Genomic DNA, 56913 nt, shown 5'->3' on the forward strand with positions numbered 1-56913 from the left:
AGGGATTCTGCATGCTTGCAGCCCCAGCGCGTGTTCGTCCGCGAAGAAAGAGAAACGAAGACGGCGAAATCCCGCCAATGCAGCTCAACGATCTGGCGATCTGTTGGCCACTGATGTTTCTAAAACGGTTCGATAGAAGCAAGCTTCTGAAGAACCATCCTTAGAAAGGAGGTGATCCAGCCGCAGGTTCCCCTACGGCTACCTTGTTACGACTTCACCCCAGTCGCTGACCCTACCGTGGCCGGCTGCCTCCCTTGCGGGTTAGCGCACCGTCTTCAGGTAAAACCAACTCCCATGGTGTGACGGGCGGTGTGTACAAGGCCCGGGAACGTATTCACCGTGGCGTGCTGATCCACGATTACTAGCGATTCCAACTTCATGGGCTCGAGTTGCAGAGCCCAATCCGAACTGAGACGGCTTTTTGAGATTTGCGAAGGGTCGCCCCTTAGCATCCCATTGTCACCGCCATTGTAGCACGTGTGTAGCCCAGCCCGTAAGGGCCATGAGGACTTGACGTCATCCCCACCTTCCTCGCGGCTTATCACCGGCAGTCTCCTTAGAGTGCTCAACTAAATGGTAGCAACTAAGGACGGGGGTTGCGCTCGTTGCGGGACTTAACCCAACATCTCACGACACGAGCTGACGACAGCCATGCAGCACCTGTGTTCCAGGCTCCGAAGAGAGGGTCACATCTCTGCGACCGGTCCTGGACATGTCAAGGGCTGGTAAGGTTCTGCGCGTTGCGTCGAATTAAACCACATGCTCCACCGCTTGTGCGGGCCCCCGTCAATTCCTTTGAGTTTTAATCTTGCGACCGTACTCCCCAGGCGGAATGCTTAAAGCGTTAGCTGCGCCACTAGTGAGTAAACCCACTAACGGCTGGCATTCATCGTTTACGGCGTGGACTACCAGGGTATCTAATCCTGTTTGCTCCCCACGCTTTCGTGCCTCAGCGTCAGTATCGGGCCAGTGAGCCGCCTTCGCCACTGGTGTTCTTGCGAATATCTACGAATTTCACCTCTACACTCGCAGTTCCACTCACCTCTCCCGAACTCAAGATCTTCAGTATCAAAGGCAGTTCTGGAGTTGAGCTCCAGGATTTCACCCCTGACTTAAAGACCCGCCTACGCACCCTTTACGCCCAGTGATTCCGAGCAACGCTAGCCCCCTTCGTATTACCGCGGCTGCTGGCACGAAGTTAGCCGGGGCTTATTCTTGCGGTACCGTCATTATCTTCCCGCACAAAAGAGCTTTACAACCCTAGGGCCTTCATCACTCACGCGGCATGGCTGGATCAGGGTTGCCCCCATTGTCCAATATTCCCCACTGCTGCCTCCCGTAGGAGTTTGGGCCGTGTCTCAGTCCCAATGTGGCTGATCATCCTCTCAGACCAGCTACTGATCGTCGCCTTGGTAGGCCATTACCCTACCAACTAGCTAATCAGACGCGGGCCGATCTTTCGGCGATAAATCTTTCCCCGTAAGGGCTTATCCGGTATTAGCACAAGTTTCCCTGTGTTGTTCCGAACCAAAAGGTACGTTCCCACGCGTTACTCACCCGTCTGCCGCTGACGTATTGCTACGCCCGCTCGACTTGCATGTGTTAAGCCTGCCGCCAGCGTTCGCTCTGAGCCAGGATCAAACTCTCAAGTTGGACTTGAACTTTGAACCAGCTGATCACAACGTTTGACGAGGTCCCACCATTTTTCCATCGACCGAAGTCGATGAGCTGCCTGCGATTCACATCGCTGGCAACGATGGTGTTTCCTTTAAAACGTGTACCGCCGAAGTCTTTCGTCCGGTCTCGATCAGAAAAGCCGAAGCCTTTCAGAAGCGAGACCCGCAAGGACTCCGCCGTCCACGTTTCTCTTTCTTCATCTTCACTTGTCAAACAGCCCGAGACCGTGGAGGCCTCAACCTTCCTGAGAGGAAGGGTTCCGACACCCTTACCGACGATGGATGAACTCCAACCGACTTGTGTCGGCTGTTGTGTCACTCAACAAGGTGAGGAGCATCAGTGGCGCGTTCGCTCGCCTTGGTCAGTGACCCGGCGGCGCCGCGCTCAGTGGTTGGGGTTATAGGCCCCACCTTCCGGGCTGTCAACGCCAATCGTCAACAAATCGTCGCACAGTGGATCGTCGAAAATAATCGCACATTTCCAGACAGTTAGACGGGCCGCAGTGAGCCGGGCCGCAGTGAGCCGAAGAAAAAACTGAAAAAAAGTTTGGCCTCCACGGGGCCTCGGAGGGGCTCCGAGGGCGGCTTGCCACGCCCCCTCCGGGCGGGCTCCGGCGCCCGGCCGTTCAGGAAACTTTTTCCATGACAGGCGCCGTACTTGAGCCACAATCCCGCGGCGTTCTGATAAGAGACAAGCTTGAATCGCGGGATGCCAGTGGGGGCTGCCGGCGGTTTTCATGGGGTCAGAGGAAGGCGATCTTGCAGATGACGCGGCCTTCCCCGGACATTCGAGAGACATCGAGAGAGCTTTACCCGTCCAGCTGTTCGTAATTTCGGCCGGCCCCATCCGAGGGGCCTCCTGAGCGCGAACGCCTGTGCGGCTTGCCTTTTTCCGGCGATCCCCCTTCAAGAGGGCGGCCAGGGAGACGGTTCGAAGCAGGCTTCTTGGGTCGTTGATTGGGGGACTTGAGTGAACCACAGGACGTCACGCGGCGCTTACGGGCGTGAGACCGGGATCATCGATCTCGGCCACGAGCCGCCGCTGTCCGTCGACGGTTCTGAAGCCGCCGTGATCGACCGCCGCCGCGTCTCGGTGCAATGGTTCAGCGGGACAATTCTGACCGGACTCTGCGGCGCAGCCCTGATCGGCGGCGCCGTTTTCGCATCTCTCGACGGCGAGATGACTTTCGCCAAGGTGCCGGAGCGGGTCGAGGGCGCGCTGCGCGGCGCCTTCGGCGCCGCCGATCGCGCCGCCACGCTGCACAAGAGCGACCGCCTGCCGCCGCCGAGCGAATCCACGGCGTCCCGCAACATCGTGCGCGTCTCCACGGTCGCCCGCGTCGGCAATCGCGACGTGATGCGGGTGCGCCCCTTCGTCCGCATCGCCGGCAATCTGTCGATGACGACGAGCGATCTGTCGGCGAAAATTCCGCCGTTCAACGCCCAGCGCCTGCTCACCGATGTCGGCTCCGATCCGAAGACGGCAGCTGAAGACCCGAACAATCCGGAAGCCGTCGAGCCCGACGCGGAAGTCTCCTTCGTCACCAAGGACCTGTCGCCGGTGCTGCCGAAGGCGAAGATTTCCGCAGTGGTGGCGCTCGACGACATCCTGATGCGGGTGCGCGACGCCGCCAATTGGCGTGGCAATGGCGGGGTGCGCTACGCCTCGCTCGCCAATGCCGCCGCCGACATCTCAGGCGCGACCGGCCCCTCCGACATCAGGACCGCCTACGCCGCCGAGGCCTCGCCGTCCGATCCCTATGCCGGCTTCGAGACGCGCGTGGTGCCTGAAAACGTCACGCTGCTGCCCAAGACCAAGGAGCAGATCACCGGCGGCAATCCCACCGGCGAACGTGTCCATCTGGTCAAGAAGGGCGACAGCGTCGCCGGCGTGCTGCGCGATCTCGGCGCGAGCGCCGACGAGATCAAGGCGATCACCGCGACGCTCGGGCCCCGCGGCCGCGACGGCGGCCTCAAGGAGGGCGAGAAGCTCCGCATTCTGATGGCGCCCGCAAGTCCCGGCGCCCGCCTCCAGCCCTACCGCGTCGTGGTCGCCAACGAGACCATGGTCGAGGCGATCGCGGCGCTGTCCGATCTCGGCAAATACGTCGCGGTCGACGTCTCCAGCATGAACACCGTCGCCGACGCTACGGCCAACCCCAACAGCGACGACGATGACGACGATGACGGCACCGGCGTGCGGCTCTACCAGAGCATCTACGAGACCGCGATGCGCAACAAGGTGCCGATGCCGGTCATCGAGGACATGATCAAGATCTACTCCTACGACGTCGATTTTCAGCGCAAGGTGCAGCCGGGCGATTCCTTCGACGTGTTCTACGCCGGCGAAGACGAGGGCGTGACGTCGAGCGAAAAGAACGACGTGCTGTTCGCCTCCCTCACCGTCGGCGGCGAGACCAAGAAATACTACCGCTATCAGAGCCCCGACGACGGCGTCGTCGACTACTACGACGAGACCGGCAAGAGCGCGAAGAAGTTCCTGGTCAGAAAGCCGGTCAACAACGCCATCATGCGCTCCGGCTTCGGCGGCCGCCGCCACCCGATCCTCGGCTATGTGAAGATGCACACCGGCGTCGACTGGGCCACCGCCTACGGCACGCCGATCTTTGCCTCCGGCAACGGCGTGATCGAGAAGGCCGGCCCCGAAGGCGGCTACGGCAAGTACATCCGCATCAAGCATTCCAACGGCTACGAGACCGCCTACGGTCACATGTCGGCCTTCGCCAAGGGCATGGAGGCGGGCAAGAAGGTGCGTCAGGGTCAGGTGATCGGCTTCGTCGGTTCGACCGGCCAGTCGACCGGACCCCACGTCCACTACGAGATCCTGGTCAACGGCCGCTTCGTCGATCCGATGCGCGTGAAGCTGCCGCGCGGCCGTTCGCTCGAGGGTCCGATGCTCGCAAGCTTCGAGAAGGAGCGCGACCGGCTCGAGGGCATGATGAGCGGCCGCGGCGGCGCCATCGCCCGCATGTCGGACGCGACAGGTGGGCCGCTGCAGGTCACCAACCGCTAGCCGCAACCGGCCGACATCGGCCGGACATCTCCAAACACGACCCGAATTCGAGGTTGATCGCGCGAGCCCGCTTCGCGGCGTCACAACGTCAAGTTTCGTTTGCCAAAGCGGCGTGAGGAGCGAATACTTTCCAAAAAATGGGAGGTCTCGCCATGAAGAACAGGCTCGCCTGCGCAGCCCTGGTCGCTGCGCTTTTCGCCGCCACGAGCGCATCGGCCGACAATTGGGAGGTCACGAAGCTCGTTCCCGGCTCGGCATTCCATGGCGTGCACGGGCTCGGCATCGACAAGGCCGGCCATCTGTTCGCCGGCAGCGTCGCCGGCGCGGCGCTCTACGAGGTCGACATCTCAGGCGGTACCGCCAAGGTTGCAATCCCTTCCCCCGTGGGCATGGCCGACGACATCGCGTTCGCGCCTGATGGCACCATGGCCTGGACCGGATTTTTGACCGGCGATCTCTATTCGCGCAAGGGCGACGGCCCGATCAAGAAGCTCGCGAGCGGCCTTCCCGGCATCAACTCGCTCGCCTTCCGCAAGGACGGCAGGCTCTATGCCACCACCGTCTTCCTCGGCGACACGCTCTACGAGATCGACGTCGAGGGCACCAAGCCGCCGCGCCAGATCATGGAGAAGATGGGCGGCCTCAACGGCTTCGAGTTCGGTCCCGACGACAAGCTCTACGGTCCGCTCTGGTTCAAGGGCCAGGTCGCAAAGGTCGACGTCGACAAGGCCGAACTGACCGTCGTCGCCGACGGCTTCAAGGTCCCAGCCGCGGTGAACTTCGATTCCAAGGGCAATCTCTTTGTGGTCGACACCGCGCTGGGCCAGCTCGTCCGGGTCGATCCCAAGACGGGCAGCAAGACCATGGTGGCGCAACTGAAGCCGTCGCTGGACAATCTCGCGATCGACGACAAGGACCGCATCTACGTCTCCAACATGGCCGACAACGGCATTCAGGAGGTCAATCCGGCGACCGGCCAGGCCAAGCAAATCATCATCGGCAAGCTCGCTTTGCCCGGCGGCATCGGCGTCACCTCGGAGAATGGCAAGGATACCATCCACGTCGCCGACGTGTTCGCCTATCGCACGGTGGACGGCGCGACCGGCGAGGTCACCGAGAAGGCGCGCATGCACGCCGCCGGCACCACGCTCGAATATCCCATGAGCGCGACGGCGAATGGCAACGACGTGGTGCTGTCGAGCTGGTTCACCGGCACGGTGCAGGTGATCGACGGCAAGACCGGCGCCACGCGCGACATGCTGCACGGTTTCAAGGCGCCGCATGATGCGATCGTGCTCGCCGACGGCAGCATCCTCGTCGCGGAGCTCGGCACCAAATCGCTGGTGCGCGTGAGCGGCGAGCACGGCAAGGATCGCACCACGCTGATTGGCGACCTCGAGGGCCCGGTCGGGCTGGTCCGCGGCAAGACCGACGAGGTCTACGTCACCGAGGCCTTTGCCGGCACGGTGTCACGGATCGACAGCAATGGCGAAAAGACCGTGCTCGCCAAGGAGCTGAAAATGCCGGAAGGCATCGCACGCGGCAGCGACGGTCAACTGATCGTGGCGGAAGTCGGCGCCAAGCGGCTGATCGCGATCGCGCCGGAGAGCGGCACGGTCACCGAGATTGCGGCCAATCTCCCGATCGGCTTGCCGAGTACGCCTGGCGGATTGCCGACGAATATTCCGACCGGTGTGGCGGTTGGAGCGACGGGGGCGATCTACTTCAGCTCGGATGTCGAGAATGCGATCTACAAGGTCGTGAAGAAGTAGGAATGTCGTGCACGGACCTGGCCCGGGAACCGGCACGCCGGTCCCCGGTTAGAACGCTGACTGAAGGAGGATCGCCCATGACGCGCCTCTCACGCGACGATGTCATCAAGGCTGTGAACCGGGCCGACGACGTCACCATTGCCCAGATCATCGGGACCGGCGCGACCGTCGAGGAGCTCACTGAGGCCCAGGCTTGGCTCGCCAATGATGAGCCAATGATCAACGATCTGCGCCCGCTGGCGCAGGGCCGGGTGCGTGAGCTCGTGGACATCCTTTCTCAGCTCGATGAAGACGACGACGAGCCAGGCGATCCTGGCTCCGCGTCGCGTTCGGTTAGTTAGCGAGCCAGCCGACAAAACAATACGCCCCGGAGAGGTTGACCTCTCCGGGGCGGTTTGTCGTTTCAGGCGGCAAGCGCCGACCCTTCAATTCAGCTTCCGTTTCGCCACCGGCGCCTCGAACTGGGTGATCTCGGCGGTCTGCGGCGCCTTGCCGTTGAAGGTCAGCACGTTGCCTTCGGACGAGATGGCAACGTTATCGCCGTCCCTGACATCGCCGGCCAGGATCATCTCTGCGAGCGGGTCCTGGAGGTGGCGCTGGATCACCCGCTTCAGCGGACGTGCGCCGTAGGCGGGGTCCCAGCCCTTGGCGGCGAGCCAATCGCGGCCGGCGGCGTCGAGCGTCAGCACGATCTTGCGATCGGTCAGCAGCTTCTGCAGCCGCGCGAACTGGATCTCGACGATCCGGCCCATCTCGCTCTTCTGCAAGCGGTGGAACAGGATGATCTCGTCGACGCGGTTGAGGAATTCGGGGCGGAAATGCCCGCGCACCATTCCCATCACCTGGTCGCGCACGGCCGAGGTGTCCTCGCCCTCCGGCTGGTTCACCAAATACTCCGAACCGAGGTTCGAGGTCATGATGATCAGCGTGTTGCGGAAGTCGACGGTACGGCCCTGGCCGTCGGTCAGGCGGCCGTCGTCCAGCACCTGCAACAGGACGTTGAAGACGTCAGGGTGCGCCTTCTCGATCTCGTCGAACAGCACCACCTGGTAGGGCCGGCGCCGCACCGCTTCGGTGAGCGCACCGCCCTCGTCATAGCCGACATAGCCCGGAGGCGCGCCGATCAGCCGCGAGACCGAGTGCTTCTCCATGTATTCGGACATGTCGAGGCGGACCATCGCGGTCTCGTCGTTGAACAAGTACTCCGCCAAGGCCTTGGTCAGCTCGGTCTTGCCGACGCCGGTCGGCCCCAGGAACATGAACGAGCCGGTGGGGCGGTTCGGGTCCTGCAGGCCCGCGCGCGAGCGGCGCACGGCGGTTGCGACCGCACGGACGGCCTCGGCCTGGCCGACGACGCGCTGGCCCAGCTGCTCCTCCATCTTGAGCAGCTTTTCCTTCTCGCCTTCCAGCATCTTGTCGACGGGCACGCCGGTCCAGCGCGAGACCACCTGCGCGATGTGGTTGGTGGTGACCGCCTCCTCCACCATCTCGCCGGAGTTCTCCTTGGCCTCGATATCGGCCAGCTGCTTCTCGAGCTGCGGGATCCGGCCATAGGCGAGCTCGCCGGCCTTCTGGAATTCGCCGCGCCGCTGCGCGTTGGCGAGTTCGACCCGCAAGCCGTCGAGCTCGGCCTTCAGCTTCTGGGCGTCGGAGAGCTTGTTCTTCTCCGCGCTCCAGCGCGCCGTCAGGCCCGCCGACTTCTCCTCGAGCTCGGCGAGATCCTTCTCCAGCGTCTGGAGCCTGGACTTGGAGCCGGGATCGGTTTCCTTCTTCAGCGCTTCCTGCTCGATCTTGAGCCGGATGATCTCGCGGTCGAGCGAATCCAGCTCTTCCGGCTTGGAATCGACCTGCATCTTCAGCCGCGCTGCGGCCTCATCCATCAGGTCAATCGCTTTGTCCGGCAGGAAGCGGTCGGTGATGTAGCGGTTGGACAGGGTCGTCGCCGCCACCAGCGCGGAATCGGTGATCCGTACGCCGTGGTGCTGCTCGTACTTGTCCTTCAGACCGCGCAGGATCGAGATGGTGTCCTCGACCGAGGGCTCGCTGACGAAGATCGGCTGGAAGCGCCGCGCCAGCGCGGCGTCCTTCTCGACGTGCTTCTGATACTCGTCGAGCGTGGTCGCGCCGATGCAATGCAGCTCGCCGCGGGCAAGCGCCGGCTTGAGCAGGTTGGAGGCGTCCATCGCGCCGTCGCCCTTGCCGGCGCCGATCAGCGTGTGCATCTCGTCGATGAACAGGATGAAGGTGCCCTCGCTCCCGGTCACCTCCTGGAGCACGGCCTTCAGCCGCTCCTCGAACTCACCGCGATACTTCGCGCCGGCAATCAGCGCGCCGAGATCGAGCGACAGCAGCTTCTTGTCCTTCAGGCTCTCCGGCACGTCGCCATTGACGATGCGCAACGCGAGGCCTTCGGCGATGGCGGTCTTGCCGACGCCGGGCTCGCCGATCAGAACGGGGTTGTTCTTGGTCCGGCGCGACAGCACCTGGATGGTACGGCGGATCTCCTCGTCGCGGCCGATGACCGGATCGAGCTTGCCGTCGCGCGCCGCCTGGGTCAGGTCGCGGGCATATTTCTTCAGCGCATCATAGGCGTTCTCGGCGGTCGCGGAGTCCGCGGTGCGGCCCTTGCGCAGCGCCTCGATCGCCGCGTTGAGGTTTTGCGGGGTGACGCCGCCCTTGTTCAGGATGGTACCGGCCTCGCTGGTCTTCTCCAGCGTGAGCCCCAGCAAAAGCCGCTCGACGGTGACGAAGCTGTCGCCGGCCTTCTCGCCGGCCTTCTCAGCCGCGTCGAAGGTGCGGGCGAGCTCGGGCGCCAGATAGATCTGCCCGGCGCCGCCACCGGAGACCTTCGGCACCTTGTTCAGGGCGTCCTCGGTCGCCTTGAGAATTGCGCGGGAATTGCCGCCGGCGCGGTCGATCAGGCCGGAAGCCAGTCCCTCATTGTCGTCCAGCAGGACCTTCAGCATGTGCAGGGTGGAAAACTGCTGGTGCCCCTCGCGCATCGCGAGCGACTGCGCGGACTGGATGAAGCCCCTGGAGCGTTCGGTATATTTCTCGATATTCATCTTTTCTGTCCCTCGGCCTGCCCTTGGGGCCCTTTCAGGCACCCCAATACGGCATCTTCATTGGGTTTCCGCTGACCGCATTGAGGATTCTCAAGCGGGAACGGTGGGTTTTTGCCGGCTTGGCGCCGGCCTGGGGCAGATGTGGGAAGCGGTCCGGGAGATCGAAAGAGGCGAATTCACAATTTCGTGCGCCCCTGGGCTGCTTGGCGCGGACCCGCCGAATCCCCTAAGTAGCGGCATGACCCCCACTGCAAAGTCAGCCAGCCAGCCCGCCGAGATCGCCGGCCTCTACCGTTACCCGATCAAGGGCCTGACGCCGGAGCCCCTGCGCCGCGCCCCCTTGCGAGCAGGCCAGACCCTGCCCGCCGACCGCCGCTACGCCATCGAGAACGGCCCAAGCGGCTTCGATCCCGAGCAGCCCGAGTGGAAGCCGAAAATCCAGTTCCTGATGCTCGCACGCAATGAGCGGTTGGCCGAGCTCGACAGCCGCTTCGACGACGCCACCAATGTCTTGACCATCCGCAAGGGCGGCCAGACCGTCGCCAGCGGGGACCTGGAGACCGCGTCCGGGCGCGCCGCTATCGAGCGCTACTTCGCGGAGAACTTTCAGCCGGAGCTCAAGGGGCCGCCGAAGCTGCTGTCCGGCCGCGACCACAGCTTCTCCGACGTCGCCCGCAAGGTGGTTTCGATCATCAATCTCGGCAGCGTCCGCGCCATCGAGACCATGCTCGGCGGCACCGCCGTGCATCCGCTGCGCTTCCGCGCCAATCTCTACGTGAAGGGCTGGCCGGCCTGGTCGGAGCTCGATCTCGTCGGCCAGACGCTTGCGATCGGACAGGCGCGGCTGACGGTGGTCAAGCGCATCGTCCGCTGCCCCGCCACCAATGTGGACCCGGTGACGGCCAAACGCGATCTCGAAATCCCGCCGACGCTCTCGCGCCATCTCGGCCACATGGATTGCGGCATCTATGCCGAGGTGATCGAAGGCGGCGAGATTGGCATCGGTGATGCGATCGCGGTGGAAGAGCCGAAGCTGGTGTGACGGGACACTGGCCCCGCGCACTCCGTCATTGCGAGAGCAGCGAAGCAATCCAGAGATCTATCCGCTGAGGCAGTCTGGATTGCTTCGTCGCTTCGCTCCTCGCAATGACGAGGCCTCAGCTCAATTCGGCATCACATACGCATAAATCCGGCCGCGCGAGATCGGCGCCTCGCGGACGCGGTTGCCGTTGTTGCCGGAGATCATGATCGGATTGCCCTGCGCGTCGATGCCGGTGATGATGCCGACATGGCCACCCCGGCCGCCGCGTGACATCACCGCGATGGCGCCGACCTGCGGACCTGAGACGCGCGTGCCGTAACGCGCAAACGAGCTCGCCATATCTGATCCCGTGCCCTGATGGCCGGTGTGCTGCAAAACCATGTTCATGAACCGCGCGCACCACAGGCTGCCGCGCCCGGTCGGATTGCCGCCGATGTAGCGGCGCGCCTCGGAGACGAGGCCCGATCCACCGCCAAACCCACCGCTGCTCGTGGCGTCACTCGCGATGCCGCCGTTCGCGCTCATGGCCCCTCGACGGCTACCGCTCGTGACCATTCGACCGCCGCCGCTGATGATCGTTCCGCCATTGCCGCCCATGGCCACGCCGGGGCTATTGGTGTTCGGATCATAGCTGGCAAAGGTGTTGCCGAAGCCGCTCGCCTGCAATTGCGCGGCGCTGCGCTCGAAGCGCGAGCTGCGTGCATGGTGGCGGTCATGATGATGTCTGGCGTGGTGCACGTAGGCGTGCCGCTCTGCGCTATGACGATGATGCGGCCGCGCTGAGGCCGGAGAAACGAATGCGGCAAATGCCGCGGAGAAGAACGCCAGCGCAATAACACAACGCGACAGGCGACACGCAAACAACTCAAACATTCTTCATCCTTCGTTGACACCCCACTTCCCATCGGCCCGTGCAAGAGCCGACATCCGCCTGGCCGTTAAGCCGCCGGATGTGGCGAGAAAAAGACGCGGGTGGCCTGCGAATGGCTGCGATGATTTTGCGCCGGACCTGGTCCAATGCTGCCGCATTGCGGACAACAGCATTAACTGCGATCCTGCAAAGGCGGCTTGAACAGAGGGAAACGGTTAATGCCCCACGCCACGACCAGGGACGACGTCCGCATCTATTTCGAGGAGGCGGGTCAGGGAACGCCGATCATTTTTCTGCACGAGTTCGCGGCCGACTACACCAATTGGGAGCCGCAGATGCGTTACTTCTCGCGCGGCCATCGCTGCATCACCTATTCAGCGCGCGGCTACACGCCGTCGGACGTGCCCGAGGGCGAGGTCTACAGCTACACGCATTTCTACAGCGACGCGCTCGCGGTGCTCGATCATCTCAAAATCGAGCGCGCGCATCTCGTTGGCCTGTCGATGGGCGCCTACTCGTCTCTGCAGATCGGATTGAACGCGCCGCAGCGCGCGTTGTCGATGACGCTGGCTGGCGTCGGCTCGGGTTCGGAGCTCGAGAACCTGGAGGCATGGCGCAAGCAGTGCCGCGCCAATGCCGAGCAATTCGAGACGCTGGGCTCGGCGGAAGTGGCAAAAGTCACGCGCGAGGCGCCGAGCCGGATTCCCTTCCTGGTGAAGGATCCGCGCGGGCACGCCGATTTCTACGCCGCTCTGGCGCGGCACGACGCTCAGGGTTCGGCGCGCACGATGCGCGGCTTCCAGGGCGGCCGCCCCTCGATCTATACGATGACGGAGGCGATCCGAGCCGTCGCGACGCCGGCGCTGATCATCTGCGGCGACGAGGACGATCCGTGCATCGGGCCGAGCCTGTTCTTGAAGAAGCACCTGCCGGCCGCAGGGCTCGCGATGTTTCCGAAGTCCGGCCACGTGCTCAATCTCGAAGAGCCGGCGCTGTTCAACGAGAGCGTAGAGCGGTTCATCACGCTGGTGGAAGCCGGCCGCTGGCCGGTGCGGGATCCGCGGTCGCTGGCGCAATAGCGCGAAGGCGCCGCCACATACTCCGTCATCGCGAGCGCAGCGAAGCAATCCAGAGTCTTTCCACGGAGACGGTCTGGATTGCTTCGTCGCAAGGGCTCCTCGCAATGACGAGAAACTATTTCCCCCCGCCGCGGCTCAGCAGAAACACCGCCTGCTCGCCGAACATATTCCACACCCACCAGGGCAGATTCAGCGGCACCGGGCGGCCGTAGAGATCGAGCGCCACCGAGCGCTCCATCTTGACGTTGATCTCGTCGCAGAGCTGCACGAAATCCTTGATGGTGCAGAAATGGATGTTGGCGGTGTCGTACCAGGTCGCCGGCAGATTCTCGGTACGCGGCATGTGGCCGCCGATCAGGAGCTGGAGCCGCATCTTCCAGAAGCCGAAATTCGGAAACGAGACGATGGCGCGGCGGCCGATGCGCAGCAGATTTTCCAGCACCACCCGCGGCTGCCGCGTTGCCTGCAGCGTCTGCGACAGGATGACGTAGTCGAAGGCGTCGTCGGGATAATTGACGAGGTCGGTGTCGGCATCGCCCTGCACCACCGCAAGACCCTTGGCGACACAGCGGTTGACCCCCTCGCGCGACAGCTCGATGCCGCGGCCGTCGATGCCGCGCGTCTCCAAGAGCTGAAGCAGGTCGCCCTCGCCGCAGCCGACGTCGAGCACTTTCGAGCCCGGCTTGACCATCTCGGCGACCAGGAGATGATCGGCGCGAAACTGACCAGACTGCCCCGCCGCGAGGCCGCCCAACGGCAGCACTTCCTGTACAGACATCGCTAGCCGTCCTTCTTGCCGCTGAGCCCGCGCGCCTTGCCTGCCGATTGCAGGAAGGCGCGGGAGATGTCGAAGAATTCGGGAACGTCGAGCAGGAAGGCGTCGTGACCGCGATCGGTCTCGATCTCGGCGAACGACACCCGCGCGCTCGACGCATTCAGCGCATGCACCAGCGCGCGCGATTCCGAGGTCGGAAACAGCCAGTCGCTGGTGAAGGAGACGACGCAGAACCGGGTCGCAATTCCCGCGAACGCCTTTGCGAGCACCCCGCCATGGTCGGCGGCGATGTCGAAATAGTCCATCGCGCGCGTCAGATAGAGATAGGAATTGGCATCGAAGCGCTCGACGAAGGAGGAGCCCTGGTAGCGCAGATAGGACTCGACCTGGAAGTCGGCGTCGAACGAGAAGGTCGGCAGCTCGCGGTCCTGCATGCGCCGGCCGAACTTGCGATGCAGCGCCGCGTCCGAGAGATAGGTGATGTGCGCCGCCATCCGCGCCACCGCGAGCCCGCGATGCGGGTGGATGCCGTGATCGGCATAGCCGCCGCCGTGCCAATCGGGATCGGCCATCACGGCTTGGCGGCCGAGCTCGTGGAAGGCGATGTTCTGCGCCGAGTGCCGCGTCGCGCAGGCGATCGCCAGCGCGGAGAACACGCGGGAAGGATAGGCCGCGGTCCATTGCAACACCTGCATGCCGCCCATCGAGCCGCCCACGACCGCGAACAGCGTGTCGATGCCGAGCCGGTCGATCAGCATCGCCTGCGCGCGCACCATGTCCGGAATGGTGATGACGGGGAAATCGAGCCCCCAGACCTTGCCGGTGGCGGGATTGATCGACGCCGGCCCGGTCGAGCCCATGCAGCCGCCGATCACGTTGGAGCAGATGATGAAGTAGTGCTTGGGGTCGATCGGGCGGCCGGGGCCGACCAGGGTTTCCCACCAGCCGGGCTTGCCGGTGACCGGATGGACATTGGCGACGTGCTGATCGCCGGTCAGCGCATGGCAGATCAGCACCGCGTTGGAGCGACCGGCGTTGAGCTCGCCATAGGTCTGGTAGGCGATCTGGAACGGTGAGAGATCGACGCCGCAATCGAGCCGCAGCGGCTGCTCGGTGCCGAAATGCGCTACTTGCGAGCTCGGATGATCCACCTCATGCGACCGCTCGTCGGCGCTGATCGCAGGACTCGGTATCGACTTGACGCCACCCATCTGACCATCGACCTCGTTTGCGATCAAACGCTTGATCGCCACTTGCATCAGGCCATGAAAAACCCGGCCTGAACGATAGGTTCGGCCGGGATCGGAAGCGTCCCCGGCCTGTTTAGCGAGTTTTTTAACGTGGCTGCAAGCCGGCCGGCTCAAATGACCACGGAACGTGGCAAAAGCTACCGTCTTGGGCGGTTTTCGTCAAGTCGCGGGGCCGGATCGACCTAATTCGCCGCTGTCGTGCGAGACGAAAAGGACGTCATTTCTCTTTGCTTTCGCCGCCCCGACTGCCTAATCAGGACATCCCCATCGGAACGATCAACAGCCAGCCATGTCCCAACGTCCGCCCGCGCCACCATCGCTGCAGGAACTGCGCAAGGAGATCGACGCGATCGACGAGGGCATGCATCGCCTGCTGATGCAGCGCGGCGACATCATCGACCGGCTGATCCAGGTCAAGCAGACCCAGGAGGTCGGCTCGGCGTTCCGCCCTGCGCGCGAGGCTTCGATGATGCGCGAGCTCGTGCAGCGTCATCGCGGCATCCTGCCGCTCGACACGGTCGAGAGCATCTGGCGCGTCATCATCTCGACCTTCACCTATGTGCAGGCGCCGTTCTCCGTGCACGCCGACGTCTCGGCCAGCGAGCCGGCGATGCGCGATTCCGTGCGCTTCAATTTCGGTTTCACGGTGCCTTACGTCGCCCATTTCAGCGCGCAGGCCGCGGTCGAGGCGGTGGCGAAATCCAAGGGCGACCTGGCGCTGGTCTCGGCGACCTCGAGCCGCACGCCATGGTGGCTGGAGCTGGAAGCGAACGGGGCCCCGAAGATCATCGCGCGGATGCCCTTCATCGAGCGTGCCGACCATCCGGCCGCATTGCCGGTGTTCGCGATCTCGCGGGTCCCCGACAGCGCCCTGGTGACCGAGGTCGAGACCTTCAGCGTGCGCGTGTCGGGGTGGAACGCCGAGGTCGCGCGCGCTTTGTCACCGCTCGCCGAGATCGTGGCGGTGCCCGACACCGCCTTTGACGGCGCGGCATTGCTGGTCTCGGTCACGAGCGCGACCAGCATCGACAAAATCAGGGCTGCCCTGATCGAGGCGGGGGCCTCGGTGCGCTCCGTGGCCCTCGTCGGCAGCCACGCAACGCGCTATACGGTGCCCCCGACCGGGGCGAAATCGTAAACCGCGCGCCACGCCCCGCCATTTTCGGAGTTCAAGATGTCCCGCCCCGTGCCGAATCCCGGCATTCTCGATATTGCGCCCTACACGCCCGGCAAGAGCCCGGTGGCGGAGCCTGGCCGCAAGGTGTTCAAGCTCTCGGCCAATGAGACGCCGTTCGGGCCCTCGCCCAAGGCGATCGAAGCGTTCAAGCGCGTGGCGGATCATCTTGAGGACTATCCGGAAGGGACCTCGCGCGTGCTGCGCGAGGCGATCGGCCGCTCGTTCGGGCTCGATCCCAACCGCATCATCTGCGGCGCCGGCTCGGACGAGATCCTCAATCTGCTCGCCCATACCTATCTCAGCCATGGCGACGAGGCGATCTCCACCACGCACGGCTTCCTGGTCTACCCGATCGCGACCATGGCGGTCGGCGCCAAGAACGTCATCGCGCAGGAGAAGGACCTCACCTGCGACGTCGATGCCATTCTCAAGGCGGTGACGCCGAAGACGAAGCTGGTCTGGCTCGCCAACCCCAACAATCCGACCGGCACTTATGTCCCGTTCGACGAGGTCAAGCGGCTGCGCGCCGGCCTGCCCTCGCACGTGCTCCTGGTGCTGGATGCCGCCTATTGCGATTACGTCTCGCGTAACGACTACGAGATGGGGATCGAGCTCGTCGCCACCACCGAGAATACGGTGGTGACCCACACCTTCTCCAAGATCCACGGCCTCGCCGCGCTGCGCATCGGCTGGATGTTCGGTCCCGAGCACATCATCGACGCCGTCAACCGCATCCGCGGCCCGTTCAACGTGTCGACGCCGGCGATGTATGCCGCGGTCGCCGCGATCGAGGACACCGCGCACCAGGCGATGTCGAAGCAGTTCACCGAGACCTGGCGCAACTGGCTCACCGAGGAAATCGGCAAGCTCGGATTGAAGGTGACGCCGAGCGTCGCCAATTTCGTGCTGATCCACTTCCCGACCGACAAGGGCAAGACCGCTGACGACGCCGACGCCTTCCTCACCAAGCGCGGCCTCGTGCTGCGCGGCTTGAAGAACTACGGCCTGCCGCATTCGCTGCGCATGACCATCGGCACCGAGGAGGCCAACCGCCTCGTGGTCGACGGCCTGCGCGACTTCATGGCCGGCAAATGAGCAGCGCACCGCACTTCCGGCGCGTCGCGCTGATCGGCTTCGGCCTGATCGGCGGCTCGATCGCGCGCGCTGCCAAGCTCCAGGGCTTGGCCGGCGAGATCGTCACCACCGCGCGCTCGGAGAAGACTCGCGCGCGGGTGCTCGAGCTCGGCATCGTCGACAAGGTCGTGGCGACCAATGTGGAAGCGGTGAAGGATGCCGATCTCGTCATCCTCTGCATTCCCGTCGGCGCCTGCGGGCAGGTGGCGCAGGAGATTGCCGCGCATCTGAAGCCCGGCGCCATTATCTCCGACGTCGGCTCGGTGAAGGGCGCCATCGTCAGGGACATGGCACCGCATCTGCCGAAGACCGTTCATTTCGTGCCGGCGCATCCCGTCGCGGGCACCGAGCATTCGGGACCGGATTCCGGTTTCGCCGAGCTCTTCCTCAATCGCTGGTGCATCCTCACCCCGCCCGAAGGCGTCGATGCGGCTGCGACCGATCGCCTGCGCGCATTCTGGGCGGCGATGGGCGCCAAGGTCGAGGTCATGACGCCGGATCACCACGACCTCGTGCTCGCCATCACAAGTCATCTGCCGCATCTGATCGCCTACACCATCGTCGGCACCGCCGACGAGCTGGCGCAGGTGACGGAGTCCGAGGTGATCAAGTTCTCCGCCGGCGGCTTTCGCGATTTCACCCGCATCGCGGCCTCCGACCCGACGATGTGGCGCGACGTCTTCCTCGCCAACAAGGAGGCGGTGCTGGAGATGCTCGGCACCTTCACCGAGGATCTCGCCAAGCTCACGCGCGCAATCCGCCGCGGCGACGGCGAGGCGCTGTTCGACCACTTCACCCGCACCCGCGCCATTCGCCGCGGCATCGTCGAGATCGGCCAGGATTCGGCGGCCGCGGATTTCGGCCGCCAACATGGCCAGCTCGGCAAGAAGCCGTAGCTACGTGCCGGCCGTGAATATCCGGCCGACGAGACCTGCGACGATCTGCATGCACACGCCGAGCGCCCACGAGAAGCCGAGGACAAGGTTCCAGCCCCCGTCCGCGGCCTCGTCGAACACGAACGAGTAGAGCGCGAGCAGGCCGGCTCCGGCCGCAAAGAACGTTCCCGCAGCGCTGACGAGATCGATCGCGGCGGACCGGTGCACCGGTCGCTCCCGTGGGGACGGCCAGCGCGGCAGGTCAATCCCGAGATAGGCGCCGGCCACACCGAGCGCGATCAGCATGGCCGCGAATTCGACCGTGTCGAACCACGCGAGCTCGACACGCATCAAGAGCGCAGCGACGAAGGTCGCGCCAACCGCGCCCGTCATGGCAAGGCCAAGCCGGGCAACGATCTGCGCGAGCCGAAGGATCAGAAGGCCGTCAGACAATCGTCACCCTCGCTTCGCCGTATTCGCTTCATGATCAGAACGGATAGTAACGGATCTGCGTCATGACGACGTTGTCGTCGGTCTTCGGCGCACCACCGACACCGGCGAACGCGAAGCGTTGCGTGTGGGAATACTGCACGCCGGCTTTGAGCGTGCCGTAATTGCCCTGGTAGATGGTGTCGTAGATCCCGGCCGTGATTTGGCGGACCTCCTTGGTATTGCCGTTGCAAGTCGCGGCCGGCGAGCTCTCGATGTTGCAGCCGGTGTTGTTGTAGAGCGGATTGCCATAGCCGAACGGCACCGTGCCGACATTGGCGAAATTCGCCTTGGCCTTCTCCAAACCCGCGTAGCTGTAGACGTCGAGGCTCGGCGTCGCGTGCCAGATCAGGCCGACTGCGGCCGCCGTGATGGTCAGCGGCAGGAGGGTTCCGTCCTGCGCCACTGCCGCATCCGGGAATGGCGTTGCCGTGAAGCGGCCGAGCACGCCGTGCGAGCCGTAGAGCTGCAGATCGAGGGTTTTCGGAATCAGCTCGGCATAGATGTGGCCACCGAAGCTGCCGGTATTGTAAGTGTGGTTGGCATCGTTGAAGCGATCGAACAGCTGGCGATAGAGCGCCCAGGCCTCGACATGGAGCTTATAGGGACCGAGCCGCGGATCCCAAGCCGCCTTCGCCGTGACGTCGGGCACCTGGTTCAGGCTGACATTGTTGAGGTTGTTGAAGAAGCTGCCGCCCGGCCCGGTCAGATTGACCTGGAGGTTCGGATTGAGCACGCCTTGCGGGCCGACCGCGGGCGTGCCGACGGCCGGCACGTTGCCGCCGAAGAACGCGGTTTGCGCGTTCTCGACGGACGCGGCGATCTTGAACTCCGGTCCGATGTCCTGCCAGACGCGCAAGCCAGGTTGGCGCGCCGCCAGGAATCCCGGAACGGATTCGAAATCGATCACGCCGGGCGCATCGACACCGCGCGGGTCGATGCCCGACTTGCTCGGCGCGTTCAGCGACCATGATTGTCCGGCGAGGACGTGGAGGCCGAGGTCGCTGCGATCGACCTCGAGGCTGAGCTGCCGCATGCGCGGGTTGAACGAGTTGGTCGCAACCGAGCTCGCCGTCTGCGCCGCGCCTTCGAAGTCGATTTCGCCGTAGCCGGCAAGGTGCGTGTCAGCGCCGACATTGCCTTCGGCCAGCACCGAGAACCGGCTCTGGCGCGCGGAGAAGCGCGTTTCCGGAATGTTGAAATTGCGGCTCTGCTGATAGGGAATGAAATTGTAGACCGAACCGGTGTCGGAGGCGAGATTGCGCGAGCGGTAGATGCCGGTGAGATCGACCCAGCCGCCGAATGTCAGCGTGATGCCCTTGTAGCAGACCTTGCCGGCCGCACAGGGATCGACGGGCAGCGCTTTGTATGTTGCAGGCATCGGAGCCGCCTTTGCCTGCGCTTCAACCTGCCGCGTCTTGCGCGCCTCCGAATCCACGCGCTGCTGCAGCTCTTTCAGCTTGGCCTTGAGCGACTGGATTTCGGTTGCGACATTGTCGTCGGCATGCGCCGCGCCCGAACAGGCAGCGAAGATGCCCAGCATCAGTCCGCAAGTGATGATCCGCACTTGAACTTCCCTCCTCTTGGGAAGCAGGTTCGTTTCCTTGCACCGTCTCCGGCGCCTGCGTGCTTCCCTGATGTGGAGTGACTGGAAGGCGGCTGCGTTTATTCGCGGCGAGGCGCATGTTGTGCATCACGTTTTCCTGACGATCATGCTTGGAATATTTGCGTAGCCCGACCGATCCGCATGCGCGATTGTCGCCATTGTCCAGGGCCATGCGCATTGGGCCCGGCCGGGGCATGGCCGGGCCCACTTTCGCGACGGGCAAATCGATGCGCGGCTGTCATTTGCCCTTGGTCGCGCGCATCACCGTGGGACGCGGTGATTTCGAGGAGGGAACGAACGCCATCGTCTCCCGCGTCGAAGGATTTGCGAGGCTGCGATCGCCATTCGGATACATCGAGGCGTAAGCCGCCGGCTCCTGCATTTGCCACTGCCACTGCGCAAGCGCCGGCGTCACGGACGCGGCCGAGATGGCAATTGCGGCAACGAACAGCTTGGACTTGGTCATGATATCTCTCCTGCCTGGGCGGACCGCTTCATCGCGCGGCCGACATGGAGAGAGAGCGGAGTTTCTGGCTCCGCATTCCCGCGCGTGCAATCACGATCCGGGGAAGGAATCGTGACGACGATTTGGCGACGCCGTAGCCCGGATGAGCGCAGCGATATCCGGGATTTCGTGCGCCGCAGCAGCGGCCCCGGATGTCGCTACGCTCATCCGGGCTCCAAGGCGCCTAGTACAGCGGCGGGATCTGGCCGACCTTGACCGGGCCGAGCAGCACGGCGCCGTCGACGAACTTCAGCGGGAAGCTGCGCGCCTTCTTGCCTTCGAGCGTACTCTCGGTGCCGATCGAATTGATGCCGGCGGCAACGCCGGCATTGGCGTTCTGCTTGATGACCTTGCCGAGACCGGGAACGGCGCGATCGAGCGCACCGAACAGATTGTTGAGGTCCTGCGACTTCACCCCGGGCGCGACGCGATCGAGCGTTGCCTGCGGCACGCCCTCCTCCAGCATCTTCTCGATGCCGAGCGCGGGGATCGCGCGCTCGAGGCCCGTCACGGTCATCTGCAATTCACCGTCGAGCCGGCCGTTGGCCGAGAGGCCGAGCGTGCCGGCCGCAACCGCAATCATCTCACCCTGCTGGATCCGCGACTTCACGATCTCGATGTGGCCGCCAGCGGCCTGAATCTCGCGGAAGCGCTGCGGCCAGGGCTTTGGCGTGAGGTCGGAGAGGCCGGTGACTTTGGCGCGCGTGTCGGCCTCGAACGGCTCGGCGAGCAGGGGATGAACGCCCTGGATGCTGCCCTGCGCGACGTGGAGCACGGTTTCGATCACGGGATGGTCGGCCGGCGAGCCGTCCGCAAGGCGGCCGTGCAGCTCGATCTGCTTGGCGCGCGCAAGCGGCACCTGCACGCTGCCGTCGAGGCGATTGAGCGAGGGATCGTCGAACACGATGGAGGCGCGGTCCGGCACCGAGGGCAGGCCGACAACGCTGCTGCGGCCCTTGCTCCAGTTCACCACGAAGGTGTTTTGCGTGACGCCGTCGGTCAGCGTCGCGGGCGCGGAGAATTCGGCGATGACGAGCTTGGGATCGTACACCTGGGCGACGACCAGGATGTTGTCGAGCTTGGCCGTGAAGGGCGTCTTGCTCGCATTCTGTGAGACCAGGGCGACGCTGGCGCCCGAGCACTGGACCTCGAAGCGGAACGGGAAGCCGGCGATCGAGCGCTTGGCGCAATCATAGATGCGGCCGGACTTGGCCTCCTGCGCCCGCCAGGCGTCTGCGGCCACTTCGGCCTGTGAGGCCGCATAGAACCAGAAGCAGCTCCACGCGACGGCAAGGATCAGGACGAGAACGGGTGCGATGAAAAGGCCCCAGCGGGAGCGACGGCCTGTGGCTACGGTCATATTGGACATGCGGCGACCCTTTGGCCCCAGATTCAGGCAAATGTAAGCGTGGTCGGTCTGCGACGAAAGACGGAGAATTCGCTTCGCTTGGGCCTTTCATTCTGGTAGCCGTGCCCGAAATGTCGGAAATTACCCTCCCCTCCGTCACCACGGCCAAAGGCGACCTCTGGGTGTTCGGCTACGGTTCGCTGATGTGGCGGCCGGGCTTCGACTTCGAGGAGCGCGTCCCGGCGCGGCTGGTCGGCGAGCATCGGGCGCTCTGCGTCTATTCCTTCGTGCATCGCGGGACGCCGGAGAAGCCGGGCTTGGTGCTCGGGCTCGACCGCGGCGGCGCCTGCCGCGGCATTGCCTTCCGCGTCGCTGAAAAGAACCGCACCGAGGTCGTCGCTTACTTGCGCGCGCGCGAGCAGGTCACCTCGGTCTATCGCGAGGTGATGCGCTCGGTATGGCTGGAGAACGACGCGCGCCAGCGCGTCTCCGCGCTCACCTATGTTGTCGACCGCGGCCATGCGCAATATGCCGGCCGGCTGTCCCTCGCCGAGCAGCACCGCCATGTCGTCCAGGGCCATGGCCAGTCGGGCGCCAACCGCGACTATGTCACCGCAACGGTGAAGGCGATCGAGGCCGAAGGCTTTCGCGACACGCAGCTGCATCAGCTTGCATTGATGCTACATGGCGATGCGCATTCCCTGCACGCGCCTGCGCCAGTGGAAGACCGCGAGAACCGCTAGCGCTCCGCCGGCGTATAGCTCGGCGCCGAGCCGATCAATTGCTCCTGCTCCTTGCGCCCGGCTTCGACGAGGCGGCCGGTCGCGCCTTCGATGGCGGTTTGCACGCGGGAGAGAAACTCGTCCTTAGGCAGGCCCGGCGGCAACGGATCGAGGAACTCCACCACGAGCGTGCCGGGATAGCGCATGAAGGTGCGGCGGGGCCAGAACAGGCCGGAGTTGAGCGCGATCGGCAGGCACGGCACACCGCAGGACGAATAGATCTGCGCAAAGCCGGTCTTGTAGTCAGGCTCGGCGCCAGGCGCGCGGCGCGTGCCTTCCGGAAAGATGACGAGTTGCCGGCCGCTGCGTACCGCCTCGCGCGCCCGCCGGGTCATGTCCAAGAGCGCCTTCACGCCGGCATTGCGATCGATCGCGATCATCCCGGTCTTGACCAGGAACTGACCGAACACCGGGATCTGCATCAGCTGACGCTTGAGGATGAAGATCGGGCGGTCGAAGAAGCCCGGCAGCACGAACGTCTCCCAGAACGACTGGTGCTTCGCCACGATCACGAGCGGGCCCTGCGGAATCTTCTCCGTACCCCGGAATTCCACCTTGATGTTGCAGACCACGCGCATCAGGACCAGCGTCGCCTTCGCCCACCATTCGGCGACCGTCAGCATCGCGCGTGGCGGCAACGCGAAGGTCGGCAACGCCACGATCGCGAGGCACACCAGCACGGCGTAGAACAGCACGTTGAACACGAGCGAGCGCAGGAAAATCAGGAACATCGACGGTCCGATCAATTTGCCGGTCAATTGGCTTGTCAATTGGCTTGGGCGGTGGCGGGCCGCCTCGGCTGCTGACCTGCAGGCTGCTCCGACATCTCGGGCGAAAGGTCAATCCCGAAATCCTCCAGCCGCACCCTGAGCTCGGCCGCGATGTACTTGACATATTCCGACAGCAGCAGCCGCAAGGTGGACGCCGAGGTCCACCACGGCTCCTCGCGCCATTTGTCGCCGACCACCGCGAACGGGATCAGCGTGGTCTGCGGCATCGCATGCGAGAATTCCACCAGCGCGCGCGGCATGTGGTAGTTCGAAGTGACCACGATCAGCGACTTGAAGCGACGGCCCTCGGCCCAGCGCCGCGCCTCCGCCGCGTTGCCGCGGGTCGAGAGCGCGGTGCGGTCGAGATCGACGCAACAGGTCATGAAGGACTGGTTCTCCGGCAACGTCCTGGAGATGTCGCTCGCTGTCGAGGTCGGATGCACGCCGGAGATCAGCAGCCGCCTGCCGTAGCCGGCAGCGAGCAGCTCCATCGCGTCCGACACCCGCGAGGAGCCGCCGGTCAGGACCACGATGCCGTCGGCCTTGCGGCTTGGTGCGATCTCGGCGCCACGCAATTGCGACAGGAACGCGATGAAACCCGCCGCAGCGCCGACAAAGGCGAGCGCAATCGTCGATACCAATGCCGCGCGCAGCCAGCCGCGCGGCAAGTTCGGCAATCGATCGTCGGTCGGCGAGGTCATGTGATGTCGGTAATCCCTTCCCTGAAGTGATTTTATGACGTTTTGAGGCGAAGTGGAGTCTTACGTCGGCGGTGGTGCGCTCCCCCGCCCCGCTTGCGGGGAGAGGGTTGGGCTGAGGGGGAGTCTCCGCGGGGACGGAGGCAGTTGGACTCGTGGGGAGTCCTCCTCACCCGGAATCCGCGCGTATTCCGGCCTCTTCCCGCAAGCGGGGAGAGGCGAATAAACCTCAATCCACATCATTCAAGGTCGCAAACAACGTCTGGCGCGAGGCCACTGCGGTGATGGCGCCGATCAGCACGGCCTGGACCGCGAGCACGATGTAGCCCGACGGCCGCAGCGAGAAGGTGCCGAGCAGCGCGGCGAACTGGTCGCCGACGGGGGTACCGGAAAACCAGCCGGCGATCGACTCGGAGAAGCCGAATACCAGCATGGCGGCGCCGCCGCCGATCACGCCGCCCTCGAGGCCCAGCCTGAGGAAATGACGCAAGAAATGATTGGCGATGTAGCGGTCGCCGGCACCGACGAAATGCAGCACCTCGACGATCGGGCGGTTCGCCGCCATGGCGCCGCGGGTCGCGAACGAGACGGAGATAATCGTGGCGACGATGACGAGCGCGAGGATGCCGAGGCCGGCGAGCACGGTGGCGTTGGTCATCGAGCGCATCCGCTCGATCCAGGCGCGATGATCGTCGACGCTGGCGCCCGGCGCGACCTGCGCCACCCGTGCGCGCAAGGCGCCGAGATCGAGCAGCGTGCCGGGTTGCACCCGCGCAATGATCATGCGCGGCACCGGCAGATCGTCCATCGACAGCCCCGTGCCGAGCCAGGGTTCGAGCAGCTTGCCGCTCTCCTCCTTGCTGAACGGCTTGACCTCGACGACGCCGGCTTGCGCGCGCATCGCCTCCGTCACCGCGGCGGTGTCGCGTTCGAGATCGCGGCCGGCCTGTGGGCGAACCTGGATGGTGATCTCGCTCGCGACGTCCGACTGCCATTCCGCGGCGGAGGCGCTCACCAGCAGCACGGTGCCGGTGGCCATCGACGCGAGGAAGGTCATGATGGCAACGACGGCGACCAGCGCCCGGCCCTGGATCGAGGCACGCGGCACGATCGGCGACATGTTGCGCGCCTTGGCCGGCAGCTGCGGACGTTCTTGTCCGAGGTCGACCAGCACGCCGCGCTCGTCGGTCCTATTCATAGACGTGCAGCCGTCCCTGGTGCAGCACCAGCCGCCGTGCCTCATACTGGTCCATCAGGCCGATGTCGTGGGTCGCGATGATGACGGCGGTGCCCGATTTGTTGAGCTCGATGAAGAGCCGCAGCAGGCGGCGTCCGAGCGTCGGATCGACGCTGCCGGTCGGCTCGTCCGCAAGCAGCAGCTGCGGCCGCGAGATCACGGCGCGCGCGATCGCCGCGCGCTGCTTCTCGCCGCCCGACAGGATCGGCGGCAGCGCGTCCATGCGGTCGCCAAGCCCGACCCAGCGCAACAGATCGATCACCTCCTTGCGGTAGCTCGACTCGCTGCGGCCCATGACGCGGAACGGCAGGGCAACGTTCTCATAGGTCGTCATGTGATCGAGCAGGCGAAAATCCTGGAGCACGATGCCGATGCGCTTGCGCAAATCGGCGATCTCGTCCTTGCCGAGCTGCGAGATGTCGTGGCCGAACAGATTGACGAGGCCCCGCGTCGGCCGATGCGACAGGAACAACAGGCGCAGCAATGAGGTCTTGCCGGCACCGGACGGGCCGGTGAGGAACTGGAACGAATGCGCCGGGATCTGGAAGCTGAGGTCGCGCAGGATCTCCGGCCCCAGACCGTAACGCAATCCGACATTTTCGAACCGAACCAAGCTCAGCTCCGTTCGAGAGGGGGCGCAGGTCGCGTGGCTGCGCTCCGCCATGCGCGATCATCGGGTTTTGCCGCCGTTATGGTTTCCGGTTCGTTAACGGTCGGCCTGTAGCATATTTGGTAGCAGCCTGATCGCCCGGTTCTCTCCCCGGCGCGGTCATGGTCAAAAGCTCGTTCAAGTCCTGGTTCATGCATCAAGGCTCGTCTCGTCCATGCATATCGTCTGCCCCCATTGTATGACATCCTACGCCATCAAGCTCGCGAGCCTTGGGGCGAACGGACGGGCGGTCCGCTGTTCCCGCTGCAAGGAGACCTGGATCGCCCATGCCGAGGATGCCATCGAGGAGGCGTCCGTTCCGGCCATGGCTGCAGCCAGCCAGGCCGACGACCAGTCCGACCTCGCCGAGCAGTGGGATTCCTATGCCAAGGACGACAGCGCCGCGGATGCGCCCATCGTCGACAGCCCCTCGATCGCCAGTGACTGGCCCGATGAAGAAGCCAAGGAAACCGAGGACGAGTGGTCAGCGGCGGCCCGGGAGGCCGAGGAGGAGGTCGCCGGCGCGCAGCATCACTCCTGGTTCCGCGGCCTGTTCCGCCGGCCCGGGGCGCGGGTCAGCCGCCCGGCCGCCACAATTGCTCCGCGAAAATCCACTTTCGGCCTGCCGACCGCCTGTGCCGCCATGGGGGCGCTGGTGCTGGCGCTGGTGATCTGGCGTGGCGACATGGTGCGGCTGCTGCCGCAGACGGCAGCGTTCTATAAGCTGGTCGGGCTCGAGGTGAACCTGCGGGGCCTCGCCTTCAAGGACGTCAAGCTGTCCAGCGAGACCGTGGACGGTAAGCAGGTGTTGGTGATCGAGGGCGTGATCGTCGGCAAGGGCAAGAAGCCGCTCGACATCCCGCGGCTGCGCTTTGCCGTGCGCGACGCGCAAGGAGCGGAGATCTACGCCTGGAATACCGTGCTGGAGCAGACCGTGCTGCGGCCCGGCGAGCGCGCCTTCTTCCGCTCGCGTCTCGCCTCGCCGCCGCCGGAGGGCCGCAATATCGACGTTCGCTTCTTCAACCGGCGCGACATTGCCGGCGGCAGCGTATAATCCGCCTCGCAAGGTCCCGCGCGGGAGTTGATCCCAAGGTTTGTCTCATGCCGAAGATCCTGATCGCCGACGACGAGGATTCGATGCGCACGCTGGTGGCGCGCGCCATCGCCATGGACGGCCACGAGACCGTCACCGCGCAAGACGGCGCCGAGGCGCTGGAGATCCTGAGCCGCGAGGACGGCGCCTTCGACCTGCTGCTCACCGACATCCAGATGCCCGTCATGGACGGCATCGCGCTGGCGCTCTCCGCCGCGCGCGATTTTCCCGATCTGACCATCTTGCTGATGACCGGCTTTGCCGACCAGCGCGAGCGCGCCTCGAACCTCAATGCGCTGGTGCACGACGTCGTGACAAAGCCGTTCTCGGTCGCCGACATCCGCACCGCGGTGGCGGACGCGCTGGCGGCGAGGAAGGGGTAGCCCGAAGCTATCGCCTTATACTCCGCTGTCATGCCCCGGCTTGACCGGGGCATCCAGTACGCCGCGGCCCCTCGGATGACTCACTGGCTTCTCGGAATACTGGATCGCCCGGTCAAGCCGGGCGATGACACCGCGTGCGACGCTAAAAATCCTTCAGAAGCCGCTCGATGTAATCGAGCTCGATCTGCGGGCGCGAGCTGTCGCCGAGGCGGCGGCGGAGCTCTTCGAGGATACGCCGGACACGCTGGGCGTCGATCTCGCCGGGGATCTTGACGGTGTAGTCGTCGCTGAGATCGCGGCCGTGAAGCGGGCGCCCCAGCGGATCGGTCTGATTGCCGCCGCTCTGCTGACGGCCGGCCCGATTGCCGGGACCATCGTTCTGCCCGTCGCCATCGCCCTGCTGCATCGCTTCGGCCATCTTCTGCGCGCCCTTGCGCATCGCCTCGAGAGCCTTGCCCTGCGAGTCCACGGCACCGTCGGCATTGCCCTCGCCGAGCTTCGAACCGGCATCGCCCATGGCGCCGTCGGCGGCGTCGAGGCTGCCGTCGTCATCGCCCTGGTCACCGTCCTGATCGCCGTTCTGGTCCCCCTGCTGGCCTTTCTGTCCCTGCTGCCCTTTCTGGCCCTTTTGCCCCTTCTGCGTGAGGCCGCGCTTGGCGAGCTCGTCCTGCAGCTTCTTCAACCGGTCGCGCAGCGACTGCTGATCCTGCTGCAGGTCCGACATCGACTGGTCGCCCTGCTTGCCGCGCGAGCGGTCACGCCGGGCATCCTGGCCCTGCTTGAAGGTCTTGTCGCGCAATTGCTGCTGCTTGCGGATCATGTCGCTGAGCTCGTTGAGCGCCTGCTCCATCTCGCTCTCGCCGGATTGTCCGGGCTGCGCCATCTGGAGATTTTCCATGATCTGCGCGAGCTGCTCGAGCATGCGCTGGGCCGCCTCGCGATTGCCCTCGCGCGCCGCCTTCTCGATCTGCCGCAGCAGGTCGTCGAGATCGCGCTGCGTGATGACGTTGCGATCGCGGCTGGAGGACTGGCTTCGCTCCGTCGCCCGCTTGTATTCCTCGAGCTTCTGAATGGCGTCGGACTGGTTGCTCAGGCTCTTGCCGGACTCCTTCTGCCTGAGGCTGTCGCCGGAATCCTGCATCGCCTTTTCGGCACCGTCGAGCAGCGCGTCGGGATCCTGATCCAGCTGGGCAAAGGCCGGCGAGACGCCGCCGAGCAGCAAGGCGAGGCAGGCGACCGACATCGCCTTCAAGACTGGCACGCGTGCTAGCTTCCGCATTTCCGGTCCCGCGTAAACTGGTTGGTCTTGTCGTCCCCCGCCTTGTTGGCACGGCTGTTCGCCGACTTCCGATAAGCTTGAAGCTGCTCGCGCAAGACATCCTGCTGCTGCGCCAGCTCGGCGAGCTGCTCGGGCGTCGCATGCTGGGTCTTTTGCCGCAGCTCGATCGCCTTGTCGAGGATGAGCTGGACCTCGGCCGGGAACGGCTGCCGGGCGCCAAGCGGATTCTGTTCAGCGCGTCGGGCGAGGTCGCGCACCTTGCCGGCCATCGCCTCACGCAGCTTCTGCGTCAGCACCCTGAGCTCGTCCTCGCTGGCACCGCGTTCCAGGGCCGCCTTGAGCGCGTCCTGCGCCGAGCGCAGCGCGGCGTTGACGCTGCCGGCGACACCGTCGTCCTCGATGGTGGTCGCAAACGCCCACATGCTCGCCACCACATTGCGTAGCGCATCGTCGGTGCGGGCAGCCTCGAGCTGGGTCGCAAGGCTCCGAAGGCCGAGATAGCAGCCGGCGTCCGGCGTGAACAATTCGGGTGCGATCATCAGCGCGTCGAGCGCGGTGTAGACGTCCGAATTCCTGTTGGCGTCGAGCGCGAGGATGCGGCGCTGCTCGATCAGCGCGCGCGCCAGCGAGTTGGTGAAGAGACGCTCGGGCAGGCGCATGTTGAAGGGTTCGCTTTTAGCCTCGTTGCCGGCCTCGTCCTTGGCGGTGAGCGTCAGCGTGACGTCGGCGCCGGCATAGGGGTCCTCGCTGAGGTCCTTCACCGTCTGGCCGACGCCGTTGCGGGTGCGCGCGTTCGGCAGCACGAGCGGGAATTTCGGCGGCTCGAACAGCGGCCGCGCCGCAGCCTTGCCGTCGGAAGCCTTGCCGTCGGAATCCTTGCTGCCATCCTTGGCCGCATCCTTGCCGTCGTCGGGACGCAAGCCGATGTGGGCCTCCGCGCCGGTCACGCCGTAGTCGTCCTCGACCTTGTAGGAGAGCTGGAGTCCGCCACGCGCCTGGCGCTCGGGATCCTTGGCGAGCGAGATCGTCGGCGGGCGGTCCGGCGTCGCCGCGAACGCCCATTGCGGTTGGCCGGAGGGCGCGCGGACATGCGCGGTGCCGTCAGCGGTGATGCTGAAATGCTTCTCGTTGGTTCCCTTGGGCGCGGCCTCCGCGGGCGCGACCTCCTTGAGGCCGCCGGAGACGGTGACATCCAGACTGCCGCCGGAAGAGCGCACGATCAGGGTCGAGCCGGCGGGAACGGCGAGCGGACCGGAGGCCGGTAGCGCCGCAGCCTCTTTGTTGGCGGCAGACAGGATGACGGGCGGCTTGCCGGTGTAAAGCGGCGGCGTGACCCAGGCATCGACGCGAACATTGGCGGGGGCCAGCACGCCATTCCAGTCGAAGGCAGCCCCAAGCCGCATTCCGCGCTCGTCACCGGCGGCGAAGAAGGTCGCAACCAGCATCACCATGACCAGCGCGCGCAGCGCCCAGGGATCATGCAGCGCGAGCCGCGGATGCGGCAGTCCGGCGCGGATCCGCTTGATCGTGGCCAGTGTACGTTCGCGCTGCGCCTGCCACAGCGCCTGTGCGACCGGATCCTGCGAGGACAGCGTGTCGGTCAGCGTCGTGGCCGGACGATGACGGATGCCGGAGCCACGATCGAGCCGGCTCAGTGCCTCTTCGCGGCCCGGCCAGCGGAAGCGAATCAGGGGCAACAGGGCGGCAATCGCAACGCCGGCGAAAACGAGAAGACCGATGGCACGGGCAATGAAAGGCAGCGCCAGCCAGAGGCCGGCCCAGGACACCACCAGGAACAGGCCGACGACGGTCAGAAGCCGCGCCAGATGTGGCCAGGCACGCTCCCACGCGATGGCATAGACGGCCCGATCGAGGGCCTGCGCCAGCTTCAGCCGCGACAGAGCGTCACTGTTGCGGATCGGGTCTGACGGGTCGGGGGTGACGCCGTTCAATCAACTCTCCAGGTTGCCCGGTCGAGAGAAGCCTATCACAACGGCAGCACTGAGGCATCCGTTCCGGTACGGGAGATACCCCTTTTCCCGCATAACACGAGGACGTGACTGACCCGGCCCAACCCCGTAATTTCCGCGCGCCACCTGAGGAAGACGCAAGGAAGGTAAGGGAAACGCCATGGACAAGAAGATGCACGACAAGGGCCTGGAAGTCCGCAAAGCGGTGCTGGGCGAGGCCTATGTCAACAATGCCCTGAAGAACGTCGACGATTTCAACCGTCCGTTCCAGGAGATGCTGAACGAATATTGCTGGGGCACGGTGTGGGGCCGCGAGGAGCTGCCGCGCAAGACCCGCAGCATGCTCAACATCGCCATGATCGCGATCCTCAACCGCCAGCACGAATTCCGCGCGCATCTGAAGGGCGCGCTGACCAACGGCGTCACCCGCGACGAGATCCGCGAGATCCTGATGCAGGTCGCGATCTATGGCGGCATGCCCGCCGCGGTCGACAGCTTTCGCATCGCGCGCGAAGTGTTCGCGGAGATCGACGGAAAGGCGTGAGGCCGGCTCTCTCCCCTGTCGTCCCGGACAAGCGCCAGCGCCGATCCGGGACCCATAGCCACAGGGAGATGTGGTTACGGAGACTCGGAGTGACCGCTTTCGCGCAACGCTCCTCCCTTGGGTTATCGCGACGAGCGCAAGCGCTCGCGCGCCGATCCCGGATCGGCGCGCGCTTGAAGCGCGCTTGTCCGGGACGACGGCGGAGGGCGGAGCGTGCATCTTTCACAACAACGAATAACAAGCACAAGGAAACACCATGGACATCGGATTCATCGGCCTCGGAAACATGGGTTTCCCGATGGCGCGGCGGCTGATCGAGGCGGGTCACAGGCTCGTCGTGTTCGACACGCGCAAGGAGGTCATGGACAAGCTCGTTGCGCGCGGTGCGACGGCCGCGACATCACCGAAGGACGTCGCCGATCAGGTCGAGACGGTGATGGCGAGCCTGCCCTCGTTGCAGGCTTCGCTCGAGGTTGCAACGGGACCGAACGGCGTGATCGAGGGCAAACGCGCAAGACGCTTCATCGACCTCTCCACCGTAGGCTCGGCGATGGCCGTAAAGATTCACGGCCTGCTCGCCAAACGCAGCATCGTGTTGATCGACTGCCCCGTCTCCGGCGGCGTCGGCGGCGCCGAGAAGGGCACGCTGGCGGTGATGGTGTCCGGGCCTAGGGCCGAGTTCGAGCTGCTCAAGCCGGCGCTCGACGTCATCGGAAAAGTGTTCTTCATCGGCGAGAAGCCGGGCGCGGCACAGACCATGAAGCTCGCCAACAATTTCCTGTCCGCCACCGCGATCGTGGCGACGTCGGAAGCCGTGGTGATGGGCGTGAAAGCCGGGCTCGATCCCGCCGTGATGATCGACGTCATCAATGCCGGCTCCGGCATGAACACGGCGAGCCGCGACAAGTTTCCGCGCTCGGTGCTGCCGCGCAGCTTCGATTTCGGCTTCGCCACGGGACTGATGGTGAAGGACGTCCGGCTGGCGCTGGAGGAGATGAAGCAGCTCGGCCTGTCGATGGAGGTCGCCGACGCGGTCGGTCGGTTGTGGGAGACCGTCATAGCTGCAGAAGGCGCCGAGTCCGATTTCACCGCGGCGATCAAGCCGATCGAAAAGAAGGCGGGCGTCGTGGTGGGCGGAGCGAAGGGCGGATTGGCGGGGAAGTAGCGCTACATTCTCCGCTGTCGTCCCGAACAAGCGAAGCGCAGATCCGGAACCCATAACTACAGGACAAGGTTTGGCGAGGACTCGTAGTTACAGCTTAGCCGAACAACTCCGCCCTGTGGCTATGGGCCCCGCGTTCGCGGGGACGACACCGAATTTGTTCAGCTAGCGTCGCATCTCACGGTCAGACTACGACACAATCACAGCCACGGTGCCGGCTGATCCATCGCAATTAGCTGCTCGACCTCCACGCGTGGGCGCACCACGGCGTACTGATCGTCCTTCACCAGCACTTCCGGCACCAGTGGCCGGGTGTTGTAGGTGCCGGCCTGCACCGCACCATAGGCGCCGGCGGTCATGATGGCGAGGAGATCGCCGGGCGCGGGCATCGGCAGCGTGCGGTCGAGCGCGAGATAGTCGCCTGTTTCGCAGACCGGGCCGACGACATCGGCCAGGATGGTGGCGGCGCCCTTTGGGGCTTGCGTCACCGGCAGGATGTCGTGATGCGCCTCGTACAGCGTCGGGCGAATGAGGTCGTTCATCGCAGCGTCGATGATGACGAAATTCTTGCCGTCGCCGTGCTTCACATAGATCACCTTGGCAACGAGGATGCCGGCATTGCCGACGATCATGCGGCCGGGCTCGAACATCAGCGTGCAGCCGAGATTGTGGCTGACACGCTTGACCATGGCGGCATAGGCCGCCGGCGCCGGCGGCGCCTCGCGGTCCATATAATAGGGAATGCCGAGACCACCGCCGAAATCGACGTGGCTGATGGTGTGGCCATCGGCGCGCAGCGTCTGAACGAATTCGGAGAGAATGCGGAACGCCGTCTCCATGCCGGAGAGGTCGGTGATCTGACTGCCGATGTGCACGTCGGTGCCGGTCACCTCGATGCCCGGGAGTTTCGCGGCGCGGGCATAGACCTCGCGCGCATGCACGATCGGGATGCCGAACTTGTTCTCCGACTTGCCGGTGGAGATTTTTGCATGCGTGCCGGCGTCGACGTCGGGATTGACGCGCAACGAGATGCGCGCGGTCTTGCCCATCTCGGTCGCAAGCCGCGACAGCAGCTCGAGCTCGGGCTCTGACTCGACGTTGAGGCAGAGGATGTCGGCGGCGAGCGCGGCGCGGAGCTCCGTTTCGGTCTTGCCGACACCGGAGAACAGGATCTTGTTCGGCGGAATGCCGGCGGCTAGCGCGCGCTTCAATTCGCCGCCCGAGACCACGTCGGCGCCGGCTCCGAGCTTCGCCAGCGTGCGCAGCACCGACTGGTTCGAGTTCGCCTTCATGGCGTAGCAGACCAGCACCTTCTCGCCGGCGAAGGCATCCGTGAAGACGCGATAATGCCGCTCCAGTGTCGCGGTCGAATAGCAATAGAACGGCGTGCCGACGGTCGCGGCCAGCTCGGACAGGTTCACCGCCTCGGCGTGCAGCACGCCGTTGCGGTAGTCGAAATGGTTCATGGCTTAGGCTCGGTTGTCCCGGCTTATTTCTTGCCGGGAGGTTCGTCCAGGAGCGGGTCGAGAATAAACGGTTTCTTCCGGCCCTTGGCCGCCGCGGGCGCGGCTTCCGCACCGTAGGTGGGATTGAACACGCTCGGCGTCCGCTGGGCTTCGGTCTCGGTATCGACAGGCGCGGCACCGTTGGCCGTGGGCGCATTGGCGGTCGGCGGCAGATCCAGCGGCCCCTTGCGGCCGCAGCCGGCCAGCGCGAGCGCCGTCAGGCTCAAGACAATGATGGCCCACCCCGAACCGGCCGGGCGAAACTTTGACGTCACGACGAAATCCCCACTACGCGGGCCGCACCATACAGAGATTGGCGCGCTCTGGCGAGAGCCGGATGACCATGAAACATCAGCGAAATTTTGCCCTCAGCCCAATTTTCGCTCTTTTTCCAGCCGCTTCAGCCAGGCCTTGGCCTGGGACGCCACGTTCTTCGGCGCGGTGCCGCCGAAGCTGGTGCGACTCTTCACCGACGATTCGACCGAGAGCACGCCGAACACGTCCTTGGTGATTTTTGGCTCGATCGCCTGCATCTCCTTGAGCGGCAGCTCGTGCAGCGCCACGCCGCCTTCGGCGGCCTTGGCGACGATGCGGCCGGTGACGTGATGGGCCTCGCGGAACGGCATCTTCAGCGTCCGCACCAGCCAGTCGGCGAGATCGGTCGCGGTGGCATAGCCCTCGCCAGCAGCGGCCTTCATCCTGGCTTCGTCGGGGACGAGGTCGCGGACCATGCCGGTCATGGCGCGGATCGCAAGCGACAGCGCGGCAAAACCCTCCATGGCGCCCTGCTTGTCCTCCTGCATGTCCTTTTGATAGGCGAGCGGCAGGCCCTTCATCACGATCAACAGGCCGTTGAGCGCGCCGATGACGCGGCCGGTCTTGGCGCGCACCAGCTCGGCGGCATCCGGATTGCGCTTCTGCGGCATAATCGAGGATCCCGTGGTGAACTTGTCGCTGAGCCGGATCATGCCGACCAGCGGCGAGGTCCAGATCACGATCTCCTCGGCAAAGCGCGACATGTGCACCGCGCAGATCGAGGCCGCCGACAGCGTCTCCAGCACGAAGTCGCGGTCGGAGACGGCATCGAGCGAGTTCGCCATCGGACGGTCGAAGCCAAGCGCCTTCGCGGTGGCATGGCGGTCGATCGGGAACGAGGTGCCGGCCAGCGCGGCGGCGCCGAGCGGGGATTCGTTGAGGCGCTTGCGCGCATCCTGGAAACGGCCGCGATCGCGCGCGGCCATCTCGACATAGGCGAGCAGATGGTGGCCGAAAGTCACCGGCTGTGCGGTCTGCAGATGCGTGAAGCCGGGCATCACGGTGCCCGCGTGCTCCAGCGCACGCTCGACCAGTGCCTGCTGGAACGCCGCGAGCCCCGCATCTAGTTCATCGATGATGTCACGGACATAGAGACGGAAGTCGGTCGCGACCTGGTCGTTGCGCGAGCGCGCGGTGTGCAGGCGGCCGGCGGCGGGGCCGATCAGCTCGGACAGGCGGCTCTCGACATTCATGTGAATGTCCTCGAGCGCACGCTTGAACGCGAAGCCGCCCTTGCCGATCTCTGACAAAATCGTGTCTAGACCCTTGCCGATATTTTTCGCATCAGAAGCCGTGATGATGCCTTGGCTGGCGAGCATCGCGGCGTGGGCCTTGGACGCGGCAATGTCCTGGGCAAAGAGGTGACGATCGACGTCGATGGAGACGTTGATCTCTTCCATGATCTCATCGGGACGTTCCGAGAACCGGCCGCCCCACATCTTGTTGCTCATGATCCCCACGCCTTGATTTGCCGCACGTTTGCTGGCCGCCGCCAGCCGTATTAAGAGGCCCCTGATAGCCATATCTGCGACCGGATGACAAACGATATGCTCGACAAGAAGCCCTCCGCCACGCGCCGGGTCCCCCTCGTGATCGTCACCGTGGCGATCGGAGGCCTGGCGGGTTTTGCCGCGTTGTACGGGCTGGGCCTGGGGCGGTCGCCCGCAGGCGATCCGACCTGCCGGCCAGCGGTGGCCACGGCGAAAAAAATCGCCCCCCTCGCCCATGGCGAGCTGGCGGCGCTGACCATGGCGAGCGCCCCGCTGAAGCTACCCGACCTGGCTTTCGAGGATGCCGATGGCAAGCCGAAGAAGCTATCGGATTTCCGCGGCAAGACGCTGCTGGTGAACCTCTGGGCGACCTGGTGCGTGCCGTGCCGGAAGGAAATGCCAGCGCTGGACGAGCTTCAGGGCAAGCTGTCGGGCCCGAATTTCGAGGTGGTGGCGATCAATATCGACACGCGCGACCCCGATAAGCCGAAAAACTTCCTGAAAGAGGCCAATTTGGCCCGATTGAGCTATTTTAGCGACCAGAAAGCCAAGGTTTTTCAGGATCTTAAGGCCATAGGCCGGGCCCTGGGCATGCCGACCTCGGTGCTGGTCGATCCGCAAGGCTGCGAGATTGCGACGATCGCGGGGCCGGCGGAATGGGCGAGCGAGGACGCGCTCAAGCTGCTCCGGGCCGCCACCGGCAAGGCCGCTGCGGCGCTTTAGAAAGGGTCAGGCGGTGACGTTGAGATTGCCGCCGACACCAGGGCCGACATTGGCGAGCGAGGGCTGACCGGCGCCGAGCAGCGTCAGGACTGTGGACTTCTCCATGTCCGCGTTCTGCTTGGTCAGCGTCGCCGCAATATTCGACTGCAGCGCGCCTTGCTGAGCGGTCAGCATGGTGCTGACCATTGCCATCATGTCCATTACGCGAACCCTCGTACCGGCTGCAGCCTAGGCGCGAGGGGTTAACGGGACATGAAATGTTACAAGGCTGTGGGGTGGCCCTGTCCGGACAAGGTGCGGCACGAAGTGACGCGCCGCAGAGCCGGGACCCATGCTTCGGCGCGCGCTTGGCTTCTGGGCCCCGGCTCTGCAGCGCATCGCTGAGGCGCTGCGCAGCGTCCGGGGCACGAGAGTATCTACCGCGTCGGAACCGGCTTGGCGCCGCGGTAATCGTAGAAACCGCGCTGGGTCTTGCGGCCGAGCCAGCCGGCCTCGACGTATTTCACCAGCAGCGGGCACGGGCGGTATTTCGAATCGGCCAAGCCCTCATGCAGCACCTGCATGATGGAGAGGCAGGTATCGAGGCCGATGAAATCGGCAAGCTCCAGCGGTCCCATCGGATGGTGCGCGCCGAGCTTCATCGCCGCGTCGATCGCCTCGACATTGCCGACGCCTTCATACAGCGTGTAGATCGCCTCATTGATCATCGGCAGCAGGATGCGGTTGACGATGAAGGCCGGGAAATCCTCGGAGACCGCGACCTGCTTGCCGAGCTTGGCGACGAATTCCTTGGACGCCTCGAAGGTCGAATCATCGGTGGCAATGCCGCGGATCAGCTCCACCAGCTCCATCAGCGGAACCGGATTCATGAAGTGAATGCCGATGAAGCGCTCGGGCCGGTCGGTGGCGGCGGCAAGCCGTGTGATCGAGATCGAAGACGTATCGGAGGCGACGATCGCCTCCGGCTTCAACACCGCGCAGAGTTCATGGAAGATCTTGCGCTTGACCTCTTCCTTCTCGACCGCGGTCTCGATCACGAGGTCACAATCGGCGAGGTCGTCGAGCTTTTCGGCGGGCGTGATACGCGCCATCGCCTTGGTCTTGTCGTCCTCGGAGACGGCCTTCTTGGAGACCTGGCGCGCCAGATTGCCGTTGATGGTGGCCATGCCCGACTTGAGGCGGTCGGCCGAAACGTCGTTGAGCACCACGTCGAAGCCGGCGAGCGCCGCAACATGGGCGATGCCATTGCCCATCTGCCCCGCGCCGATCACGCCGACCTTCTTGATCACTGCCGCCATCTTGTCATCCACCGGAACGGCGCGCATGTCGCGCCTGCCTATCCCCCGAGCCGGGAGGTCTGATTTGATCAGAAGCTTGATTTAATCAGAACCCGGGCTCGAAACCTAGATTGGATCGCTTCGAAGGCGTGCCCCGCGCCAAAGAAAACGCCTCAGAAAAGCAACACCGGCCGGAGTTTATACCTCCGGCCGGTGTTTTTGGCCTGTTTTACTTGCCGAGCTTGCCGAGTTCGGCCGTCAGCTCCGGAACCGCCTGGTAGAGATCGGCGACCAAACCGTAATCGGCAACCTGGAAGATCGGCGCGTCCTCGTCCTTGTTGATCGCGACGATCACCTTGGAGTCCTTCATGCCGGCCAGATGCTGGATGGCGCCGGAAATGCCGACCGCGACATAGAGCTCGGGCGCCACGACCTTGCCGGTCTGGCCGACCTGCCAGTCGTTCGGCGCATAGCCGGCGTCGACCGCCGCGCGCGAGGCACCGACACCGGCCCCAAGCTTGTCGGCGAGCGGCTCGATGTATTTGGCAAAATTCTCGCGGCTCTGCATGGCGCGGCCACCGGAGACGATGATCTTGGCCGAGGTCAGCTCGGGACGGTCGCTCTTGGCGACCTCCTCGCCGACGAAGGACGACAGGCCCGGATCGGCGGCCGCTGCGACGGTCTCGACCGGCGCGCTGCCGCCCTCGCCCGCCGCGGCGAAGGTGGAGGTGCGCACCGTGATGACCTTCTTGGCGTCCTTCGACTTCACGGTCTGGATGGCGTTGCCGGCATAGATCGGGCGCTCATAGGTGTCGGGGGCGACGACCTTGATGATCTCAGAGACCTGCATGACGTCGAGCAGCGCGGCGACACGCGGCATCACGTTCTTGAAGCGCGAGGTCGCGGGCGCGACGATCGCGTCATAGCCGGAAGCCAGCGAGACGATCAGCGCGGCCAGCGGCTCCGCAAGATCGTGCGCGTAGAGGTCGCCGTCGGCGAGCCGCACCTTCTTCACGCCGGCGAGCTTGGCAGCGGCATCGGCGGCAGCCTTGGCGTTCTGGCCGGCGACCAGGACCTCGACATCCGCGCCGAGCGCGGCTGCCGCGGTCAGGGCCTTGTTGGTCGCATCCTTGAGCGACGCATTGTCGTGTTCGGCAATCAGAAGCGTCGTCATCAGAGCACCCCGGCTTCGTTCTTGAGTTTCGACACCAGCTCGGCAACGTCCTTGACCTTGACGCCCGCCTTGCGGCCCGCCGGTTCAGTCGTCTTGAGAACCTCGAGACGCGCGGCAACGTCGACGCCGTAATCAGCGACGGTCTTGTCCGCGATCGGCTTCTTCTTCGCCTTCATGATATTGGGCAGCGAAGCGTAGCGCGGCTCGTTGAGACGCAGATCCGTGGTGACGATCGCCGGTCCCTTCAGCTTCACGGTCTGCAGGCCGCCGTCGACTTCGCGGGTCACCTTGAAGTCAGAACCTTCGACCTCGAGCTTCGAGGCGAACGTCGCCTGCGACCAGCCGAGCAGCGCAGCCAGCATCTGGCCGGTCTGATTGGAATCGTCGTCGATCGCCTGCTTGCCGAGGATGATGAGGCCCGGCTGCTCTTCTTCCGCGACCTTCTTCAGGATCTTGGCGACCGCGAGCGGCTCGACTGCGCCTTCCGCTTTCACCAGGATGCCGCGGTCGGCGCCCATGGCAAGACCCGTGCGGATCGTCTCCGACGCCTGCGCCGGCCCAATGGAGACCACCACGACCTCGGTCGCCTTGCCGGCTTCCTTCAGGCGCAGCGCTTCCTCGACCGCGATTTCGTCGAACGGGTTCATCGACATCTTGACGTTGGCGAGTTCAACGCCCGATCCATCGCCCTTGACGCGGACCTTGACGTTGTAATCGACCACCCGCTTTACCGGCACTAAGACCTTCATCGATCCTCTTTCACTCAATTTGGGAGGGGGGTATCAACTGGCGCGGAACCTAAAGGCCTGATCTGCCCCGGTCAACGCGCGAACGGGCCTAAATTTGGCCTTCTGAAATGCAGAGCGCTCGGTGCGTCAGCGGTTCTGGCCCGGAACCCAGAGCACGTCACCGGCACCATTACCGTTGGCGGTCCGGCTGGCCACGAATAGGAAGTCCGACAGGCGGTTCATATATTGGATGCCAGCCGCGCTGACCTGCTCGCCGGGCCGGGCGGCCAGTTCCACGATGACCCGTTCCGCCCTGCGGCATATCGTGCGCGCCACATGGAGATGGGCAGCGGGCGGCGTGCCGCCGGGAAGCACGAAGGAGGTGAGCGGCTCAAGCTTGTCGTTGAGCGCGTCGATGTCGCGCTCGAGCCGCTCGACCTGGCTCGCCACCACCCGCAGCCGCTCCGCCTTGCCTTCACGCTCGGGCACCGCGAGATCGGCGCCGAGATCGAAAAGATCGTTCTGGATGCGGCCGAGCATCGCGTCGAACTCGGGCAGCCCTTGCGTATGGAGCCTGACCACGCCGATCGCGGCGTTGGTCTCGTCGACGGTGCCATAGGCTTCGATGCGCAGATCGTATTTCGGACGCCGCTCGCCGGTTCCGAGCGCCGTCGTGCCGTCGTCACCGGTCTTGGTGTAGATGCGGTTCAACGTGACCATGGGGACCTCTTAAAGTTGGGGCATGATCCTGTCGGAAAGCCGCTTCACTCTTTGCGCTAACGCGGCCCTTCGGGTTCGGATCATGCCCTAGCGTCCCATCGCCCAGACCGCGAGCATCGCGATGATGATCGCCACGAACTGCAGCAGCACGCGCCAGCGCATCAACTTCTGCGAGGTGTTGGGCGATCCGCCGCGCATCATGTTGACGAGGCCGAGCAGCAGCACCAGGGCGACAGCACCGGCTGCCGCCGGCAGGATGAAAGTGGTCAGGAGAGATGCCATTGGGGGGTGATAACACCGTGCGCGCCGGTCCGCCATGGTGCCGCGGCAGTCTCCGGCGTCATTCCGGGGCGACGCGAAGCATCGAGCCCGGAATCCATCGGGCCACCTATGCTGCGGCGGAATGGATTCCGGGCTCGCGCTACGCGCGCGCCCGAATGACAATGAGGCGCTTCGCGAACTGGCTTTTGGGCCGATAATGTCAGATGGTAGCACGATGATTTTCGATTTGCGCTCATCGCGTGTTCTCCTGGCCTCTCCCTACGTGCAGGGAGAGAGAGCAGCGGTGTAGGTGCCACGTGAAAGCGATCCGCTACGTCTACGTCGTCGTGATGGATGCGTTCTACACGTTCCTGGCCGATGACGGCTGGGCGATTGCAAGCCACATCGCCCTGTCGACGCTGATGGCGCTATTCCCGTTCCTGATCGTGCTGACCTCGCTCGCCGGCTTCTTCGGCTCCAAGGAACTCGCCGACCAGGCCGCCAGCCTGATGCTGCAGATCTGGCCCAAGCAGGTCGCCGATTCGATCTCGGGCGAGGTCCATGACGTCTTGACCACGACCCGCACGGGCGTGCTGACCATCGGCGCGGTGCTGTCGGTCTATTTCGCCTCCAACGGCGTCGAGGCGCTAAGGATCGCGCTCAACCGCGCCTATGCCGTGGTGGAGATGCGGCGCTGGTACTGGCTGCGGCTGGAATCGATCGCCTACACGCTGATTGCGGCTTTCACCGCGCTGGCGATGGCGTTCCTGATCGTGCTCGGTCCGCTCCTGATCGAAGCGGCGCGACGCCATATCCCGCTGTTCGTCGAGTCCAACGAGAGCATCCTCACCTGGCTGCGCTACGGCATCACCATCAGTGCGCTGGTGGTGGCGCTGATCATCCTGCATGCCTGGCTGCCGGCAGGACGGCGCGGCTTCTTTCAGATCCTGCCCGGCATCGTCTTCACCATCGTGGCGTCGCTGATATCAGGCATCGTGTTCGGACAATATCTGGCGCGCTTCGCCAACAATTACGTGACGATGTATGCGGGGCTTGCCTCGGTGATCATCGCGCTGGTGTTTCTGTACTTCATCGCCGCGATCTTCGTTTACGGCGGCGAGCTCAACGCCGCGATCATCAAGTCGCGGCTTCCTCACGGCGTGTCGCTTCAAGCAGCGCAGTCGCTAGCGCCCGCGGAGACACAGGCTTGACCAGGAAGGCGTCGGCGCCAGCCTCGCGCGAGGCCGCCTCGTCTTCGCCGCGACCGGACACCCCGATGATCGGGATCCGAGCCAACGGCGCCTCCATGGTACGGATCCGCCTGATGGCCTCGACGCCGTCGATGCCCGGAAGCACCATGTCCATCAGCACCGCATCGAACGCGCCTTGCGCCAGCCGGCCGACGGCGTCTTCGCCGCGCCCGATGAACTCGGCATGATGGCCGAGCTCGGTCAAGATCGTGTTGAGCACGACGCGCCCGAACGGATTGTCCTCGACGCTGAGGACGCGCAGCGCGGCGACCGCCTCTGCCTCGGCTTCGCCCTTCGTCTTGCTGGATTTGCCCGGTCCCGTGGCATCCAGTGACACCGTCAGGGTGAAGGTTGCGCCGCCGCCGCGGCGCGGAGCGACGGTGATGTCGCCACCCATCGCCCGCGCCAATTGCTTGACCGAGGACAGCCCTAAGCCAGCGCCGCCGAAGCGCGAGGCAATGGTGACATTGGCCTGGGTGAACGGGCGGAACAGCCGCTTGATCTCGGCCATGGTGAGGCCGATGCCGCTGTCGGACACCGCGAAAGCAATGCCGACCCTGCCTTTGCCTTTGGCGTTGCCCTTCTCTTTGCCCTTGGCGGGCTCGACCGCGAGCGCCACGCCGCCCTGGTCGGTGAATTTCACGGCATTGTCGATCAGGTTCTCGAGCGCCGCGCGCAGGCGGACGGGATCGCCGACCACGAGGCCGGGGAGCTTGTCGGAGATCTCGACCTCGGCCTGGAGGCCCTTGGCCGCGGCGCGTCCCGCAAGCGAATCGCCGGCGCTGCGGGCAAGCGTGCGCAGATCGAACAGGTCCTGCCGCAGCGTACTCCCGCCCTTGCCGGCCCCCTTGCCGCTTCTGGCGGCATCGACGAACAGCGTGGCAAGGCTCGCCAGATGCTCGGCACCGGCCTTGATGGTGTCGGCCCAGCGCCGCTCCCGTTCGCCGAGATCGGAGGTCGCGAGCAGGTCGCTGATCGCCAGAATGCCGGTCAGGGGGGTGCGGACCTCATGGGCAAAGGCGGCGAGCGCCGCCTGGACCACGTCCGGCGCGACCGTCCTGGTGCTGCGCTTGCGCACCTGTCCAGCCGCCCCGGACCGCTTCCGAGGCGGTCGCCTGGACGTCTTCGTGGTGCGCGCTGGGCGCTTCTTCGCCGCCATGAATCCCCTTCGAAGTATCCCCTTCGGGCCCCCGGGCTGTTTGCCGAGCATGGCACGGCGAAATACCTGGAGTCACGGCGACGTTTCGCTAACCCCCAGAGAAACTTAACCTAATCCCACCAGCTGGCGGATGCCGGCAGGCGTGATGCCGGCCGCACGCAAGGCGCGCAGACCGGTCGAGCGGCTCGATTTCGACAGCTTCCGCCCCTCACCGTCGCGAATCAGCCGGTGATGGCGGTAGGCGGGTTCGCCCAGGCCGAGCAGGACCTGGAGCAGGCGATGGACGGAAGTCGCGTGAAACAAATCCTGGCCGCGCACGATCTCGCCGACGCCCTGGAGCGCGTCGTCGACGACGACGGATAAATGGTAGCTGGTCGGTGTCTCCTTGCGTGCCAGTATCACGTCGCCCCAGGCCTCCGGTCGCGCCGGGACGGTGCCGCGCTCGCCATCGGGCCCCTCGCCCAGCTCATTCCAGGTCAGGCCGGTGGCGCGCTGGCAGGCCGCCATCATGTCGAGCCGCAACGCGTAAGGCATGCCCGATGCGACGAGACGGTCGCGCTCGGGCGCCGAGAGCGACTTCGCCTCGCCAGGATAAAGCGGCGCGCCATCGGGATCACGCGGCCACGGACCATTCGTCTCGCGCAGGGAAACCAGCTTTGCGATCTCGGCCCGGCTTTCGAACGCGGGATAGACGAGGCCAAGCGCCGACAGCTTGTCCAGCGCGGCGCGATAAGCGGCGAGATGCTCCGACTGCCGCCGCACCGGCGTCTCCCAGTCGATCCCGAGCCAGGCGAGATCCTCATAGATCGCCGCCTCGAATTCCGGCCGGCAGCGCGTCGCGTCGATGTCCTCGATCCGCAGCAACAGACGCCCGCCAGTCTCGCGCGCGCGGTCGAAATTCATCAGCCCGGAATAAGCGTGGCCGAGATGGAGATAGCCGTTGGGGCTCGGGGCGAATCGGAAAACGGGTGGTGCCATGCGAAAGAACTCGTCATGGCCGGGCTTGTCCCGGCCATCCACGTTCTTCGGTATCACACTGCGAGCGTGCCAAGGTCACGGACTTACGGACACGGTCTCCCATGCTAAACATGCTCGCTGGCTAGAGAGACGTTGATGGCCGGGCAGGCCGACGCATGATGCCGGAGAGAGATTGCCGATCACCATGACCATCCACCTCGAAACCCAATCCGATCTCGAAGAGGCCGTCCACGCGCTGATCAAGCGCGATCCGCGCCTGAAACCGGTGTTCGAGATCGCGGGCATGCCGGCGTTGCGGCGGCGCGAGCCGGGTTTTGCGGGGCTTGCCCACATCGTCTGCGGACAGCAGCTCTCGACCGCGAGCGCCGCGGCGATCTGGGGACGGCTGTCGGCAGCCTTCGATCCGTTCGACCATGATGCGGTGCGCCGCGCCCGCGCCGACCGGCTGGGGCGGCTCGGCCTCTCGGCCGCCAAGATCAAGACGCTGAAGCATCTTGCGCGCGAGATCAACGCGCAGCGGCTGAACCTCGACGTGCTGGCCGAGGAAGACGCCGACGCCGCGCATCATTCGCTGATCGCGCTGCCCGGCATCGGGCCCTGGACCGCGGACGTCTATCTCCTGTTCTGCCTCGGTCATGGCGATGCCTGGCCGGCCGGCGACCTCGCCGTGCAGGAGGGCATCAAGATCGGCCTCGGCCTGAAGGCGCGGCCGACGGAGAAGCAGATGGCGCCACTCGCCGAGCCCTGGCGTCCCCTGCGCGGCGCGGCGGCGCATCTGTGGTGGAGCTATTATCGCGCGGTGAAGAAGCGCGAGGGCGTGCTCTCGGCCTAGCACCACGTCACCCTGAAGGCGCGCATTCTCAGCGAGCAGAGCCGCATGCTCTCACGGCTCGGGTAAAGCGCTTTTGACGCTCACTGATCCAGTATAGCGTTCGCCCACAGAGGAAACGCCGCGAAGACGGCCACGAGGTCGCATGCTGGACAGGACGAAGGATATCGCCGCATCCGCGCAAGCCTGGCTTGACGCGTTCGAGCATTTGCTGAGCAAGCCCGAGCCCGCCGCATTCGACGACCTCTTCCTCGCCGACAGCTTCTGGCGCGACGTGCTGGCGCTGAGCTGGAACCTGCAAACACTCGCCGGCCGCGAGACGATGACCCAAGCGCTGGCGGCGCTGGCGCCCAAGGCGGCACCGGCCAAATTCGAGATTGCGTCCAACCGGGCGCCGCCGCGCTGGGTGACGCGCGCCGGCACCAACAGCATCGAAGCCATCTTCAATTTCGAAACCGCGATCGGGCGCGGCAGCGGTATCGTCCGGCTCGTCCCTGACAGCAGCGACGGCGACCGTCTGAAAGCGTGGACGCTGCTCACCGCGCTCGACGAGCTCAAGGGATTCGAGGAGCAGCTCGGCACCTCGCGCCCGCGCGGCCAGGCCTATTCTCGCGATTTCCGCGGACCGAACTGGCTCGATTTGCGCAACGCCTCGCGCGACTATGCGAAACGCGATCCGGCCGTGCTGGTGGTCGGCGGAGGCCAGGCCGGGCTTGCGATCGCAGCGCGGCTGAAGCAGCTGCAGGTCGACACGCTGATCGTCGACCGTGAGGCGCGGATCGGAGACAATTGGCGCAAGCGCTATCATGCCCTGACACTGCACAACCAGGTGCAGGTCAACCACCTGCCCTACATGCCGTTTCCGCCGAACTGGCCGACTTATATTCCCAAGGACAAGCTCGCCAACTGGTTCGAAGCTTACGTCGATGCGATGGAACTGAATTTCTGGACCGGCACCGAATTCGAAGGCGGCGCCTATGACGAGGCGAAGGGACGCTGGGCGGTGGCACTGCGGCGCGCCGACGGCAGCAAGCGGACCATGCATCCGCGCCATGTCATCATGGCAACCGGCGTCAGCGGCATTGCCAACATTCCGGACATCCCGACCCTCGACAATTTCCGGGGTACATTGGTGCACTCCAGCCGCTACGAGGACGGCGAGATCTGGATCGGCAAGCGCGCGATCGTCATCGGCACCGGCAACAGCGGCCATGACATCGCGCAGGATCTGTATTCCAGCGGCGCGGAGGTGACGCTGGTGCAACGCTCACCGACGCTGGTCACCAATATCGAGCCGTCGGCGCAGCTCGCTTATGCGACCTACAACGAAGGCACGCTCGAAGACAACGACCTGATCGCGGCCTCGATGCCGACGCCACTCGCGAAGAAGACGCACGTCATGCTGACCGAGCAATCGAAAGAACTCGACAAGGAGCTGCTCGACGGCCTTGCCCGCGTCGGCTTCAAGCTCGACTTCGGCGAGGCCGGCACCGGCTGGCAATTCAAATACCTCACCCGCGGCGGCGGCTATTATTTCAACGTCGGCTGCTCCAATCTGATCGTCGAGGACAAGATCAAGCTCAGGCAGTTCGACGACATCGAGGGTTTTGTCGCTGACGGCGCGCGGATGAAGGACGGCACAATCGTGCCAGCCGATCTCATCGTGCTCTCCACCGGTTACAAGCCGCAAGAATATCTCATGCGGAAGCTGTTCGGCGATGCCGTCGCCGACCGCGTCGGCCCGGTCTGGGGCTTTGGCAACGGCTTCGAGCTGCGCAACATGTACGCGCGCACGGGTCAGCCCGGTCTCTGGTTCATCGCCGGCAGCCTGGCGCAGTGCCGGATCAACTCGAAATTTCTCGCGCTCCAGATCAAGGCGATCGAGGAAGGGATTTTGGGGCGTGAGGTGGGCACGGCCTGAACCTCTCGTGATTGCGGGCGCAGCGAAGCAATCCAGAGTCTTTCCGCGGAGCCAGTCTGGATTGCTTCGCTGCGCTCGCAATGACGGTAGGGGTACAGGCGAGCACGAAAGACCGAAGGAAGGGACACCATGCCAGCCATTCTCGGCACCGGCGAGCACCGCTACCGCGTCGTCGACAACTTCGCAAAGCTCCCCGACGGCTGGCAGCTCACCGACGTCGCCTCCGTCGCGGTCGACAGCCGTGACCAGATCTACGTCTTCAACCGCGGCACCCATCCGATGGTGGTGCTGGACCGCCAGGGCAATTTCCTGCGCAGTTGGGGCGAAGGGCTGTTCTCGCGCGCGCATGGACTGCACATCGATGCCGACGACAATCTCTATTGCACCGATGACGGCGACCACACCGTGCGCAAATGCACCACCGAAGGCAAGGTGCTGCTGACCATCGGCATTCCCGCAAGACCGTCACCGTTCATGAGCGGCGATCCGTTCCACCGCTGCACCCACACCGCACTGTCGCCGAAGGGCGAGATCTACGTCTCCGACGGCTATGGCAACGCGCGCGTGCACAAATTCACGCCGGACGGCAAGCTGATGACGAGCTGGGGCGAGCCGGGCACCGATCCCGGCCAGTTCAACATCGCGCACAATATTGCCACCGATGCCGACGGCTGGGTCTACGTCGCCGACCGCGAGAACCATCGCGTCCAGGTGTTCAACGGCGAAGGCAAATACGAGACGCAGTGGAACAACCTTCACCGGCCTTGCGCGCTGTGCTGCTGCGGCGGGGGGAAGAGCCCGACCTTCGTGATCGGCGAGCTCGGCCCCGGCATGGCCGTCAACCGCAAGGTGCCCAATCTCGGCCCGCGGCTGTCGATCGTGGACGCCAAGGGCAATCGCATCGCGCGGCTCGGCGGCGAGGACGGTCCCGGCGTTGCCAGCGGAAAATTCCTGGCGCCGCACGGCATCGCGCTGGATTCGAAGGGCGACATCTATGTCGGCGAGGTCGGCGTCACCGACTGGAAGACCAGCTTCCCGGACGAGGCGATGCCGGCTGCAGTGCGCGCCACGCGCTGCTTGCAGAAGCTGGAGCGGGTACGGGAGTAGCTGCCGCGGCACGCCGCGCCCCCCAGGATAAGGCGGTTCCGCGCCCGCCGCGTGCTTCCCCAGATCGCGGCTTTTTGAGCGCCGTCGCCACCCCGGCGCCGCATTGCTTGCGCCTGAATAAGTCGCTCAACGGGCTTCACAATCCCGTCACGCTGCATGTAGTATGTCAGTACATGCTGCTTCGCAGCGTATATTGGAGGCCGGGAGCGTTACTTGAACGCACATGTCTCGCAAGGCAGTTGGCCGGTGTTGGTGCTGAATGCGGACTTCCGGCCGCTGAGTTACTACCCGCTGTCTCTTTGGTCGTGGCAAGACGCGATCAAGGCGGTGTTTCTCGACCGCGTCAACATCGTCGCTCACTACGATCAGGCGGTCCACAGTCCCACGCTGCAGATGCAGCTGCCGAGCGTCGTCTCGCTCAAATCCTTCGTCAAGCCGACCACCCATCCGGCCTTCACCCGGTTCAACGTCTTCCTGCGCGATCGTTTCGCCTGCCAATATTGCGGCTCGCCGGAGGACCTCACCTTCGACCACATCATCCCGCGCAGCAAAGGCGGCCAGACCACCTGGGAGAACGTGGTCGCGGCGTGCTCGCCGTGCAACTTGCGGAAGGGCAATCTGACGCCGGCACAGGCAAGAATGTTTCCGCGCCAGAACGCGTTCGCACCGACAGTGCACCAGCTCCACCGCAACGGCCGCCTGTTTCCGCCGAACTACCTGCACGACAGCTGGCTGGACTATCTCTACTGGGATACGGAGCTGGATCCGTAGCGGCGCGCCCAAAATGATCGCGGCGAAGACCATGCCGATCAAGGGCACGATCGGCATGCCGGTCGGAACCTGAGGCGTCCATGCCCGTTCAGACTCGACGCCATGCGCGCTCGCATGCGCGTTCCACCGAACGCGTGCGTCGTCCGCAAAATGAAAAGGGGAAAGACCCATGCCCGCAACCGAGAGTGATCACGTCTACAAGATCCTGGACCTCGTCGGATCGTCCGAGACCTCGATCGAGGACGCGATCAAGAATGCGATCAGCCGCGCCGCCAAGACCGTTCGCGAGATGAAGTGGTTCGAGGTGGTGCAGACGCGCGGCCACATCGAGAACGGCACCGTCCGCCACTATCAGGTGACGCTGCGCGTCGGCTTCACGCTGGAGGGATGACGCGGCAGGCGCATCGCGGCGATCGGGCACCATGCCGGATTTGTCGCCTGGGCTCGGGCGGGATATGAGTGCGGTCAGGGCCGGATGTTCGGCCGAACCGCGAGTGCCGCCGTGACCGACGCAATCAAACTCGTCCTGTTCGACATGGACAATGTTCTCTGCGCTTACGACAGGCCGACGCGCGTCGCATATCTGGCGGAGCTTGCGGGAGCGACCAGCGAAGCCGTCCACGAGGCGATCTGGGACAGCGGGTTCGAGTTGCTCGGCGATTCCGGCGCGCTCGAGGCCGCCGACTATCTGCAAGGCTTTGGCGAGCGCATCGGCTATCCGCTCTCGCTCGCGGAATGGGTGGAGGCCCGGCGCCGTTCAATGCAGGCGGATCGCGCGATGCTGGAAATTGCGGGCGGCTTGCGAAAGACCGTCGATATTGCCGTCCTGACCAACAATACCACGCTGGTCGCCGACCACATCGACACGCTGCTGCCGGAGCTGCGTCCGCTGTTCGGCTCCCGGATCTACACCTCGGCCCAATTCAAGACGGCCAAGCCGGACCCGGACTGCTATCGGCTGTGCCTCTCGGAGCTCGAGGTGAGGCCGGAGACCGTCCTGTTCGTCGACGATCTCGCAGCCAACGTCGCCGGCGCGCGCAAGGCCGGCCTGTTCGCGCATCATCACACGTCCGTGGAGCGATTCAAGCAGGCCCTGTCGGAGCACGGGCTGCCCTTAGGGTGAATATATGTAGGGTGGGCAAAGGCGCGTTTGCGCCGTGCCCACCATCTTTCCTCCTCGCAATTGGCACGTGGGCACGCTTCGCTTTGCCCACCCTACGGGTTCTGATCTCATCACGGCTAATCCGCGTTTCGCGGTATCAGGCCAGATGACAGGCCACGAAGTGCCCGCCCGCTCCCTCCTTCAGCACCGGCGCGCTTTCCGCGCAGCGCGGCTGGGCGATCGGGCAGCGGGTGTGGAAGTGGCAGCCCGACGGCGGCTTCATCGGACTCGGCACGTCGCCCTTGAGGCGGATGCGCTCGCGCTTGAGTTTTGGATCGGGCACCGGCACCGCCGACAACAGCGCCCTGGTATAGGGATGCTGCGGGTTGCGGTAGAGATCGCTCGCTTTCGCCAGTTCGACGATGCGGCCGAGATACATCACCGCGACACGGTCGGAGATGTGCTCGACCACCGAGAGGTCGTGCGCGACGAAGAGATAGGTGAGGTTCAGCTCGGCCTGGAGGTCTTCCAGGAGATTGATGACCTGGGCCTGGATCGACACGTCGAGCGCCGAGACCGGCTCGTCGCAGACGATCAGCTTCGGCTCGACCGCGAGCGCCCGCGCGATCACGATGCGCTGGCGCTGGCCGCCGGAGAATTCGTGCGGATAGCGCCGCATGTGTTCGGCCTTGAGCCCCACCTTGACGAGCAGGCTAGCGACGCGCTCGTCGCGCTCCTTTGCCGAGGACCCGAGCTTGTGGATGATCAGCGCCTCGCCCAGGATCGCACCGACCGTCATGCGCGGATTGAGCGAGGCGAACGGGTCCTGGAACACCAGCTGCATGTTCCGCCGCATCGCGCGCAGATCATTGCCGCTGAGCTGGCGCACGTCCTGGCCGTCGAAAGTGACCTCGCCGTCGGTCGGCTCGATCAGGCGCAGCACGCAGCGTCCCGTGGTCGACTTGCCGCAGCCGGATTCGCCGACGAGACCGAGCGTCTCGCCGCGGTTGACCGAGAACGACACGCCGTCGACCGCGTAGACCGTGCCGACCTGGCGCGACAGCAGGCCGCCGAGCACGGGGAAATGTTTCTTCAGGCCGCTGACGCGGAGCAAGGGTTCGCTCATGACGCGGCTCCCAGGTTCGGATCGCCGAGATGACAGGCCATGCGATGACCGGGCGCGATCTCGCGCAGCAGCGGCTCCTTCTCGGTGCAGACGTTCATGGCGAACTTGCAGCGCGGCGCGAAGCGGCAGCCGACCGGCGGATTGATCAGGATCGGCACCGAGCCGCCAATCGCCTCGAGCCGCGTCTTGTGCTCGCTGTCGAGATCGATGCGCGGGATCGAGCGGATCAGCCCTTGTGTATAGGGATGCCCGGGATTGCCGAAGAGATCGTCGACGAGCGCTTCCTCGACCACCTTGCCGGCATACATCACGACGACGCGCTGCGCGGTTTCGGCGACGACGCCCATGGCGTGGGTGATCAGCATCACCGCCATGCCGAAGCGCTCCTTCATGTCCTGCAAGAGGTCGAGGATCTGCGCCTGGATGGTGACGTCGAGCGCGGTGGTGGGCTCGTCGGCGATGATCAGCTTCGGCTTGCAGGCCAGCGCCATCGCGATCATCACGCGCTGGCGCATGCCGCCGGAGAACTGGTGCGGATAATTGTGCACGCGGCCTTCGGCGTTGGGGATCTGCACCAGCTTCAGCATCTCGATGGTGCGATCGAGCGCCTGCTTTCTGGTAACGGCCTCGTGGCGGCGCAGGCTCTCGGCGATCTGCTCGCCGATGGTCAGGACCGGATTGAGCGAGGTCATCGGCTCCTGGAAGATGAAGCCGATTTCCTTGGCACGGATCTCGTCGAGCTGGTTGCTGGTCAACGGCACCAGATCGCGCCCCTCGAAGATGATCTGACCGGCCGCGATCCGGCCCGGCGGCATCGCGATCAGCTTCAGGATCGACATCGCGGTCACGGTCTTGCCACAGCCGGATTCGCCGACGACGCAGAGCGTCTCGCCCCGGTTGATGGTGATGTCGACGCCGTCGACGGCCTGGAGGATGCCGTCGTCGGTGGAGAAGTGGGTTTTCAGGCCCTTGATCTCGAGCAGCGGCGCCATCAGATCACCCGTCGCGCATCGAGCGCGTCACGCAGACCGTCGCCGATGAAGTTGATGGCCACCACCGCGATGAAGATCGCGCCGCCGGGAAACAGGGCCCAGTGCGGACCGATGTCGAGAAAGTCCTTGGCGTCATACAGCAGCCGGCCCCAGGTCGGGGTATCAGGCGGGAAGCCGAGGCCGAGGAAGGACAGCGTCGATTCCGCGATGATCGCGGCGGCAACATCAATGGTGCCGGCGATGATCACCGGGCCGAGCGCATTGGGAAGGATATGCCGCAACACCTGCCGCACCGGGCTGGCGCCGAGCGCCCGTGCTGCCTCGACGAACTCCTTCTCGCGGATCGACAGGAACTGGGCGCGCACGAGCCGCGCCACCGGCATCCAGCGCAGGCCGCCGATCACGAGCACGATCAGGATGAAGATGCCGCCCTCAGGGCCGAACACCTGCTTCAGCCCGTCGCGGAACAGATAGATCAGCAGCAGCAGCAGCGGCAGCTGCGGCAGCGACAGGAAGAGGTCGGTGAGCCACATCAGGCCGTGCCCGAGCGCACCGCGCGACATTCCGGCGAGCGCGCCGATCAGTGTGCCGATGAAGACCGAGACCAGCATCGCGGCGAGGCCGACCGCGAGCGAGATGCGGCCGCCATAGATCATGCGCGCCAGAATGTCCTGACCGAGATCGTCGGTGCCGAAGGGATGGGCGAACGATGGGCCTTGCATGCCCGCGACGATGTCGATCTCGTTGATCTTGATGCGCCACACGAACGGCCCGGCCACGACGGCAAGCACCAGAATGAGGAGCAGGAAAGCGCTGACGACGGCGAGCTTGTGGCGGCTGTAGCGCCGCCACGTCTCGCGCCAGGGCGAGTAGACGCGCCGCTCAGCGGAGGGAGATGCGAGGGTCAAGCCAGCCATAAAGCACGTCCGCGATGAGATTGAACAGCACGACCAGGCACGCGAAGACGAAGGTCACGGCCATCACCACCGGCGTGTCGTTGGAGAGGATAGAGGAGATCAGCAGCGAGCCGATGCCGGGGATGCGGAATATCTGCTCGGTGACGATGGCGCCGCCGAACACGGCGGGCATCTGCAACGCGATCAGCGTCACCACCGGGATCATGGCGTTGCGCATGACGTGCTTGACGATGACCTTGGCCTGCCCGAGCCCCTTGGCGCGGGCGGTGGTGACGTAGTCGAGCCGGATCACATCCAGCATCGCCGAACGTACGAAGCGCGTCATCGACGCCGCCTGGAACAGACCGAGCACCGCCACCGGCATGATCGCCTGGCGGATCATCTCCAGCACCCAATGGATGCCGGTCGCCTTGATGTCGGTGGTATAGACGAACGGCAGCCAGTCCAGCGTGACCGAGAAGATCAGGATGAACAGGATGCCGGTGAAGAAGGTCGGCAGCGAGAAGCCCACGAAGGCGAGCGTGTTGGCGATCTGGTCGAACAGCGAATACGGCTTCGTCGCGGCATAGACGCCGACCGGGATCGCGATCAGCAGGGCCAGGATCTGCGCCGAGCCGATCACGTAGAGCGTGGCCGGCAGGCGCTGCAGGATGAGCGTGTCGACGTTCATCCGGCTGACGAAGGAGAAGCCCCAGTCGCCGTGCAGCATGGCATTGAGCCAGTGCAGGTAGCGGAGGTGGATCGGATCGTCGAGGCCGAACTTGGCCCGAAGTGCGGCCTGCACCTCGGGCGGCACGTTCGGGTTCGTTGCCAGTTCGGAGAACGGATCGCCGGGGGCGAGCGCAAGCACGACGAACAGCACGATCGAGATTCCGAGCAGGCTCGGAATCGCGATCAGCAGACGACGCAGGACGTATTGACTCATAGGGAAATATCCCGCTTACGCCCGCGCGATTACGCCTCCCGGTACCAGTCGAACAGGTTGTCGGTTTCGTTGGCCCAGCCGCTGACAATACAGACGAGGTTGTTGGCCGCGGCCTCCACTTTGAGGCGATGCTGCACGGGGATGAACACGACCTCCTGGATCAACAGGTCGTTGGCCTTGATGTAGAGCGCGGCGCGCTTGATTGGATCCATTTCGCTTTCCGCCGCTGCGATGATCGCATCATAGTCCTTGTTGACCCAGCGCGGATAATTCGTGCCCTGCCACTTGTTTTCCTTGGTTGCCACCCTGTCCGACGTATAGCGGCGCATGTGCTGCGACGGATCCGGCTGGCTCATGGGGATCTGGAACATCTCCAAGTCCGCATAGAACTTCGGATAGGTGTCGGGATTGCCGACGTCCGAGGAGAAGAACACCGAGGCGACGACTGATTTGAGTTCGACCTCGATGCCGGCCTTCTGGCAGGCCTGCTTGACGATCGCCTGGGTCTTCTGGCGCGGGCCGTTGGTCGAGGTCTGGTACAGCAGCTTCAGCTTCTTGCCGTCCTTCTCGCGGATGCCGTCTGCACCAGGCTTCCAGCCGGCGTCATCGAGGAGTTTCGCAGCCTTCTCGATGTTGAATTCCCAGGTGTTGTTCTTGGAGACGAACTTCTCCGGACCGTTGAGGAAATTGGCGGTGGTGCGGCCGGCGCGGCCGTAGATCGCCTTCTTGACCGACTCGCGATCGACCAGCATCGTCAGCGCCTTGCGCACGGCCGGATCGGAGAACAGCGGATGCTTGGTCTTCATCGAGGAACGCTCGCCGTCGACCTCGGTATTGGGATCAGTGAAGTTGAGCGCGATGAACTCGGTGTCGCCGCCCACGGCGTAGATGGCCTTGCCCTTGCCGCCCTTCTCCAGGCGCAGGAGCACATCGTCTTCGACCTGGATGTTGTAGCCGAAATCGTATTCGCCGGTCTGGATCACCGCGCGCGCCGCCGAAACGGCGTCGCCGCCACCCTTCATTTCGAGCGTGTCGAAGTAGGGGCGGTTCGGCATGTGATAATCAGGATTGATCACACCGCGCACGAGATCGCCGGGCTTGAATTCCACGAATTTGTAGGGGCCGGTGCCGATTGGTGACAGGTTGTTCGGCGCCTCGCGTGATTTGGCGCCTTTGTAATCCGCAAAAAGATGCTTGGGGATGATGGTATTGGGGGCGCCGACGAAAGCATCGGCCCAGAAGGGGGTCGGCTTGTTGAAAAGGACGCGCACCGTGAGATCATCGATCTTTTCGACCTTGATGTCGCGGTAGGTGCCGATGGTGACCGCTGCGGTCGCGGGATCACTGGCATATTCCCAGTTGAACACGACGTCGTCGGCGGAGAACGGCTTGCCGTCGTGCCATTTGACACCGGGCTTCAGCTTCCACGTCACCGATTTGCCGTCGGCGGCGAGCAGGCCGTTCTGGATCGACGGGATTTCCGCCGCCAGTACCAGCTTCATGTTGCCGTCGGGATCCCAGGAGGCGAGCGGTTCGTAGAACAGGCGCGAGCCGTCCTGGTCCTTGGTGCCGGTTGCGAAATGCGGATTGAGCAGGGTCGGGCCCTGCCACCACAACAGCTTCAGCGCACCGCCGCCGCCGCGCTTGGTCGGCTTGTAGGTCGAGGGGCCCTCGGCCATGGCGACGCCGCCGAGCGCGAGGATCTGATTGGCGAGGGGAGCGGTGAGACCGACCGCGGCCATGCGCTTGATGAAGCCGCGGCGATCCATCCGCCCGTCCTTCACCTCGCCGATCATCGAACGCAGTTCTTTATCCAGCATGGTTGTCCCCCGTCTGGTTCCCATCGTGATGAAGACGGCCGTCAGAGGTGGCCGCCCAATTAGCTGGCAGTAGATGGCACACCGAATGGGGGGCGCGTCAACTGGGACCGTATGTATGCAAACGGTCTTCTGGCTGCCTGTTGGGCAAAACCGCGTTCTGCAGCCCATCCGTTCGGCAATCCAGCATCAAAACATGCTGGATTGCACGCTGCACTGCGAAAAATTTGTTCGCCGGATCAGACGAAGTATCGAGGCGAAATTCTACGCGACGGACATGTCGAGCGGCGGCTCGACGTGATCCGGCAGCGGACAGACGTAAGGTGTCCTGGTCGTCCGCTTCTTGAGGTCGGCCTTGGCCGCCTTGATCAGTTCCGGATCCGCCAGCGCCTTGATGCCGAGACCGGCCATCGCCTTGGCCGCCTGCACCATGGCCTTGTGCGCATGTGGACTCTTGCCCTGCGCCACCACCTGCCAAGTGTGGAACGGCGTGCCGATTGCAACTGTTGGTGCGTGAACCTGCACTGTCGGCACCACCCAGCTGACGTCGCCGACATCGGTCGAACCGACCAGCGGGTTGCGCTTGGCATCGAGCGGCACCAGGAAGTCGGCCAGCGGCCGATCGGTCGGCTCCATGCCGATCGCGTAATAGACCGACGCGATGTCCCTGTCGCTCAGCGTCGCGCGAATCTGGCCGGCAAAGCTCTTGTCAGCGTCATCGAAATGCGGCGGTCCGAGCTCTTCCATGACCCGGTGCAGCGCCTGCTCCAGCGGCGTGTTCGGCAGGATGTTGGAGACCGCGGAGATGATCTTCATCTCCACCTTGGTTTCCGTCATCAGCGCCGCGCCCTCTGCGATCTTGCTCACGCGCCCGACCAGCTCGTTCATGCCGGGAAGATCGCGCGCACGGATCGAATAGCGCACCCGCGCATGGGCCTGAACCACGTTGGGTGCGATCCCGCCGGTATCGAGCAGCGCGTAGTGCACGCGCGCGTCGCTCGGCATGTGCTCGCGCATGTAGTTCACGCCGACATTCATCAACTCCACCGCGTCGAGCGCGGAACGGCCGAGATGCGGCGAGGCCGCGGCATGCGAGGTGCGGCCGGTGAAGATGAAGTCCGCGCGCGTGTTGGCGAGCGACGGCGTCACCGCGACCTCCCAGAAGCTGTGCGGATGCCAGGTGATCGCGATGTCGGCGTCCTCGAACGCGCCGGAGCGAACCATGAAGGCCTTTGCCGCGCCGCCCTCTTCAGCCGGGCAGCCATAATAGCGCACGCGGCCGGGCACCTTGTTCTCGGCCAGCCAGTCCTTCACCGCGGTCGCGGCGAGCAGCGCAGCGGAACCGAGCAGATTGTGACCGCAGCCATGGCCGTGGCCGCCGGCTTCGACCGGACGATGCTCAGCAACGCCGGCTTCCTGGCTGAGGCCGGGCAGCGCGTCATATTCTCCCATGAAGGCGATGACCGGACCGCCCTCACCCCACTCGCCCATCACCGCGGTCGGAATGCCGGCGACCTTCTCGGTGATGCGGAAACCCTGATGACGCAGCTCGGCGAGATGC

Annotated in this window: 52 protein-coding genes, 1 rRNA gene and 1 riboswitch (1 of these 54 running past the window's edge); of the genes, 21 read left to right on the forward strand and 32 right to left on the reverse strand. The window is 64.8% G+C overall.

Annotated elements, in window-relative coordinates:
* Nucleotides 1–164 precede the first annotated feature (164 nt).
* A 16S ribosomal RNA gene (locus XH84_RS38305) occupies nucleotides 165–1653 on the reverse strand.
* Nucleotides 1654–2646: 993 nt separating this feature from the next.
* On the opposite strand from XH84_RS38305, the gene XH84_RS38310 reads away from it, so the two are divergent.
* The 3 genes from XH84_RS38310 to XH84_RS38320 all read left to right on the forward strand — a co-directional run bounded on the left by XH84_RS38310 (nucleotide 2647) and on the right by XH84_RS38320 (nucleotide 6823).
* A complete protein-coding gene (locus XH84_RS38310) occupies nucleotides 2647–4710 on the forward strand; it encodes a M23 family metallopeptidase (protein ID WP_128920447.1) in 2064 nt (687 codons plus the stop codon).
* Nucleotides 4711–4862: 152 nt separating this feature from the next.
* Nucleotides 4863–6482, forward strand: coding sequence for an NHL repeat-containing protein (locus tag XH84_RS38315; protein WP_128920446.1), 1620 nt, complete (start codon nucleotides 4863–4865; stop codon nucleotides 6480–6482).
* Between the two features lie 77 nt (nucleotides 6483–6559).
* Nucleotides 6560–6823: a hypothetical protein gene (locus tag XH84_RS38320; RefSeq protein ID WP_128920445.1), complete on the forward strand. Its 264-nt coding sequence runs from the start codon at nucleotides 6560–6562 to the stop codon at nucleotides 6821–6823.
* Nucleotides 6824–6907: 84 nt separating this feature from the next.
* On the opposite strand, the gene clpB is transcribed toward XH84_RS38320, so the two are convergent.
* A complete protein-coding gene (clpB, locus tag XH84_RS38325; protein ID WP_128920444.1) occupies nucleotides 6908–9547 on the reverse strand; it encodes an ATP-dependent chaperone ClpB in 2640 nt (879 codons plus the stop codon).
* Between the two features lie 238 nt (nucleotides 9548–9785).
* On the opposite strand from clpB, the gene XH84_RS38330 reads away from it, so the two are divergent.
* Nucleotides 9786–10589 (forward strand): MOSC domain-containing protein, encoded by an 804-nt coding sequence (locus XH84_RS38330; protein WP_128920443.1) that lies wholly within the window; start codon nucleotides 9786–9788, stop codon nucleotides 10587–10589.
* A 120-nt stretch (nucleotides 10590–10709) separates the two neighbouring features.
* Here XH84_RS38330 and XH84_RS38335 read toward each other — a convergent pair whose 3' ends face one another.
* Nucleotides 10710–11462, reverse strand: a complete 753-nt coding sequence (locus XH84_RS38335; protein WP_128920442.1) for a TIGR02594 family protein — start codon at nucleotides 11460–11462, stop codon at nucleotides 10710–10712.
* Nucleotides 11463–11678: 216 nt separating this feature from the next.
* Here XH84_RS38335 and XH84_RS38340 point away from each other — a divergent pair, with 216 nt between their 5' ends.
* Complete coding sequence (locus XH84_RS38340) at nucleotides 11679–12539, forward strand: alpha/beta fold hydrolase (protein WP_128920441.1); 861 nt, start codon at nucleotides 11679–11681, stop codon at nucleotides 12537–12539.
* Nucleotides 12540–12654: 115 nt separating this feature from the next.
* On the opposite strand, the gene metW is transcribed toward XH84_RS38340, so the two are convergent.
* Nucleotides 12655–13317, reverse strand: coding sequence for a methionine biosynthesis protein MetW (gene metW, locus XH84_RS38345; protein WP_128920440.1), 663 nt, complete (start codon nucleotides 13315–13317; stop codon nucleotides 12655–12657).
* 2 nt (nucleotides 13318–13319) lie between these two features.
* Nucleotides 13320–14525 carry a homoserine O-acetyltransferase MetX gene (gene metX, locus XH84_RS38350; protein WP_128920486.1) on the reverse strand — a complete coding sequence of 402 codons (1206 nt, stop codon included), beginning with the start codon at nucleotides 14523–14525 and terminating at the stop codon, nucleotides 13320–13322.
* A gap of 91 nt (nucleotides 14526–14616) precedes the next feature.
* Nucleotides 14617–14696: riboswitch (SAM riboswitch) on the reverse strand.
* Nucleotides 14697–14853: 157 nt separating this feature from the next.
* Between metX and XH84_RS38355 the strand changes: the two genes are divergently transcribed.
* Genes XH84_RS38355 through XH84_RS38365 form a run of 3 tightly spaced genes read left to right on the forward strand, consistent with a single transcriptional unit; the run spans nucleotide 14854 to nucleotide 17771 of the window.
* Nucleotides 14854–15702, forward strand: a complete 849-nt coding sequence (locus XH84_RS38355) for a chorismate mutase (RefSeq protein WP_128920439.1) — start codon at nucleotides 14854–14856, stop codon at nucleotides 15700–15702.
* Between the two features lie 36 nt (nucleotides 15703–15738).
* Complete coding sequence (gene hisC / locus XH84_RS38360) at nucleotides 15739–16836, forward strand: histidinol-phosphate transaminase (RefSeq protein WP_128920438.1); 1098 nt, start codon at nucleotides 15739–15741, stop codon at nucleotides 16834–16836.
* Nucleotides 16833–17771, forward strand: a complete 939-nt coding sequence (locus XH84_RS38365; protein ID WP_128920437.1) for a prephenate/arogenate dehydrogenase family protein — start codon at nucleotides 16833–16835, stop codon at nucleotides 17769–17771. Before hisC ends, XH84_RS38365 begins: the two co-directional genes overlap by 4 nt.
* On the opposite strand, the gene XH84_RS38370 is transcribed toward XH84_RS38365, so the two are convergent.
* The 4 genes from XH84_RS38370 to XH84_RS38385 form a co-directional block, all read right to left on the reverse strand.
* Nucleotides 17772–18203, reverse strand: a complete 432-nt coding sequence (locus XH84_RS38370; protein ID WP_128920436.1) for a hypothetical protein — start codon at nucleotides 18201–18203, stop codon at nucleotides 17772–17774.
* Nucleotides 18204–18237: 34 nt separating this feature from the next.
* Nucleotides 18238–19806 carry a hypothetical protein gene (locus XH84_RS38375; protein ID WP_206734147.1) on the reverse strand — a complete coding sequence of 523 codons (1569 nt, stop codon included), beginning with the start codon at nucleotides 19804–19806 and terminating at the stop codon, nucleotides 18238–18240.
* Between the two features lie 277 nt (nucleotides 19807–20083).
* Complete coding sequence (locus XH84_RS38380) at nucleotides 20084–20311, reverse strand: hypothetical protein (RefSeq protein WP_128920435.1); 228 nt, start codon at nucleotides 20309–20311, stop codon at nucleotides 20084–20086.
* A 223-nt stretch (nucleotides 20312–20534) separates the two neighbouring features.
* Nucleotides 20535–21719 carry a DUF2125 domain-containing protein gene (locus tag XH84_RS38385; RefSeq protein ID WP_128920434.1) on the reverse strand — a complete coding sequence of 395 codons (1185 nt, stop codon included), beginning with the start codon at nucleotides 21717–21719 and terminating at the stop codon, nucleotides 20535–20537.
* 110 nt (nucleotides 21720–21829) lie between these two features.
* On the opposite strand from XH84_RS38385, the gene XH84_RS38390 reads away from it, so the two are divergent.
* Nucleotides 21830–22441, forward strand: a complete 612-nt coding sequence (locus XH84_RS38390) for a gamma-glutamylcyclotransferase (protein ID WP_164936387.1) — start codon at nucleotides 21830–21832, stop codon at nucleotides 22439–22441.
* On the opposite strand, the gene XH84_RS38395 is transcribed toward XH84_RS38390, so the two are convergent.
* The 4 genes from XH84_RS38395 to ftsE form a co-directional block, all read right to left on the reverse strand.
* Nucleotides 22438–23211 (reverse strand): lysophospholipid acyltransferase family protein, encoded by a 774-nt coding sequence (locus XH84_RS38395; protein WP_128920484.1) that lies wholly within the window; start codon nucleotides 23209–23211, stop codon nucleotides 22438–22440. The genes XH84_RS38390 and XH84_RS38395 overlap by 4 nt on opposite strands.
* Nucleotides 23212–23246: 35 nt before the next feature.
* Nucleotides 23247–23951, reverse strand: coding sequence for a YdcF family protein (locus tag XH84_RS38400; protein WP_128920432.1), 705 nt, complete (start codon nucleotides 23949–23951; stop codon nucleotides 23247–23249).
* A 226-nt stretch (nucleotides 23952–24177) separates the two neighbouring features.
* Complete coding sequence (locus XH84_RS38405; RefSeq protein ID WP_128920431.1) at nucleotides 24178–25146, reverse strand: cell division protein FtsX; 969 nt, start codon at nucleotides 25144–25146, stop codon at nucleotides 24178–24180.
* Nucleotides 25139–25798, reverse strand: coding sequence for a cell division ATP-binding protein FtsE (ftsE, locus tag XH84_RS38410; RefSeq protein WP_018646542.1), 660 nt, complete (start codon nucleotides 25796–25798; stop codon nucleotides 25139–25141). The genes XH84_RS38405 and ftsE overlap by 8 nt, the downstream gene beginning before the upstream one ends.
* A gap of 211 nt (nucleotides 25799–26009) precedes the next feature.
* On the opposite strand from ftsE, the gene XH84_RS38415 reads away from it, so the two are divergent.
* Nucleotides 26010–26888, forward strand: a complete 879-nt coding sequence (locus tag XH84_RS38415; RefSeq protein ID WP_128920430.1) for an MJ0042-type zinc finger domain-containing protein — start codon at nucleotides 26010–26012, stop codon at nucleotides 26886–26888.
* Nucleotides 26889–26935: 47 nt separating this feature from the next.
* Entirely contained in the window at nucleotides 26936–27310 is a 375-nt protein-coding gene (locus XH84_RS38420; protein ID WP_128920429.1) for a response regulator, read from the forward strand.
* A gap of 142 nt (nucleotides 27311–27452) precedes the next feature.
* On the opposite strand, the gene XH84_RS38425 is transcribed toward XH84_RS38420, so the two are convergent.
* Both XH84_RS38425 and XH84_RS38430 read right to left on the reverse strand, forming a co-directional pair.
* Nucleotides 27453–28589, reverse strand: coding sequence for a DUF4175 family protein (locus tag XH84_RS38425; protein ID WP_128920428.1), 1137 nt, complete (start codon nucleotides 28587–28589; stop codon nucleotides 27453–27455).
* Nucleotides 28577–30541 (reverse strand): TIGR02302 family protein, encoded by a 1965-nt coding sequence (locus tag XH84_RS38430; protein WP_128920427.1) that lies wholly within the window; start codon nucleotides 30539–30541, stop codon nucleotides 28577–28579. Before XH84_RS38430 ends, XH84_RS38425 begins: the two co-directional genes overlap by 13 nt.
* Before the next feature lie 178 nt (nucleotides 30542–30719).
* Here XH84_RS38430 and XH84_RS38435 point away from each other — a divergent pair, with 178 nt between their 5' ends.
* Nucleotides 30720–31103: a carboxymuconolactone decarboxylase family protein gene (locus XH84_RS38435; RefSeq protein WP_008567285.1), complete on the forward strand. Its 384-nt coding sequence runs from the start codon at nucleotides 30720–30722 to the stop codon at nucleotides 31101–31103.
* Nucleotides 31104–31359: 256 nt separating this feature from the next.
* On the forward strand, nucleotides 31360–32268 hold the full coding sequence (locus tag XH84_RS38440) for an NAD(P)-dependent oxidoreductase (protein ID WP_128920426.1): 909 nt from the start codon (nucleotides 31360–31362) through the stop codon (nucleotides 32266–32268).
* A 197-nt stretch (nucleotides 32269–32465) separates the two neighbouring features.
* Here XH84_RS38440 and lysA read toward each other — a convergent pair whose 3' ends face one another.
* The 3 genes from lysA to argH all read right to left on the reverse strand — a co-directional run bounded on the left by lysA (nucleotide 32466) and on the right by argH (nucleotide 35536).
* Nucleotides 32466–33731 carry a diaminopimelate decarboxylase gene (lysA, locus tag XH84_RS38445; protein ID WP_128920425.1) on the reverse strand — a complete coding sequence of 422 codons (1266 nt, stop codon included), beginning with the start codon at nucleotides 33729–33731 and terminating at the stop codon, nucleotides 32466–32468.
* A 23-nt stretch (nucleotides 33732–33754) separates the two neighbouring features.
* The gene (lptM, locus tag XH84_RS38450) at nucleotides 33755–34045 is read right to left on the reverse strand and encodes an LPS translocon maturation chaperone LptM (protein WP_128920424.1); all 291 of its coding nucleotides are present in this window, start codon (nucleotides 34043–34045) and stop codon (nucleotides 33755–33757) included.
* 93 nt (nucleotides 34046–34138) lie between these two features.
* On the reverse strand, nucleotides 34139–35536 hold the full coding sequence (gene argH / locus XH84_RS38455; RefSeq protein ID WP_128920423.1) for an argininosuccinate lyase: 1398 nt from the start codon (nucleotides 35534–35536) through the stop codon (nucleotides 34139–34141).
* A 96-nt stretch (nucleotides 35537–35632) separates the two neighbouring features.
* Between argH and tlpA the strand changes: the two genes are divergently transcribed.
* Entirely contained in the window at nucleotides 35633–36298 is a 666-nt protein-coding gene (gene tlpA / locus XH84_RS38460) for a thiol:disulfide interchange protein TlpA (RefSeq protein WP_128920422.1), read from the forward strand.
* A 6-nt stretch (nucleotides 36299–36304) separates the two neighbouring features.
* Here the strand turns inward: tlpA and XH84_RS38465 are convergent, their stop codons facing one another.
* From XH84_RS38465 to XH84_RS38490, 6 genes are all read right to left on the reverse strand, one after another.
* Nucleotides 36305–36499: a hypothetical protein gene (locus XH84_RS38465; RefSeq protein ID WP_128920421.1), complete on the reverse strand. Its 195-nt coding sequence runs from the start codon at nucleotides 36497–36499 to the stop codon at nucleotides 36305–36307.
* A gap of 215 nt (nucleotides 36500–36714) precedes the next feature.
* Nucleotides 36715–37596, reverse strand: coding sequence for a 3-hydroxybutyryl-CoA dehydrogenase (locus XH84_RS38470; RefSeq protein WP_128920420.1), 882 nt, complete (start codon nucleotides 37594–37596; stop codon nucleotides 36715–36717).
* Nucleotides 37597–37804: 208 nt separating this feature from the next.
* Nucleotides 37805–38749, reverse strand: coding sequence for an electron transfer flavoprotein subunit alpha/FixB family protein (locus XH84_RS38475; RefSeq protein ID WP_128920419.1), 945 nt, complete (start codon nucleotides 38747–38749; stop codon nucleotides 37805–37807).
* Nucleotides 38749–39498 (reverse strand): electron transfer flavoprotein subunit beta/FixA family protein, encoded by a 750-nt coding sequence (locus tag XH84_RS38480; protein ID WP_128920418.1) that lies wholly within the window; start codon nucleotides 39496–39498, stop codon nucleotides 38749–38751. The genes XH84_RS38475 and XH84_RS38480 overlap by 1 nt, the downstream gene beginning before the upstream one ends.
* A gap of 126 nt (nucleotides 39499–39624) precedes the next feature.
* Nucleotides 39625–40197: a cob(I)yrinic acid a,c-diamide adenosyltransferase gene (locus tag XH84_RS38485; protein WP_128920417.1), complete on the reverse strand. Its 573-nt coding sequence runs from the start codon at nucleotides 40195–40197 to the stop codon at nucleotides 39625–39627.
* Between the two features lie 87 nt (nucleotides 40198–40284).
* The gene (locus XH84_RS38490; RefSeq protein ID WP_128920416.1) at nucleotides 40285–40479 is read right to left on the reverse strand and encodes a twin transmembrane helix small protein; all 195 of its coding nucleotides are present in this window, start codon (nucleotides 40477–40479) and stop codon (nucleotides 40285–40287) included.
* Between the two features lie 296 nt (nucleotides 40480–40775).
* Here XH84_RS38490 and XH84_RS38495 point away from each other — a divergent pair, with 296 nt between their 5' ends.
* The gene (locus tag XH84_RS38495; protein WP_128920415.1) at nucleotides 40776–41669 is read left to right on the forward strand and encodes a YihY/virulence factor BrkB family protein; all 894 of its coding nucleotides are present in this window, start codon (nucleotides 40776–40778) and stop codon (nucleotides 41667–41669) included.
* Here the strand turns inward: XH84_RS38495 and XH84_RS38500 are convergent.
* Nucleotides 41596–42867: an ATP-binding protein gene (locus XH84_RS38500; protein WP_128920414.1), complete on the reverse strand. Its 1272-nt coding sequence runs from the start codon at nucleotides 42865–42867 to the stop codon at nucleotides 41596–41598. The two genes, XH84_RS38495 and XH84_RS38500, sit on opposite strands and share 74 nt — an antisense overlap.
* Nucleotides 42868–42972: 105 nt before the next feature.
* On the reverse strand, nucleotides 42973–43845 hold the full coding sequence (gene gluQRS, locus XH84_RS38505) for a tRNA glutamyl-Q(34) synthetase GluQRS (RefSeq protein ID WP_128920413.1): 873 nt from the start codon (nucleotides 43843–43845) through the stop codon (nucleotides 42973–42975).
* A 184-nt stretch (nucleotides 43846–44029) separates the two neighbouring features.
* Here gluQRS and XH84_RS38510 point away from each other — a divergent pair, with 184 nt between their 5' ends.
* The 6 genes from XH84_RS38510 (at nucleotide 44030) to XH84_RS38535 (ending at nucleotide 49596) form a co-directional block, all read left to right on the forward strand.
* Nucleotides 44030–44677 carry a DNA-3-methyladenine glycosylase family protein gene (locus tag XH84_RS38510; RefSeq protein WP_128920483.1) on the forward strand — a complete coding sequence of 216 codons (648 nt, stop codon included), beginning with the start codon at nucleotides 44030–44032 and terminating at the stop codon, nucleotides 44675–44677.
* A 142-nt stretch (nucleotides 44678–44819) separates the two neighbouring features.
* Nucleotides 44820–46595 carry a flavin-containing monooxygenase gene (locus XH84_RS38515; RefSeq protein WP_128920412.1) on the forward strand — a complete coding sequence of 592 codons (1776 nt, stop codon included), beginning with the start codon at nucleotides 44820–44822 and terminating at the stop codon, nucleotides 46593–46595.
* Nucleotides 46596–46724: 129 nt separating this feature from the next.
* The gene (locus XH84_RS38520; RefSeq protein ID WP_128920411.1) at nucleotides 46725–47702 is read left to right on the forward strand and encodes a peptidyl-alpha-hydroxyglycine alpha-amidating lyase family protein; all 978 of its coding nucleotides are present in this window, start codon (nucleotides 46725–46727) and stop codon (nucleotides 47700–47702) included.
* 213 nt (nucleotides 47703–47915) lie between these two features.
* Nucleotides 47916–48473 carry an HNH endonuclease gene (locus XH84_RS38525; RefSeq protein WP_061880676.1) on the forward strand — a complete coding sequence of 186 codons (558 nt, stop codon included), beginning with the start codon at nucleotides 47916–47918 and terminating at the stop codon, nucleotides 48471–48473.
* A gap of 169 nt (nucleotides 48474–48642) precedes the next feature.
* Complete coding sequence (locus tag XH84_RS38530; protein WP_128920410.1) at nucleotides 48643–48864, forward strand: dodecin; 222 nt, start codon at nucleotides 48643–48645, stop codon at nucleotides 48862–48864.
* Nucleotides 48865–48948: 84 nt separating this feature from the next.
* Nucleotides 48949–49596, forward strand: a complete 648-nt coding sequence (locus XH84_RS38535; RefSeq protein WP_128920409.1) for an HAD family hydrolase — start codon at nucleotides 48949–48951, stop codon at nucleotides 49594–49596.
* A 136-nt stretch (nucleotides 49597–49732) separates the two neighbouring features.
* Here XH84_RS38535 and XH84_RS38540 read toward each other — a convergent pair whose 3' ends face one another.
* From XH84_RS38540 to XH84_RS38565, 6 genes are all read right to left on the reverse strand, one after another.
* The gene (locus XH84_RS38540) at nucleotides 49733–50701 is read right to left on the reverse strand and encodes an ABC transporter ATP-binding protein (RefSeq protein ID WP_128920408.1); all 969 of its coding nucleotides are present in this window, start codon (nucleotides 50699–50701) and stop codon (nucleotides 49733–49735) included.
* The gene (locus XH84_RS38545) at nucleotides 50698–51693 is read right to left on the reverse strand and encodes an ABC transporter ATP-binding protein (RefSeq protein ID WP_128920407.1); all 996 of its coding nucleotides are present in this window, start codon (nucleotides 51691–51693) and stop codon (nucleotides 50698–50700) included. Before XH84_RS38545 ends, XH84_RS38540 begins: the two co-directional genes overlap by 4 nt.
* Complete coding sequence (locus XH84_RS38550) at nucleotides 51693–52610, reverse strand: ABC transporter permease (protein ID WP_128920406.1); 918 nt, start codon at nucleotides 52608–52610, stop codon at nucleotides 51693–51695. The genes XH84_RS38545 and XH84_RS38550 overlap by 1 nt, the downstream gene beginning before the upstream one ends.
* Entirely contained in the window at nucleotides 52576–53535 is a 960-nt protein-coding gene (locus XH84_RS38555; RefSeq protein WP_128920405.1) for an ABC transporter permease, read from the reverse strand. The genes XH84_RS38550 and XH84_RS38555 overlap by 35 nt, the downstream gene beginning before the upstream one ends.
* Nucleotides 53536–53564: 29 nt before the next feature.
* Nucleotides 53565–55355 carry a peptide ABC transporter substrate-binding protein gene (locus XH84_RS38560; protein ID WP_128920404.1) on the reverse strand — a complete coding sequence of 597 codons (1791 nt, stop codon included), beginning with the start codon at nucleotides 55353–55355 and terminating at the stop codon, nucleotides 53565–53567.
* Between the two features lie 261 nt (nucleotides 55356–55616).
* Nucleotides 55617–56913, reverse strand: the 3' portion of a protein-coding gene (locus tag XH84_RS38565; protein ID WP_164936386.1) for a M20 family metallopeptidase. It continues 122 nt past the right edge of the window; 1297 of the gene's 1419 nt are visible here — the last part of the coding sequence; its start codon lies off the right edge, out of view — the gene reads right to left on this strand; its stop codon occupies nucleotides 55617–55619.

It is taken from the genome of Bradyrhizobium nanningense (assembly GCF_004114535.1).
Lineage (GTDB): Bacteria > Pseudomonadota > Alphaproteobacteria > Rhizobiales > Xanthobacteraceae > Bradyrhizobium > Bradyrhizobium nanningense.

Coding starts and splice junctions, on each gene's coding strand:
- XH84_RS38315 (WP_128920446.1), top strand. CDS start 4,863: ATGAAGAACAGGCTCGCCTGCGCAGCCCTGGTCGCTGCGCTTTTCGCC.
- XH84_RS38320 (WP_128920445.1), top strand. CDS start 6,560: ATGACGCGCCTCTCACGCGACGATGTCATCAAGGCTGTGAACCGGGCC.
- clpB (WP_128920444.1), bottom strand. CDS start 9,547: ATGAATATCGAGAAATATACCGAACGCTCCAGGGGCTTCATCCAGTCC.
- XH84_RS38330 (WP_128920443.1), top strand. CDS start 9,786: ATGACCCCCACTGCAAAGTCAGCCAGCCAGCCCGCCGAGATCGCCGGC.
- XH84_RS38335 (WP_128920442.1), bottom strand. CDS start 11,462: ATGTTTGAGTTGTTTGCGTGTCGCCTGTCGCGTTGTGTTATTGCGCTG.
- XH84_RS38340 (WP_128920441.1), top strand. CDS start 11,679: ATGCCCCACGCCACGACCAGGGACGACGTCCGCATCTATTTCGAGGAG.
- metW (WP_128920440.1), bottom strand. CDS start 13,317: ATGTCTGTACAGGAAGTGCTGCCGTTGGGCGGCCTCGCGGCGGGGCAG.
- metX (WP_128920486.1), bottom strand. CDS start 14,525: ATGGGTGGCGTCAAGTCGATACCGAGTCCTGCGATCAGCGCCGACGAG.
- XH84_RS38355 (WP_128920439.1), top strand. CDS start 14,854: ATGTCCCAACGTCCGCCCGCGCCACCATCGCTGCAGGAACTGCGCAAG.
- hisC (WP_128920438.1), top strand. CDS start 15,739: ATGTCCCGCCCCGTGCCGAATCCCGGCATTCTCGATATTGCGCCCTAC.
- XH84_RS38365 (WP_128920437.1), top strand. CDS start 16,833: ATGAGCAGCGCACCGCACTTCCGGCGCGTCGCGCTGATCGGCTTCGGC.
- XH84_RS38380 (WP_128920435.1), bottom strand. CDS start 20,311: ATGACCAAGTCCAAGCTGTTCGTTGCCGCAATTGCCATCTCGGCCGCG.
- XH84_RS38385 (WP_128920434.1), bottom strand. CDS start 21,719: ATGTCCAATATGACCGTAGCCACAGGCCGTCGCTCCCGCTGGGGCCTT.
- XH84_RS38390 (WP_164936387.1), top strand. CDS start 21,830: ATGTCGGAAATTACCCTCCCCTCCGTCACCACGGCCAAAGGCGACCTC.
- XH84_RS38395 (WP_128920484.1), bottom strand. CDS start 23,211: ATGTTCCTGATTTTCCTGCGCTCGCTCGTGTTCAACGTGCTGTTCTAC.
- XH84_RS38400 (WP_128920432.1), bottom strand. CDS start 23,951: ATGACCTCGCCGACCGACGATCGATTGCCGAACTTGCCGCGCGGCTGG.
- XH84_RS38405 (WP_128920431.1), bottom strand. CDS start 25,146: ATGAATAGGACCGACGAGCGCGGCGTGCTGGTCGACCTCGGACAAGAA.
- XH84_RS38415 (WP_128920430.1), top strand. CDS start 26,010: ATGCATATCGTCTGCCCCCATTGTATGACATCCTACGCCATCAAGCTC.
- XH84_RS38420 (WP_128920429.1), top strand. CDS start 26,936: ATGCCGAAGATCCTGATCGCCGACGACGAGGATTCGATGCGCACGCTG.
- XH84_RS38425 (WP_128920428.1), bottom strand. CDS start 28,589: ATGCGGAAGCTAGCACGCGTGCCAGTCTTGAAGGCGATGTCGGTCGCC.
- XH84_RS38435 (WP_008567285.1), top strand. CDS start 30,720: ATGGACAAGAAGATGCACGACAAGGGCCTGGAAGTCCGCAAAGCGGTG.
- XH84_RS38440 (WP_128920426.1), top strand. CDS start 31,360: ATGGACATCGGATTCATCGGCCTCGGAAACATGGGTTTCCCGATGGCG.
- lysA (WP_128920425.1), bottom strand. CDS start 33,731: ATGAACCATTTCGACTACCGCAACGGCGTGCTGCACGCCGAGGCGGTG.
- argH (WP_128920423.1), bottom strand. CDS start 35,536: ATGAGCAACAAGATGTGGGGCGGCCGGTTCTCGGAACGTCCCGATGAG.
- tlpA (WP_128920422.1), top strand. CDS start 35,633: ATGCTCGACAAGAAGCCCTCCGCCACGCGCCGGGTCCCCCTCGTGATC.
- XH84_RS38465 (WP_128920421.1), bottom strand. CDS start 36,499: ATGGACATGATGGCAATGGTCAGCACCATGCTGACCGCTCAGCAAGGC.
- XH84_RS38470 (WP_128920420.1), bottom strand. CDS start 37,596: ATGGCGGCAGTGATCAAGAAGGTCGGCGTGATCGGCGCGGGGCAGATG.
- XH84_RS38475 (WP_128920419.1), bottom strand. CDS start 38,749: ATGACGACGCTTCTGATTGCCGAACACGACAATGCGTCGCTCAAGGAT.
- XH84_RS38480 (WP_128920418.1), bottom strand. CDS start 39,498: ATGAAGGTCTTAGTGCCGGTAAAGCGGGTGGTCGATTACAACGTCAAG.
- XH84_RS38485 (WP_128920417.1), bottom strand. CDS start 40,197: ATGGTCACGTTGAACCGCATCTACACCAAGACCGGTGACGACGGCACG.
- XH84_RS38490 (WP_128920416.1), bottom strand. CDS start 40,479: ATGGCATCTCTCCTGACCACTTTCATCCTGCCGGCGGCAGCCGGTGCT.
- XH84_RS38500 (WP_128920414.1), bottom strand. CDS start 42,867: ATGGCGGCGAAGAAGCGCCCAGCGCGCACCACGAAGACGTCCAGGCGA.
- gluQRS (WP_128920413.1), bottom strand. CDS start 43,845: ATGGCACCACCCGTTTTCCGATTCGCCCCGAGCCCCAACGGCTATCTC.
- XH84_RS38510 (WP_128920483.1), top strand. CDS start 44,030: ATGACCATCCACCTCGAAACCCAATCCGATCTCGAAGAGGCCGTCCAC.
- XH84_RS38515 (WP_128920412.1), top strand. CDS start 44,820: ATGCTGGACAGGACGAAGGATATCGCCGCATCCGCGCAAGCCTGGCTT.
- XH84_RS38520 (WP_128920411.1), top strand. CDS start 46,725: ATGCCAGCCATTCTCGGCACCGGCGAGCACCGCTACCGCGTCGTCGAC.
- XH84_RS38530 (WP_128920410.1), top strand. CDS start 48,643: ATGCCCGCAACCGAGAGTGATCACGTCTACAAGATCCTGGACCTCGTC.
- XH84_RS38535 (WP_128920409.1), top strand. CDS start 48,949: ATGTTCGGCCGAACCGCGAGTGCCGCCGTGACCGACGCAATCAAACTC.
- XH84_RS38540 (WP_128920408.1), bottom strand. CDS start 50,701: ATGAGCGAACCCTTGCTCCGCGTCAGCGGCCTGAAGAAACATTTCCCC.
- XH84_RS38545 (WP_128920407.1), bottom strand. CDS start 51,693: ATGGCGCCGCTGCTCGAGATCAAGGGCCTGAAAACCCACTTCTCCACC.
- XH84_RS38550 (WP_128920406.1), bottom strand. CDS start 52,610: ATGGCTGGCTTGACCCTCGCATCTCCCTCCGCTGAGCGGCGCGTCTAC.
- XH84_RS38555 (WP_128920405.1), bottom strand. CDS start 53,535: ATGAGTCAATACGTCCTGCGTCGTCTGCTGATCGCGATTCCGAGCCTG.
- XH84_RS38560 (WP_128920404.1), bottom strand. CDS start 55,355: ATGCTGGATAAAGAACTGCGTTCGATGATCGGCGAGGTGAAGGACGGG.